The 57,671-nt window shown below is 49.4% G+C and carries 46 protein-coding genes and 6 pseudogenes (1 of these 52 running past the window's edge); 11 read left to right on the forward strand and 41 right to left on the reverse strand.

Annotation, left to right across the window (positions count from 1 at the left end):
* Positions 1-197 precede the first annotated feature (197 nt).
* From LH51_RS10715 to LH51_RS10745, 7 genes and pseudogenes are all read right to left on the reverse strand, one after another.
* The gene (locus LH51_RS10715) at positions 198-1,163 is read right to left on the reverse strand and encodes an Rpn family recombination-promoting nuclease/putative transposase (protein ID WP_036522164.1); all 966 of its coding nucleotides are present in this window, start codon (positions 1,161-1,163) and stop codon (positions 198-200) included.
* A gap of 1,190 nt (positions 1,164-2,353) precedes the next feature.
* Entirely contained in the window at positions 2,354-3,283 is a 930-nt protein-coding gene (locus LH51_RS10720; RefSeq protein ID WP_036522165.1) for a porin, read from the reverse strand.
* Positions 3,284-3,727: 444 nt separating this feature from the next.
* Positions 3,728-7,497, reverse strand: a pseudogene (gene hrpA / locus LH51_RS24770) (ATP-dependent RNA helicase HrpA).
* A 72-nt stretch (positions 7,498-7,569) separates the two neighbouring features.
* Positions 7,570-9,105 (reverse strand): sensor domain-containing diguanylate cyclase, encoded by a 1,536-nt coding sequence (locus LH51_RS23580; protein WP_081960778.1) that lies wholly within the window; start codon positions 9,103-9,105, stop codon positions 7,570-7,572.
* Positions 9,086-9,529, reverse strand: a complete 444-nt coding sequence (locus LH51_RS23585) for an HDOD domain-containing protein (RefSeq protein WP_036522168.1) — start codon at positions 9,527-9,529, stop codon at positions 9,086-9,088. The genes LH51_RS23580 and LH51_RS23585 overlap by 20 nt, the downstream gene beginning before the upstream one ends.
* Positions 9,519-11,783 carry a putative bifunctional diguanylate cyclase/phosphodiesterase gene (locus LH51_RS10740; RefSeq protein WP_144244250.1) on the reverse strand — a complete coding sequence of 755 codons (2,265 nt, stop codon included), beginning with the start codon at positions 11,781-11,783 and terminating at the stop codon, positions 9,519-9,521. The genes LH51_RS23585 and LH51_RS10740 overlap by 11 nt, the downstream gene beginning before the upstream one ends.
* Positions 11,784-12,091: 308 nt before the next feature.
* Positions 12,092-12,361: a hypothetical protein gene (locus LH51_RS10745; protein ID WP_036522169.1), complete on the reverse strand. Its 270-nt coding sequence runs from the start codon at positions 12,359-12,361 to the stop codon at positions 12,092-12,094.
* A gap of 178 nt (positions 12,362-12,539) precedes the next feature.
* On the opposite strand from LH51_RS10745, the gene LH51_RS10750 reads away from it, so the two are divergent.
* Positions 12,540-13,319 (forward strand): FkbM family methyltransferase, encoded by a 780-nt coding sequence (locus tag LH51_RS10750; RefSeq protein WP_052063676.1) that lies wholly within the window; start codon positions 12,540-12,542, stop codon positions 13,317-13,319.
* Positions 13,320-13,355: 36 nt separating this feature from the next.
* On the opposite strand, the gene speA is transcribed toward LH51_RS10750, so the two are convergent.
* The 4 genes from speA to LH51_RS24775 all read right to left on the reverse strand — a co-directional run bounded on the left by speA (position 13,356) and on the right by LH51_RS24775 (position 19,267).
* Positions 13,356-15,260 (reverse strand): biosynthetic arginine decarboxylase, encoded by a 1,905-nt coding sequence (gene speA, locus LH51_RS10755; RefSeq protein ID WP_036522171.1) that lies wholly within the window; start codon positions 15,258-15,260, stop codon positions 13,356-13,358.
* Positions 15,261-15,308: 48 nt separating this feature from the next.
* Positions 15,309-17,531: a sodium:solute symporter family protein gene (locus LH51_RS10760; RefSeq protein WP_052063677.1), complete on the reverse strand. Its 2,223-nt coding sequence runs from the start codon at positions 17,529-17,531 to the stop codon at positions 15,309-15,311.
* A 93-nt stretch (positions 17,532-17,624) separates the two neighbouring features.
* Entirely contained in the window at positions 17,625-19,022 is a 1,398-nt protein-coding gene (locus LH51_RS10765; protein ID WP_036522172.1) for a PhoH family protein, read from the reverse strand.
* A gap of 71 nt (positions 19,023-19,093) precedes the next feature.
* A complete protein-coding gene (locus LH51_RS24775) occupies positions 19,094-19,267 on the reverse strand; it encodes a membrane protein insertion efficiency factor YidD (RefSeq protein WP_442934831.1) in 174 nt (57 codons plus the stop codon).
* A gap of 244 nt (positions 19,268-19,511) precedes the next feature.
* On the opposite strand from LH51_RS24775, the gene LH51_RS10775 reads away from it, so the two are divergent.
* Positions 19,512-20,126 carry a TIGR04211 family SH3 domain-containing protein gene (locus LH51_RS10775; RefSeq protein WP_235263668.1) on the forward strand — a complete coding sequence of 205 codons (615 nt, stop codon included), beginning with the start codon at positions 19,512-19,514 and terminating at the stop codon, positions 20,124-20,126.
* Here the strand turns inward: LH51_RS10775 and LH51_RS19245 are convergent.
* Positions 20,097-20,947: pseudogene (locus tag LH51_RS19245) on the reverse strand (putative bifunctional diguanylate cyclase/phosphodiesterase). The gene LH51_RS10775 and the pseudogene LH51_RS19245 overlap by 30 nt on opposite strands.
* Positions 20,860-22,617, reverse strand: a complete 1,758-nt coding sequence (locus LH51_RS10780; protein WP_052063680.1) for a GGDEF domain-containing protein — start codon at positions 22,615-22,617, stop codon at positions 20,860-20,862. Before LH51_RS10780 ends, LH51_RS19245 begins: the two are co-directional and overlap by 88 nt.
* A gap of 247 nt (positions 22,618-22,864) precedes the next feature.
* On the opposite strand from LH51_RS10780, the gene ptsP reads away from it, so the two are divergent.
* On the forward strand, positions 22,865-25,123 hold the full coding sequence (ptsP, locus tag LH51_RS10790) for a phosphoenolpyruvate--protein phosphotransferase (protein ID WP_036522174.1): 2,259 nt from the start codon (positions 22,865-22,867) through the stop codon (positions 25,121-25,123).
* A gap of 234 nt (positions 25,124-25,357) precedes the next feature.
* Entirely contained in the window at positions 25,358-26,161 is an 804-nt protein-coding gene (locus tag LH51_RS10795) for a response regulator (protein WP_036522207.1), read from the forward strand.
* Positions 26,162-26,209: 48 nt separating this feature from the next.
* On the opposite strand, the gene LH51_RS10800 is transcribed toward LH51_RS10795, so the two are convergent.
* From LH51_RS10800 to LH51_RS10825, 9 genes and pseudogenes are all read right to left on the reverse strand, one after another.
* Entirely contained in the window at positions 26,210-28,006 is a 1,797-nt protein-coding gene (locus LH51_RS10800; protein ID WP_036522175.1) for a methyl-accepting chemotaxis protein, read from the reverse strand.
* Between the two features lie 86 nt (positions 28,007-28,092).
* Complete coding sequence (locus tag LH51_RS19255) at positions 28,093-28,614, reverse strand: DUF4129 domain-containing protein (RefSeq protein WP_052063682.1); 522 nt, start codon at positions 28,612-28,614, stop codon at positions 28,093-28,095.
* Between the two features lie 32 nt (positions 28,615-28,646).
* On the reverse strand, positions 28,647-29,165 hold the full coding sequence (locus LH51_RS24255; RefSeq protein WP_327124820.1) for a transglutaminase-like domain-containing protein: 519 nt from the start codon (positions 29,163-29,165) through the stop codon (positions 28,647-28,649).
* Positions 29,139-30,061: pseudogene (locus tag LH51_RS24260) on the reverse strand (DUF3488 domain-containing protein); the annotation flags it as partial. The pseudogene LH51_RS24260 and the gene LH51_RS24255, both read right to left, overlap by 27 nt.
* The gene (locus tag LH51_RS10810; RefSeq protein WP_052063685.1) at positions 30,058-30,888 is read right to left on the reverse strand and encodes a DUF58 domain-containing protein; all 831 of its coding nucleotides are present in this window, start codon (positions 30,886-30,888) and stop codon (positions 30,058-30,060) included. The pseudogene LH51_RS24260 and the gene LH51_RS10810, both read right to left, overlap by 4 nt.
* An 85-nt stretch (positions 30,889-30,973) precedes the next feature.
* Complete coding sequence (locus LH51_RS24265; protein ID WP_327124822.1) at positions 30,974-31,159, reverse strand: hypothetical protein; 186 nt, start codon at positions 31,157-31,159, stop codon at positions 30,974-30,976.
* The gene (locus tag LH51_RS10815; RefSeq protein ID WP_327124803.1) at positions 31,072-31,908 is read right to left on the reverse strand and encodes an AAA family ATPase; all 837 of its coding nucleotides are present in this window, start codon (positions 31,906-31,908) and stop codon (positions 31,072-31,074) included. The genes LH51_RS24265 and LH51_RS10815 overlap by 88 nt, the downstream gene beginning before the upstream one ends.
* A gap of 28 nt (positions 31,909-31,936) precedes the next feature.
* Complete coding sequence (locus tag LH51_RS10820) at positions 31,937-32,578, reverse strand: FAD-dependent oxidoreductase (protein WP_052063686.1); 642 nt, start codon at positions 32,576-32,578, stop codon at positions 31,937-31,939.
* Positions 32,568-32,927, reverse strand: coding sequence for an NAD(P)-binding protein (locus LH51_RS10825; protein ID WP_036522176.1), 360 nt, complete (start codon positions 32,925-32,927; stop codon positions 32,568-32,570). The genes LH51_RS10820 and LH51_RS10825 overlap by 11 nt, the downstream gene beginning before the upstream one ends.
* A gap of 287 nt (positions 32,928-33,214) precedes the next feature.
* Here LH51_RS10825 and LH51_RS10830 point away from each other — a divergent pair, with 287 nt between their 5' ends.
* Positions 33,215-33,676 carry an FKBP-type peptidyl-prolyl cis-trans isomerase gene (locus tag LH51_RS10830; protein ID WP_036522178.1) on the forward strand — a complete coding sequence of 154 codons (462 nt, stop codon included), beginning with the start codon at positions 33,215-33,217 and terminating at the stop codon, positions 33,674-33,676.
* Between the two features lie 172 nt (positions 33,677-33,848).
* On the opposite strand, the gene LH51_RS10835 is transcribed toward LH51_RS10830, so the two are convergent.
* The 5 genes and pseudogenes from LH51_RS10835 to LH51_RS10855 all read right to left on the reverse strand — a co-directional run bounded on the left by LH51_RS10835 (position 33,849) and on the right by LH51_RS10855 (position 39,423).
* The gene (locus tag LH51_RS10835) at positions 33,849-34,034 is read right to left on the reverse strand and encodes a hypothetical protein (RefSeq protein WP_036522179.1); all 186 of its coding nucleotides are present in this window, start codon (positions 34,032-34,034) and stop codon (positions 33,849-33,851) included.
* A 31-nt stretch (positions 34,035-34,065) separates the two neighbouring features.
* Positions 34,066-35,165, reverse strand: a pseudogene (locus tag LH51_RS10840) (enoyl-CoA hydratase/isomerase family protein).
* 22 nt (positions 35,166-35,187) lie between these two features.
* Positions 35,188-36,273 carry a ferrochelatase gene (gene hemH, locus LH51_RS10845; RefSeq protein ID WP_036522210.1) on the reverse strand — a complete coding sequence of 362 codons (1,086 nt, stop codon included), beginning with the start codon at positions 36,271-36,273 and terminating at the stop codon, positions 35,188-35,190.
* Positions 36,274-36,303: 30 nt separating this feature from the next.
* Positions 36,304-37,499 (reverse strand): annotated as a pseudogene (gene fabV / locus LH51_RS10850) (enoyl-ACP reductase FabV).
* Between the two features lie 151 nt (positions 37,500-37,650).
* Positions 37,651-39,423 carry an acyl-CoA dehydrogenase C-terminal domain-containing protein gene (locus LH51_RS10855; protein ID WP_036522180.1) on the reverse strand — a complete coding sequence of 591 codons (1,773 nt, stop codon included), beginning with the start codon at positions 39,421-39,423 and terminating at the stop codon, positions 37,651-37,653.
* 184 nt (positions 39,424-39,607) lie between these two features.
* Between LH51_RS10855 and LH51_RS10860 the strand changes: the two genes are divergently transcribed.
* Positions 39,608-40,039 (forward strand): MaoC family dehydratase, encoded by a 432-nt coding sequence (locus LH51_RS10860; protein ID WP_036522181.1) that lies wholly within the window; start codon positions 39,608-39,610, stop codon positions 40,037-40,039.
* Positions 40,040-40,058: 19 nt separating this feature from the next.
* On the opposite strand, the gene LH51_RS10865 is transcribed toward LH51_RS10860, so the two are convergent.
* The 10 genes from LH51_RS10865 to LH51_RS10900 form a co-directional block, all read right to left on the reverse strand.
* On the reverse strand, positions 40,059-41,606 hold the full coding sequence (locus tag LH51_RS10865; RefSeq protein WP_052063687.1) for a methyl-accepting chemotaxis protein: 1,548 nt from the start codon (positions 41,604-41,606) through the stop codon (positions 40,059-40,061).
* Positions 41,603-42,463: a substrate-binding domain-containing protein gene (locus LH51_RS10870; RefSeq protein WP_052063688.1), complete on the reverse strand. Its 861-nt coding sequence runs from the start codon at positions 42,461-42,463 to the stop codon at positions 41,603-41,605. The genes LH51_RS10865 and LH51_RS10870 overlap by 4 nt, the downstream gene beginning before the upstream one ends.
* Before the next feature lie 174 nt (positions 42,464-42,637).
* Positions 42,638-43,627, reverse strand: a complete 990-nt coding sequence (locus LH51_RS10875) for a c-type cytochrome (protein WP_036522182.1) — start codon at positions 43,625-43,627, stop codon at positions 42,638-42,640.
* 10 nt (positions 43,628-43,637) lie between these two features.
* Entirely contained in the window at positions 43,638-44,282 is a 645-nt protein-coding gene (locus LH51_RS10880) for a c-type cytochrome (protein WP_144244252.1), read from the reverse strand.
* Between the two features lie 124 nt (positions 44,283-44,406).
* A complete protein-coding gene (locus tag LH51_RS10885) occupies positions 44,407-45,003 on the reverse strand; it encodes a response regulator transcription factor (protein WP_036522184.1) in 597 nt (198 codons plus the stop codon).
* A 5-nt stretch (positions 45,004-45,008) separates the two neighbouring features.
* A complete protein-coding gene (locus tag LH51_RS10890) occupies positions 45,009-46,823 on the reverse strand; it encodes a PhnD/SsuA/transferrin family substrate-binding protein (RefSeq protein ID WP_036522185.1) in 1,815 nt (604 codons plus the stop codon).
* Entirely contained in the window at positions 46,820-47,326 is a 507-nt protein-coding gene (locus tag LH51_RS22665; protein ID WP_235263678.1) for a helix-turn-helix domain-containing protein, read from the reverse strand. The genes LH51_RS10890 and LH51_RS22665 overlap by 4 nt, the downstream gene beginning before the upstream one ends.
* The gene (locus tag LH51_RS10895) at positions 47,298-48,269 is read right to left on the reverse strand and encodes a sigma-54-dependent transcriptional regulator (protein ID WP_235263671.1); all 972 of its coding nucleotides are present in this window, start codon (positions 48,267-48,269) and stop codon (positions 47,298-47,300) included. Before LH51_RS10895 ends, LH51_RS22665 begins: the two co-directional genes overlap by 29 nt.
* Positions 48,266-48,421 (reverse strand): ATP-binding protein, encoded by a 156-nt coding sequence (locus tag LH51_RS24780; RefSeq protein WP_442934832.1) that lies wholly within the window; start codon positions 48,419-48,421, stop codon positions 48,266-48,268. Before LH51_RS24780 ends, LH51_RS10895 begins: the two co-directional genes overlap by 4 nt.
* The gene (locus tag LH51_RS10900) at positions 48,418-49,707 is read right to left on the reverse strand and encodes a histidine kinase dimerization/phospho-acceptor domain-containing protein (protein ID WP_200881966.1); all 1,290 of its coding nucleotides are present in this window, start codon (positions 49,705-49,707) and stop codon (positions 48,418-48,420) included. Before LH51_RS10900 ends, LH51_RS24780 begins: the two co-directional genes overlap by 4 nt.
* Before the next feature lie 211 nt (positions 49,708-49,918).
* Here LH51_RS10900 and LH51_RS10905 point away from each other — a divergent pair, with 211 nt between their 5' ends.
* Positions 49,919-50,287 carry a DUF4168 domain-containing protein gene (locus LH51_RS10905; RefSeq protein WP_036522187.1) on the forward strand — a complete coding sequence of 123 codons (369 nt, stop codon included), beginning with the start codon at positions 49,919-49,921 and terminating at the stop codon, positions 50,285-50,287.
* 109 nt (positions 50,288-50,396) lie between these two features.
* Here the strand turns inward: LH51_RS10905 and LH51_RS10910 are convergent, their stop codons facing one another.
* The 4 genes and pseudogenes from LH51_RS10910 to LH51_RS10925 all read right to left on the reverse strand — a co-directional run bounded on the left by LH51_RS10910 (position 50,397) and on the right by LH51_RS10925 (position 53,365).
* Entirely contained in the window at positions 50,397-51,251 is an 855-nt protein-coding gene (locus LH51_RS10910; RefSeq protein ID WP_036522188.1) for an alpha/beta fold hydrolase, read from the reverse strand.
* Between the two features lie 27 nt (positions 51,252-51,278).
* Positions 51,279-52,276 (reverse strand): annotated as a pseudogene (locus tag LH51_RS24270) (amidoligase family protein).
* Positions 52,277-52,308: 32 nt separating this feature from the next.
* Positions 52,309-52,599, reverse strand: coding sequence for a gamma-glutamylcyclotransferase family protein (locus LH51_RS22670; protein ID WP_235263672.1), 291 nt, complete (start codon positions 52,597-52,599; stop codon positions 52,309-52,311).
* A gap of 196 nt (positions 52,600-52,795) precedes the next feature.
* The gene (locus tag LH51_RS10925; protein ID WP_036522217.1) at positions 52,796-53,365 is read right to left on the reverse strand and encodes a cupin domain-containing protein; all 570 of its coding nucleotides are present in this window, start codon (positions 53,363-53,365) and stop codon (positions 52,796-52,798) included.
* A 341-nt stretch (positions 53,366-53,706) separates the two neighbouring features.
* Between LH51_RS10925 and LH51_RS10930 the strand changes: the two genes are divergently transcribed.
* The 4 genes from LH51_RS10930 to LH51_RS10945 all read left to right on the forward strand — a co-directional run.
* Positions 53,707-54,807: an ABC transporter ATP-binding protein gene (locus LH51_RS10930; protein ID WP_036522189.1), complete on the forward strand. Its 1,101-nt coding sequence runs from the start codon at positions 53,707-53,709 to the stop codon at positions 54,805-54,807.
* A gap of 52 nt (positions 54,808-54,859) precedes the next feature.
* Positions 54,860-55,909 (forward strand): ABC transporter substrate-binding protein, encoded by a 1,050-nt coding sequence (locus LH51_RS10935; RefSeq protein ID WP_081960782.1) that lies wholly within the window; start codon positions 54,860-54,862, stop codon positions 55,907-55,909.
* Positions 55,910-55,980: 71 nt separating this feature from the next.
* Positions 55,981-57,237: an ABC transporter permease gene (locus LH51_RS10940; RefSeq protein WP_052063689.1), complete on the forward strand. Its 1,257-nt coding sequence runs from the start codon at positions 55,981-55,983 to the stop codon at positions 57,235-57,237.
* Positions 57,238-57,241: 4 nt separating this feature from the next.
* Positions 57,242-57,671, forward strand: the 5' portion of a protein-coding gene (locus LH51_RS10945; protein ID WP_036522190.1) for an ABC transporter permease. It continues 395 nt past the right edge of the window; the window shows 430 of its 825 coding nt (coding positions 1-430); it begins with the start codon at positions 57,242-57,244; its stop codon lies off the right edge, out of view.

Raw genomic sequence — 57,671 nt, forward strand, 5'->3', positions numbered from 1 at the left:
GGTCCGTGGGAGCTCGGTCCGTGGGAGCTCGGTCCGTGGGAGCTCGGTCTGTAGGAGCTCGGTCTCCGAGCGATCTTATTCGCTCGCAGAGCGAGCTCCTACACAGATGGGATTTTGTTGTGGGAAGCTGGCCTACCCGCCTGTAGGTGTACAGGGACCTGAAAATCAATCAGGATCCATTTGAAAATTGGATTAAATCACAGCTGTTCTTTAAGGCCTTGCAACTCGTTAACGGATAAATCAGTAACATCGATTATTAATTTATCGCTCAAACCTTGCAATAGCATTTTTTTAGCAATCTGTATTCGAGTTAACGCAACACCTTGTTCCAGACCTTGTTCCAGACCTTGTTCCAGACCTTGTTCCAGACCTTGTTCCAAGCCCTGCTCTAAACCCTTCGCTTTCCACTCTTCAGTCCAATTTTTGACTCGTTCTGCTAACATATCCTTCACCTCATACAAATCATTGATCTCATCTAATTCTACACCTGGAAAACGATTCGGCAACAATACGCGCTTTAGCCAACCAAGAAACACTTTTTTTAGCCTTGGATGATGTTCCGACCATTCAGCCAGATTAGCCACTAAAAATGCTAATGACTCAGGGCTTTGGCTGTACTCCATCCGAAAAAGCGCTTTAACAAGGTTTGCATGTATTGTTGATTCCGGTTGTTCGGCTACCCACTGCCCCTCATCTAAAATCATGTAGCGCATGCTTGGAGTATAGCGATTTAAACTGCCACTGATCTCCTGAATCAAGCCCTTAATATCCAACTCAGCATTCCAGCGACGTTCACCGTTGTAGAGAACAATCGGAAAAACCGGCGGCAACTTACCACTGGGAGTAAATTGCTTTTGACGAATTAGCTCCTGATAAAGCAGAGAAACATAATTCATCATACGCACAGCCATATAACGATCTATACTGCTTTGAAACTCAATGAGCAAATACACATAAACCCAACCATCACTACTCTGGACCCGCCAAATAATATCGTCTTCACGCTGACGAAAATCATCTGTTACAAACTGATTTTTAACGGTTTCCAAAGTACTGAAATCGAGGTTTTCAACCCAGTCTTCATGGATAAATCCCATCAACAAGTCTCTTACCATCACTGGATCTGAGAAAAAACGCTTATAGCTTTTATCGTGATAAGTCATGTAGTCTCACTCCTTGAGTTACAAAGCCAATCCATGGCTAGTTCAACTAGTATGTATCCGAATGGGTTGATGAATGAAATTCTAAAGTAGATATGGCTAAGCTTGACCTGTGGAAGCTTGGCTGTAGGAGCTCGGCCTGTGGGAGCTCGGTCTCCGAGCGATTTTCTCGCTCGCAGAGCGAGATCCTAGACAGGTGCGATTATATTGCACAAGAAGTTGAGAGGTTCGCTTCGCATCCTTGCTAGTTCCCCTCTCGTCACTGAATCATCCTTGTTCAGCCGCCACTTAAGGACCAGAAAAAGTGGACTTGTTACCAGATAGCTTCTTCTCCTGAAGCTTGCAGCCAGTCCTTGGCCTATCTGATTATTCCAGCTTAATCACATTAATATTGCATGTGTATAGGAGTTTTTCCTAAAAACAGCCAAAATTGATGCTTTTGTAACCACAATTGATCCAGATCAATTCAAAAATCCAATTAAATCGCAGCAGCTTCTTATAGGAGCATAGCCTCTGAGCGAAGAGAATCGCTCACAGAGTGAGCTCCTACAGGGTAGTTTTTTGTGGGAGCCCGATCTTCGGACGATTGGGTTCGCTCGCGAAGCGAGCACCTACACAGGTGGGATTATATTGCATAAGAAGTTGAGAGGTTCACTTCGCATCCTTGCTAGTTCCCCTCTCGTCACTGAATCATCCTTGTTCAGCCGCCACTTAAGGACCAGAAAAGTGGACTTGTTACCAGATAGCTTCTTTTCCTGAAGCTTGCAGCCAGTCCTTGGCCTATCTGATAAATCCAGTCTAATTACATTATTTTTGCATGGGTATAGGAGCTTTTCCTAAAAACAGCCAAATTTGATGTTTTGCATAGATAATTGATCCAGATCAATTTAAAAATCCAATTAAATCGCAGCAGCTTCTTATAGGAGCATAGCCTCTGAGCGAAGAGAATCGCTCACAGAGTGAGCTCCTACAGAGTAGGTTTTTTGTGGGAGGCCAGGTTTCGAAGCGAAAAGAGAATCGCTCGCGGAGCGAGCTCCTACAGGGGAGGTTTTTTTGTGGGAGCCCGGTCTTCGGGCGATTGGGTTCGCTCGCGAAGCGAGCTCTTACAGATTTTTTCGCCCACAGAGTGGGCTCTACACAACGCAAAAAGGCTCCCGAGGGAGCCTTTTTCTGGATATACGTTTTAAGATCGATTAGAACTTAACGCGGATACCGGTGCTGAATACGCTGTTAGCGTTGCCGCTGTCGCGCAGTTCAGAGTTAGCATGACCGTAACCAACGAAGGTGTTAACCATGTTGCTCAGGTCGTGCTGTACTTCAACGCCGTAACCTTTGCCATCACCATCGAAGTCTGCGTAAGCAGCTTTCAGAGTAGTCGCATCAGTCAGAGCATAGGTAGCAGACAGATCCCAAGGATTGTAGTCTTCACCAGTAGATTTGCTCAGGTCAGAGTAAACACCAGCGATAGTAGCTGCACCGAAGCTGTAAGACAGAGCCAAGGCAGTTACATCATCACCTACAGCAGTTTCAAGCGCATCTGCATTGAAATCGATGTGAGACAGAGCTGCGTAGAAACCACCAACGCTGTATTTAGCTGCTACGTGGTACCAATCGCCATTCGTATCATCATTAGCTGAGCTTCCAGCAAAAGCGGCAGCCAACTGCAGGCCACTAAGATCAGGTGAAACGTAAGCCATTGAATTGTCTACACGGTAAACAGTATCAGTAGAGTGAGTTGGACCCACAACACTTGACAGCATAACGTCAGTAGTAGCAGTTACCCAGCTGTAATGCGGAGCCCACTGAGTACCAGCCAGCACTGTACCCCAATCGCCAGTCAGACCAACATTGGCCAGACGAGTATTGAGTGCACGCTCACCATTAGTCTGGTTTACAGCAAACTCATACTGATACAGAGCAGTCAGACCGTCGATACCAGTGTCTGCAGTGCCTTTCAGACCAATACGTGAAGGTGAGTTACCGTCAGTATTGACATCAAGCTTGCTGTCTTTGGCTTTATCAACAGCCATAGTCATCCAGCCGTATAGCGTTGCATCAGCAGATGCGATAGCAGGAACAGTCAGAGCGCCAGCGACAGCCAGAGCGATAAGTGACTTTTTCATTTAGTTTTCCCCTTCAACGTTCAACATACTAGTAGTTGCTTTATTTTTTCAAGGAGCATCGTCAATGATGCAGCCCCAAAAATACTATAAAAGCAGATAATTGCAAACCTGTGAAGCCGAAAAATTAACTTTTTTGCTACGGTCAGCATCTGCCAGATGAAAACTCAGTCTGTTTTTCTGAGCTGTTTTATTTAGCTACTAGCCAAATCAACAACTTAGGAACACTTTCTGAATCCAACACCTTAACTTGTACAATTACAGCACACGAGAACAGTTTTTTGCAAGCTTTTTAACCAAAAAACAGCAAATTGCTGAACCCGTGTAAATTGTCGTTAGGATAACACAGCGAGATGATTTGACAAGCTTTTCTCTTACTTTGCCTTGCCAATACAGACGCTATCACAATTCTATTGATCTGTGTCAGTATGCATTTGATGCATTGAATCACTGTAACGCGGCAAACCACTGCTTCAAGCGTTTCTCCGATACCGTCTGCCTGGTACCCAACTGCTGAGCAAACAGTGATACACGGTACTCCTCAAGCAACCAACGGTATTCCAACAGCTCGGGTTGTACAGCATCACGGTTCTGCTGTTCTGTCAGTTTATGGCTCCAGGCCTGCCACAGCGCTTGTAACTGCTCAGACCATAGGCATTGCTGGCGCAGGTCGCGCGGGTATTTATCCAGGCGTATCTCTATCGCCTGTAAATAACGCGGATAGTGCTCCAGCCAGTTACCTGGCGCCTGGGTAAGGTAGTTCGGCATAAACAACTGGTTCAGTTGCTGCTTGATATCATTTAATACAGGCACGGCCTGCAGGTTAATCTTGCCCTGCAGGCGTTTGTTGATGGCATGTAGCGTTGAATGCTGCTTGAATACCCAATCATCCAGTGCCACAGCCTGATCACATAAACCCGCCTTTACCTGAGGAATGAGCGTCTCAAAGGCCTTGCGATTGCGCGGCAAAGAGCCTGCCGTAAAGTCTTGTACCAAGCCCGCACAACGTAAAATAGCACAGAGCAGCAGCTCATCCTCAAGCTGTTTGGCATCGAAGCGCTTGTTACTCAGCAACACGGATTTAGGCAAATTACGCAACTGCTTGCGGGCATAGCGCACCGGGTCAGGCAGCATCAGCATCAGCAGTCGCGCCACGCCGCGCGGATTTTGTGCCTGAGCTTCGAAATGACGACTGACCACTTGAAGATCGACACAGGTGCGCTGATCAATCAGCACCGGATAGGCTTCAACCTGAATACCACCGGCCTGACGCAACTTGACGCTCTCTGGCAGTTCCTGAAAATCCCATTGGGTTAGTCCTTTGCGCCCCCAGCTCTGACTCGGTGAGGCCTGTTGCAGTGCCTGCTCGGCCTGTTTGGAGAAACGCCGGTTTAAGCTATCCCAGTCGCGCCCGCTGGCCAAAACTTCACCCTTATCATCCAGTAGACGCAAGTTCATGCGGTGATGGTCTTCCAATGGTACGCCACGGAACACTTCGGCCCCGACCCGCACCCCGGTCATACGCAATAAGCGTTGCGCCAGCGCCTCGTACAGATCACCCTCGGCAAAGCTGGCCGCCTCACAGAAGGCTTCGACATAATTGGGAACAGGCACGTAGTTCTTGCGTATCGCTTTAGGTAGTCCACGTAGTATGGCGGTGCATTTATCCGCCAGCATACCCGGCACCAGCCACTCCAGGCGCGCCAAGGGCAAGGACTTGAGCAGCGGCAAGGGTAATTCGAGGGTGACGCCATCATCCTCGGCACCCGGTTCAAAATGGTAACTTAGCGGTAATTTCAGCCCTTCATGCAGCAACTGATCCGGATAATCGGCCTGGGTGACATGCGCGGCGGAGCGCTGCAGAATATCGGCTTCCTGCATAAACAATGCCTGAGCATTGTCCTTCTCAATCTGTTTACGCCAGTGTTCAAAGCCTTTGCCATTGACCAGATGACTGCCATTCAGCTCGGCAAAACGCTGCAGGTAGAAGTCAGCCAGGGTCTCTTCATCTACTAATAGATCACGGCGTCTGGATTTGGCCTCCAGAGTTTCAACACTGTCCAACAAAGCCCGGTTGTGCTGAAAAAACGCTGCCTGGGTAGCATACTCACCCTCAACCAGACCGCAACGAATAAACAGCTCATGGCTGAGCTTCGGATCAATCGCACCATAATGCACCTTGCGCTTGGGGACGATAATCAAGCCATACAGGCTGACCTGCTCAGTCGCCACCACCTGCGCGCGTTTTTTCTCCCAATGCGGTTCCATCCAGGTTTTTTTGATCAGATGCGCGGCGGGTGCTTCGATCCATTCTGGTTCAATTTTAGCCACCTGATGCGCAAACAGCTTGCTGGTTTCCAGCATCTCGGCGGCCATAATCCATTTGGGATTTTTCTTGAACAAACCAGAACCGGGAAAGATAAAAAAACGGCGGTTGCGGGCACCAAGATACTCGCCCTTCTCCTGCTTAAAGCCAATCTGGCTCAGCAGTCCGGCCAGTAGCGACTTATGGATCGCCGCGTAGTCCGCCACTTCACGGTTTTCAACCATCTTCAGCTCACGACAGCTCAGGTGCAACTGACGATGCAGATCACGCCATTCACGCATGCGCACCCAGGAGATAAAGTGCTTCTGACACCATTTACGCAACTGCCCCTGACTCAGCGCCTGACGCTGCTCTTCATAGAGATTCCACAGGTTCAGCAGACTGATGAAGTCTGAGTCATCATCGGCATAGGCTTTATGCTTTTCATCCGCCGCCTGACGCTTCTCCATGGGTCGCTCACGCGGATCCTGCACACTCAGGCACTGGCCATCACCAGCACCTCAGTAAGCGCCCCTAAGCGGTTAGCCTCGACCAGCATGCGCCCGATACGCGGATCAACCGGCAAGCGCGCCAGATCCCGTCCGACAGCGGTGAGCTGACGCTGCTTGGTCACAGCACCCAACTCTTCCAGCAACTTGAAACCGTCATTAATAAAGCGGCTATCTGGCGGATCTACAAACGGAAACCGACCTATATCGCCCAGCTTGAGTTGCAACATACTCAGAATGACGGCCGCCAGATTGGTACGGCGAATTTCGGCATCGGTAAAGGCAGGACGGTTATTAAAATCCTCTTCCGCATACAAGCGAATACAGGTACCCGCCGCCACCCGGCCGCAACGACCGGCACGCTGATTGGCACTGGCTTGTGACACCGCCTCAACCGGCAGACGCTGCACTTTAGAACGGTAGCTATAGCGGGAAATACGCGCCAACCCCGGATCGATAACATAGCGAATACCGGGTACCGTCAGCGAGGTTTCTGCCACATTAGTAGCCAACACAATACGCCTACCTGCACCGCGCTGTTCATGAAACACACGGTTCTGTTCCGCCAGTGACAGGCGGGCATATAAAGGAATTATCTCCGTATCCCTGAGCTCGGCTTTACGCAGGGTATCGGCGGTTTCACGGATTTCACGTTCGCCCGGCAAGAACACCAGAATATCGCCTGGCCCCTGGGTGCGCTTGCTTCGATCTATAGCGATAAGCTCATCCACCGCCTGCAATATCCCCTGCTGCAGATCCTGGGCTTTTTCGTCTTCAACTTCCATTTCATGCACAGGGCGGTAGAGAACATCTACCGGGAAGGTGCGTCCGGATACTTCAATAATGGGGGCATTATCAAAATGCTCAGAAAAACGTGCCAGATCGATGGTCGCTGAGGTGATGATCAGCTTCAGATCCGGGCGTTTCGGCAGGATGTTTTTCAGGTAGCCGAGGAGAAAATCGATATTCAGACTGCGCTCGTGCGCTTCATCTATGATGATCACGTCGTACTTTGCCATAAAACGGTCATTCTGCGTCTCAGCCAGAAGGATACCGTCAGTCATCACCTTGATCTGGGTCTTGTCACTGATCTGATCGTGAAAACGTACCTGAAAACCAACCCTTTCACCCAGGGGGGTATTTAGTTCCTCCGCCAGACGAGATGCCACTGCTCGTGCAGCCAAACGCCGTGGCTGGGTATGACCGATCAAACCCGCACACCCTAAACCCAACTCTAGACACATTTTTGGAATTTGGGTGGTTTTACCTGAACCTGTCTCCCCAGCTATCACTACCACCTGGTTGTCACGGATCGCTGCAAGAATTTCATCTCGACGCGCGGAAACAGGAAGATCAGGGTATGTAATCGGGGATGTCAAAGCGGGTGTACTCCAGTTACGCATCAAAACAGAGGCATAATTCTACCGTAATGGAGGCATGGCTTGCGAGATAAGGGTAAAAACTATCACCCTTATCTATTGGTCATTTTTGAACATACGTATTTGGCCATCAGTACTCAAAGCGATACGGTTACGCCCGGCATTTTTAGCCGCATAAAGTGCCTTGTCGGCTGAGATCATAAAATCTTCGCCATGACGCATGGTTTCTTCCCGTATAGCCATGCCGATACTCATCGTTATACAAATGATTTTTCCACCTGCATCGATCCTGGCTTTTTCCAGCTGTTTACGCAACCGCTCTCCGGCAATAAGCCCGTCCCGCATAGGCATATGAGGGCTGATTAACAAAAACTCCTCACCACCGATACGAGCGATTGTATCCTCACGACGAACGTTTTTTTTCAATATGGCAGCGACAGCACGCAGTACCTCATCACCCACATTATGTCCGTAATGATCATTGATATCTTTGAAGTGATCGATATCGAGGATCAGTAGTGAACAAGGTGTTTGTGCTCTGATACTTCCATTCCAGGCCTGATCGAGTGCTTCCATTGCCGCCCGACGGTTAGGCAGCTCAGTCAACTGATCGGTCAATGCCAGTAACTGCTGTTGTCGATGAGACAGAGAGAGCTCTTTGGCAATACGACGCAACTCTGTCTGATCATTGCGCCAGCGTTCATAGCGATTCAACATCCGCATTGCAGGTTTTAATCGGGCTTTAAGGTGGGTCACCAGGATGTCATCGGTAATTACATCATCAGCACCAGCAAGGTAGGCTTTAGCTTCGAGTGCAGTATCAGTCTTAGCGAGCACGAAAAAAATATAGTTGGCGTCAAATTCCTTGGCACCTCGCAGCATGTCTATAAACTGCGTATTCTTCTCGGATATGAAAAAAACGTTGGCTTGTCTATTCATTGCTAACTGTATCGCCGCTGAAGCCTTCTCGCAATGCACCGCTTGCAAGCCTAACTGGTTCAGTTTTCCTGACAACAGGTCAAAAACTTCTGCGTCTGAAACAATGGCAGCGGAAAGCCTTTCAACTCTGGGAGTGACAGATTCATTATGTGGTTTAGAAGGTTCACCTGGTTCAAAGTCCAGGTTTTTATAATTTTGCACCTTGTCTGTCGATAACTGAAAAGTTTCAGCCCAGTCACGCCAATCATCCAGCGCCTCATTGAAAATGATATCAATCCTGCCTTCCGGCAGTTTCAGCTGAGTGCATATCGCATTGATTACAGAGGCCTTTGTAGTAATTCGTCCATCTTCACGAACAGCCGCTTCGGAAAGACGATAGGCCAGATGCAGCAGTGTCATTATATTATGAGGACGTGATTGCTGTTCAAAACCTGATTGGATTGGATCTTCATGGTAACGAGTTGGTTCTGCCAATGCACGCGGTACACAGAAATCCAGCATCATTGCTTCAGACAGTTCGTTATGGTCGATCCCAAAGGTCTCTTTTTCCCGGGCGGCAATGTCCTGAGATGACGTAGCGATAATGTCAGAGTAGGCCTCTGGATATACTGAAGCTAATCCCAGCACACCAATTCGGGCGAGAAGCCCGCAGGCAAAGATATCATCAGGGGGGCTACCTGAGTTGCTTGGCAAGACCGCGTGAAAGCACGGCCATTAGCAGGCATCGAGTCCAGTACTTTTGATGATTGAACTCAGTACTGTTGATCGGGCTTTCATTGGCAATCAATGAAAAGGCTACCGCAAGCTGACCTACAGTCTGCATACCAACCCGAACAATGGCCTCCGGCACTGACGCCACAGGACGGCGACCCGTCACGGCGGAGTTCGCCAGTTTTAATATACGACCGCTGAGTGAAGGGTCCATTTGGACCAATTTTGCAATTTGCTGAATAGTCGTGTTTTCGTTTTCCCAAGCTTCCATAATAGCCAGTGCCACCCCATTGGGTGTGGGCAGTAGCTCCGCAGATGATTCAAGTAGCATCTGCGCACAGGATGCTTCCGGCTCGCTTGCTTGAGTCGGAGGAGGCATATTTTTGTTAGAGTTTTTACTTACCATGCATATAATTCTCTTCCTGCCATTGCATCAACCACTTCTCATACCCTCCGATGGACATCGGGTGACCAATTGCATAGCCTTGGCCTAAGTGGCAACCAAGAGTTTTAAGCAGCTCCACATGCGCTTGGGTTTCAACACCCTCAGCAATCACATCACGACCCAACACCTTGGCTAAATCAACAATACTCTTGAGAATGGCCTGATCACTAGGATCATGGGTCAGGTTACGAACAAAACTTTGATCAATTTTAATGACGTTAACAGGTAAATGTTTCAGATAAGTAAGAGACGAATAGCCAGTTCCGAAATCGTCTATCGCAAACTCGATGCCAAATTTTCGACACTGATTGATCACTTTCGACACCCGTTCGATATCTTCCAGTGCGCTAGTTTCCAGCACTTCCAGCTGGAGCAGATTTGGCTCCACATCTGGATGCATCGCTAGAGCATTGGCAATATTGCTGATAAATTCAGGGTTATGCAGTTCTCTTGGGCTGATATTTATGCTGACAGGAATTCTCTGACCCTTTTTTGACCAGACAGAAAGCTGACAAAGAGCCGTGTGCAGAACCCAGGCCCCAATCGATTCTATTACCGGATCATTTTCTATCATAGGGAGAAAAGCACCGGGGGTCAGCAAGCCACGTTCAGGGTGCTGCCAACGAATCAGCGCTTCAGCACCCACTACTTCATGAGTGTGCATATTTACTTTGGGCTGATAATACAGAACGAAGGCTTCGTTATTGAGTGCCTGACGGATTTCAATCACTTGTTGATGACGAAACGCCTGCGTTCTCTCATCAGAATGATCAAAATACTGGATTAGATTACCGCCCATCAACTTGGCATGATACATGGCTTGATCAGCCTGTCTGATCAGTTGCTCTGCATCCAGGCTTTTATACTGTGGATAGACAGTGGCACCTATACTAACCGTGAGTGCCTGAAAAAAGTCTTCACTCTGGATAGTGTTGACCGCATTACTGATAGCCGCCAGTTGAAGATCAAAATTTTGCTCACTGGTATTTTTCAACACGGCAATGAACTCATCACCCGTGAGACGGCCAAACAGATCGTTGGGAGATAGTTCTTGCTGCAATGCTTCGCCCGCTAACTTTAAAATGCGATCACCGCAATCCATTCCATAGCGCTCATTGATCAACTTAAACTCATCAATATCTAAATAAGCCACACATAATTTTTCATTGGGTTTTAATGATCTGATCTGCTCAGAAAGCTGCTTGGTAATGTATCGAAGATTTGGTAAGCCAGTCTTCTCATCATGAAATACCAGCCAGGCCAACTTTTCTTCATGCTTCTTTATATTAGTAATGTCAGTGCTCACACCAACATATCTCAAAATGTCATTAGAATCGCCAGCTATAGCACGGATAGTCAAGCGTACGGCATACTCTTCCCCCGATCTTCGCCGGTTCCAGAGTTCACCGACCCATTGCCCTTTTTTTGACAGCGTTTGCCACATTAGCCTATAAAAATCCGGCGACTGCTTCCCTGAACGAAGCATACGTGGATTTTGTCCAATCAATAACTCTCGGGAATATCCGGAATCACGGCAGAATGAATTATTTACTTCAAGGATCTTTCCCTTTTGATCAGTAATGAGTATTCCATCCTGAGCTGACCTGAAAGCGGCGGCCATCAAATCAACATCCTGTCGGGATTCAGCAAGTGCAAGCTCATGCGCATGGCGTTGGCGCCTTTCTCTGTACACTTCTAAAAGCGTTGTACAGGTAACGAGAAGCGGTTCAAGTACTTTGATCAACTCATCATCATAGTGCGTTTTACGGTTTGCCAACCCTACAACGCCGAGCATAGCATTACCCCGCATAAGCGGTATTCCCATGAATCGGTCAATGGATGGGTGCCCGGCTGGTAACGTATTTTTACGAGCATCTGTCATAACATCATTAGCAATAACAGTTTGACGTGTGCGTAGCAGCTCACCGATCAAGTTTGGGCCCGCTTCAAAAAACAGGTCACCGCTTATAAGCTCCATATACATAGCTTGCAGTTCTTGAGTGGTAGCCAGGTTGGTAATAGCCCGAATTCGTAAGGCTTCTTTTCCAGGTGAAGACTCAGCCACTTCGGCGACAAATCCAAAGCGACTTTCACCAATCTCAAGGAATAGTTCAAGCATCCGATTAAAGGCATCCTGCTCATCATCTCCACGCAACACTTGAAGTTGCAGGTTACTAATACGCTGACTCAGCTCTTGAAACAGGCTACTCTTCACTTTAACTATCACCGCAAATGCTCAATAAAACTTTTTTATTAACCCACCTCATACTATTCAGGTTATGCCATTACATGGGTAACTACAAACCGAATCAGTGATTATGTAGCCTGTAAAACCCTGGAACATTATAGGTTTTTTGACTCCCTGTATTGATAGCCAGGAGGCTGTCCGAGAATAATCGAACATTTTTTCACCGATAACATTGTGGACTTTTTTGGTGAGGGGGGGGCTAATGGGCCAGATCTGTCTGACACACCATGAACCCATCCCTGGGGGCTCCGGTGCGCCATCCCTGGCGCACAGGGTCAGACAGATCCGATCCCATCAGCCCTTCTCAAACCTGAGTGCCAGCGTAAAGCCGGTTTGAAATCAGTATTTTCTAGGCCCTTTGCCATACTGAGAGTAAAAATATAAATATCGAAACTTATGCCATGAATACGCAGTTTATCTCGATCTTCCTGTTTTTTGTTTGGACTGGCACAAATGTTCGGCGGGGTGGTGGTATCACTTTGGAGTGACCGTCTGCCGCCTGGGCCGAAAAATGCTCCTGCATTTTCGGCATTTCCGCCATCCATGGCGGTCAGGGCGGCAGTCGAGCGGCCAGGACGGCGAAAAGCGTGTCACCCCAAAGTGATACTACCACCCCAGCAAGGCACCAAACCAAAATGATGCCACACATTCGGCACCTAATACCCTGTAAAACTCTTGTAATAATAAAATGCTAGGTTAAGTCGAATTTCCAGAGGAACCGCGATGTCTGACTTACTATACCTGGATACACCCGCCCAACAACGGCAGATCCGCCGCTCTGAATTTTATAAAAAAACTGTCGAACCACCTGCTGGCTATATACGTTCAGACTATGGCATTTTGCTACGTAAGAACCGGCTTGATGCCACGTTTCATTTCTGCACCAAAGGATCCTATGACCGCCTCCTGGCAGACTATTTACAGCATCAATACCAATCTTTTGTATTTGTTGATATTGGTGCCAATCAGGGGCTTTATTCGATTCTTGCGGGACTTAATGTGAACTGCCAAACAGCGATTGCGTTTGAGCCCGTGGCGCGAACATTTGCGTTATTAAAGTCCAACATCGCCATCAATGGTATGAGGGATTATGTCCATCCAATTCAGGCGGCCGTGTCCCTGGTTAGCGGAAAGGCGAAGATCACCAAAAAACCAGGACACAGCGGCGCTGCATCCTTGCGCCAGCTACCTGGATGGTTTCAGCCAGCACGCTGGTTTGGAATAACCGAGACCATTTCGCTGCTCGGACCTGAAGCACTGCACCCTTTGATACCCACAGAGACTGATCTGATCATCAAAGTGGATGTAGAGGGTTATGAAAAAACGGTTTTTGACGCCTTAATTGCCAGTAATATTCTGGACCAGGCAAAAGCGGTATTTTATGAGGTGAATCCACGCTGGACTGAAGAAAAATCCCTTGAAACTCTACTACGGCAACAGGGCTTCAGTGATTTCACCCGTACATCCGACAAACCCTGTCATGATGTACTGGCAACGCGCTGAAGCGTTACCCGTACAACAAATGACGGGGTTGCTGTACTACAGATTAGGCTGCTCAAGATAGGTGGTATCATCCATACCCATACGCAGCTCACGGATGGTTTGTCTTTTATCCGCCGCACTCAGGTTTGAAGCAGCCACCTGACGATTTAATGATTCCAGCAATTTTTCCGGATTGAAATTCACATACTGCAACACCTTAGCCACGGTATCACCGCGCTGCATGTGATTCACATCTACACCACCAGCTGGGTTGAATTCAACATTGGCGGCATCGGTATCACCAAACAGATTGTGCAGATCTCCCAGTATTTCCTGATAGGCCCCGACCAGAAAGAAACCTAACAAGGAATTAGCCACTTCCATGGGTGGATAAGGCAGCGTGGTTTCCAGCCCTTCACCATCGACATACTGGTCAATACGGCCATCAGAGTCACAGGTAATGTCACGGATCACGCCACGCCGTGACGGGTATTTATCCAGATCGCGCAGTGGTAGTATGGGGAAAATCTGATTAATTCCCCAGACATCCGGGAGAGACTGAAACAGAGAGAAATTGGCAAAGAGTTTATCCGCCATCTGCTCATTCAGTTCATCCAGAATTGCACTGTGATGGCGTTTAGCCGGATTCAGACGCTGCATCAAGTAGAGTGCCGTAGCCCGCATCATCTGCTCACCGGAAGCACGGTCGATCAGGCTCAGATCACCGTGGGTAAAGGCATGGTTTAAATCCTGATTATGGGTCACCAGATCATGGTAGACCTCACTGAGACTGCGATCACGGCCCAAGGCGTCCTGGTAGTTCTGCCAGATGCGTTGCAGCAACTGGTGATCCTGCGCCTCCGGCTCAGTCAGACTGTGAACTACCTGGCGCTCTATACCGATCACATTGGTGACCAGCACGGCATGATGCGCTGTTACCGCCCGGCCTGATTCACTGATCAGGTGGGGTTGTGGCAGATCGTGTTCAAGGGAGACCTCTTTAAAAGCCTGCACCACACGCTTGGCATATTCATCCAGCGTGTAGTTCATCGAACAGATACTGCGGGATGCCGTACCTTCATAATCGATACCCAGTCCACCACCGACATCGGCCACCTCAACAGGCATGCCCATCAAGCGTAACTGGGCATAAAAACAGGCGGCCTCACGCAGTCCCACCTGAATATCCTGAATATTGGCGATCTGGCTACCCAGATGAAAATGCAGTAACTGAAAGGCCTGCACCTGATCATGACTACGCAGTATCTCGATGGTTTTCAGAATTTCGCTGGCGGAAAGACCGAACTTGGATTTCAGCCCACCACTGTCCTGCCAGTTGCCCTTACCGACCGTTGATAAACGCGCCCTGACCCCGATGCGCGGCTGCACCTTCAACTCAGCCGCAACCCGCAATACATCATTCAGCTCACTGGACTTCTCCAGAACGATATACACCTTGTGCCCCAGACGCTCACCAGTCAGTGCCAGGCGAATATAATCTTCATCTTTATAGCCGTTACAGATAACCGTGGATTTACCCGGCTCGGACATCGCCAGCACAGCCAAAAGTTCTGGTTTACTGCCCGCTTCCAGACCGGTATGTCCTGCCAGCACCTGTCGCTGTCCGGCCACAATGGCTTCGACTACTTCACGCTGCTGATTGACCTTGATCGGATAAACACTGGTGAAACACCCCTGATAGGCTTCATTATCAATGGCGCGGGCAAAGCTATCGACCAGACTGGCCACTCTGTGACGCAAAATATGTGGAAAACGGATCAATACCGGTAATTCCAGTCCACGTGCCTGAATCATCTGCAGAATATCGGCAAAGCTTACTTCTGCCCCGGAAAGGGTGTCGCGAACGGTCACATCACCCTGCTCGGAAATGCCAAAATAGCCGGCTCCCCAGCGGGAAACATTATATAAAGCCAGGCTATCTGAGGTATTCCAATCGGTCATATTGTTTCTCACTTGGTTGCAAAAGCTGTTGTGGTGTAGCCCTGTTGATCAATGACTGCCTTTATCTGTATCTGGAGGCAGCGAAACATCCACAGTATCGCTAACATCCACGAGTCGACGTCGCAGACTGTCATTCTCAACTTTTAGTTTCTGTGCTTCCATACGGTGCTTGAAAATTTCTTCATAACGCGCTTCAAGTCGTAGTTCCAGTTCACTGATACGCTTTTTCTGATCACTGATGGTGGTTTCCAGCTCATCCAACTGGCTTTGCATCTGGTCCAGGAACATATAGCCACCCTCAGCATTTTCAGAGGGCTGATCAACACGCATCTGGCCTTGCAGTTCATTCACAATATGGCTGTAAAGTGCTTTAAGATCGGCGGCTTCGCGTTCGTTATAGTTAATGCGCTCTTCCATCGCGCTGTGTGCACTGGCTGAACCAATGGAACCCGCCAGTATATGTTCAAGCATGCGGTGAAATTCCATTAACTCAATGATCGTCAGGTAAGGCTTACCACTCACCTGCAGATCATCAGTAATGCGATTGATCGACTCATCGGTTTTATCGGCACCCAAATAACGTACCAACAGGTCGTGGGCCTCAGTTAATTTAGGTTCCAGTGCGATATAGGCATCCAGCCCGGTAGGCCTGGCTTTACCCGAAACCTTACCTCTTGACAGCATCGCGGCCATAAATTCACGCGTCAGCGCTCGCTCCTGTTTCTGCGGATGGTAGAACCAGGACCCAAGTAGATAAAAAAGTATATTAAACAGCATGGACCAGAAGACACTGTGGATCAGCGGTGGCAGGAACTCTATACCTAAAAAAGCTTCCGGACGCAGCCAGCTGATTCCCCAGGGCCCATGCGTCATAATCGTTGGAGGCAACCAGCCTTCGGCAATCATTGATGGAATAATCAGCGTCCAGCCCCATAAGATGTAGCCGGCAAACAAGCCAAGCATCGCACCCATACTGTTACCCTGACGCCAGAACATGCCGATCAATAAGGCCGGTGCTAATTGCAATACCGCAACGAAGGAGATTAATCCCATAGCCGCCAGAATGTATGAGTTACTCAGCACCATCGCCAAGACATAACTGGCTACCATGATCAGAGCCGCTATCACCCAGCGAATTTGCAGCAGATAGCCCTGCAAGGGCTCAAGAAAGCGCACTTTGCCGCACACCGGCAATACCAGGTGATTTGAGGTCATGGTGGCCAGGGTCATGGTCGAAATGATAATCATACCGGTTGCTGCGGCAAAACCACCAATAAAGGCCAGCAAGGTCATCAAATCATTACCCAGATACCGGGGTACCTTGAGCACAAAGAAGTCGGCCGATCCAATCGGCAACCCCAGTTTCAGACCTGCCGCGGCAATCGGAATAACGAACAGGTTAATCAGAATCAGGTAGAGGGGAAACATCCACATGGCTGTTTTGATATGGCGCTGATCACTACTTTCCACCACGCTGACATGAAACTGACGCGGCAAAAACTGTACAGCAGCAAACCCCAGAACCACCAGCGTAGTCCACATCAGCACGGAATGGGAAGGCTGCTGAAACTCTGTCAAGTAACTGAGATCATCCTGGCTCAATGCGAACGCCAGCTCATTCAAATCACCGAATACGGCGCCTATAATGAAAACACCCACCACACCCAGAGCCACCAGTTTGACTAAACACTCAGCCACCAACACTGCAATCATGCCGCTGTGACGCTCGGTGGGATCAAGCCGCCGGATACCAAACATGATCGTAAATGCCAGCATCATCAGCATCACCAGCAACCCGGTCATATCCCAGGCATCACTTTCATTGCTACCGGTAATGATACTGAAACTGCTCACCACCGCCGTCAGTTGCAACGAGATATAAGGAGCAACACCGGTGAGTGCCAGGATGGTTACCAGTGCAGCGATACGCTGTGAGCGGCGATAACGGGTGGAGATGAAATCTGCAATACTGGTAATGCGGAAGACTTCTTTTACCGCCACCATGCGCCTGAGCGTTACCCACCAGAAGATGACACTCAGCAAGGCACCCACATAGATACCCAGAAACAACATTCCCGACTGAACAGCAAAGCCAACACTGCCGTAGAAAGTCCAGGAGGTGAAGAAAACCGCCAAGGATAGCGCATAGACCCATCCGGGCATCAGGCTACTGCTGCGAAAGCGGGTACGTCGCTCAACCCAGACGGCAAGACCAAACAGGCACATCACATAAAGCAATATGATCAGGATAACAGTGTGGGCCGCAAACATCCCGCTTTCCTCAGGGAGCTGAACGATGCTAACGACCTGTTCGTTACAGCGCTCAACTCAGATAGGTAGTTATAAAAATAGTGGCATAAATAGTTACAAATGCTCTTCAGCATATTCCGCCAGGCGTGAACGAAACACGCCTTCAAAATGCACACTGGCCGAACCTTCAAAGTCACGAAAACGTTCTACAATATAGGTCAGACCCGATGTCAGTGGTGTCAGGTAATTGGAGTCAATCTGTGCCAGGTTACCTAAACAAACGATTTTCGTACCCTTGCCGCAGCGCGTGATTATAGTTTTAAGTTGTTGCGGTGTCAGGTTTTGAGCTTCGTCAATCAACACTACCGCTTTCTGAATACTCCGGCCACGGATAAAATTCAGTGATTTGAACTGCAGATTGGCCTTTTCCAGTGCATATTTCACACTGCTTTGTGGGCGCTCATCCTGCTCGTGCATCGCCTCGAGGTTATCACTGATAGCACTCATCCACGGGGTCATTTTCTCTTCTTCTGTACCCGGTAAAAAGCCGATATCTTCAGCCACAGGTGGCGTGGAGCGTGTCACTATAATTTTATTGAACAGCCCCTGTTCGATCACCATTTCCAGAGCACAGGCCAGTGCGATGAGGGTCTTACCTGAACCAGCTGAGCCCAGAAACATACTCAAATCCAGATCTGGATCAAGCATCGACTGCATGGCAAACGCCTGCTGAATGTTAATCGGTGAAATTCCCCAGCAACACTGCTCCATGAGGTGCTGATAGCCAAGATCCAACAGGGTGACTGTTGTTTCATCAATGGCCACTGTACGCGCGGCGAAGTCCTGCGTACTGTCGTACAAATACTCATTCATCCAGGTATCAGGCAGCAGCTTACGATCCAGCTTATGGTAGGTTTTACCGTCACGCTGAAAACTTTCAACCTTTTCCACCTGTTCCCAGAAAGGCTGCTCCAGGTAGGTGTAACCTTCCGGCAACAGCTCTACATCTGAAACCAGTTGATCAGTGCGGTAATCTTCAACACGCTTTAATCCCGCCCCCATGGCCTTGAGGCGCATATTGATATCTTTGGTAACCAACACCACCTGACGGTGGGGAAAGGTTGCTTGCAAATGCAGTGCACAGTTAATAATTTTGTTGTCTTTATTGCGCTCATCCGGCAAAAAACCCGCACGTGCGGTAAGTTCATGGTCGGGAAAAATGCTCAGGCGCCCGAGTTTTTCTGCACGGTCCTTACCTGGCAAAAGTATCCGCACCCCTTTAGTAATCTGCTCGGGAGTGGTTGCCGTGCTGAGAATGGCATCAATTGAACGAATAGCGTGACGGGCTTCCTGGGATACATGCTGCTTACGATCTTTTATATCGTCCAACTCTTCCAACACTGTCATGGGGATGGCGACATCCTGCTCCTTGAACTCATACAGACACTTGGGATCATGAAGCAACACGTTGGTATCGAGAATATAAAGGCGGGAGGCTTTGGATGCATTCATCTGCGTTTTTCCTTTGCGGAGAATTTTATTTCAAACTAGCTGATCCAGCGCCGTTACACAACAGGTGCCAGCTAGGTAGGCGTATCATTTTTCAGCTTTTCTTCTTTCTGCTGACGTTGATCAGTACAACAAGCGGGTGGAACAGGGTCATAACCGCCATCGCACAAGGGATGGCAACGCAATACCCGGCGCACACCCAGATACAGCCCCTTCAAAGGTCCATGCACCTGAATAGCTTCGATCATATAGGCTGAGCAGGTCGGTTCATAGCGACAACTGGGGGTAGCATCGGACTGATGAAATACTGATAAAATCTTACCAGCAAAATAAGTAACCGACCCAGTATTCGACGAAACCACTGCATACACACTCCCAAGAGCAATAAAGTCGCATTTTAACCTGTTTGAAGAAGATTTTCTGCAGCGGACTGGTCATCGCCGCCTCAATCCGTACAATGGGTCTATTTCGAGAAAAGCAAACAAGAGTTTTATGATGAAAAAACGACTCAGTCTGTCTCTGTTGCTGGCATTATCTGCTCCTGTGTTTGCACAGGAAGCAGCCCACATTGCCGATGATGTCTACGTATTTACGCATGGCGGCCCAAGCAATCAATATCGTATCAATGGCCGGGTAAACAGTGGTGAACCAGTTACCATCCTGAATCGCCAAGATCAGTATATCGAAATTCGTACGGAATCCGGTCGCACCAGTTGGGTGCCCGCAGAGTTTGTCGCCACAGGTGAAAGCAAACTCAGTCAACTGCCTGCACTGGAAACAGCACTCAGCGAAAGTCGTGAAAGAATATCTGCTCAAGACCAGGAAATTGCTGACCTTAATAGTCAGTTATCCAATATTTCCAGCAGTAACATTGAGTCTGCAAATCAGGTGGAAGGCTTACAACAGGAGATACGTCGCCTGGAGTCTGAGATCGCCAATATGGATCAGAGCAATCTGATTCGCTGGTTGACCCACGGCGGTTTAGTTGCTCTCGGCGGTGTAGTGCTGGGCTTACTGGTGCCCTATCTACCCAAGCGCCGCAAGCGCCGGATGAGTGGTTTTAACCAGCGCACCCAGTTACTTTTTTGTCATCATATTGGCTTTTAACCAGGGAGTTATTATCTCTTCTGGTTGAGGTCGGCTAAACAGATAGCCCTGACCTTGGTCACACCCCATACGTGTGAGCAGTGCCAGCTGCTCACGGGTTTCTACGCCCTCAGCAATTACTTTAAAATCCATGGCATGCGCCATAGCAATCATTGCTTCAACCAGACGCCTGTCTTTATCTGAGGTCTCTATATTACGAATGAAACTCAGGTCTATTTTTAAATCACTGAGCGCCAGAGTTCGCACATAATTCAAGCTGGAATACCCGGTTCCAAAATCATCAATAGCAACACCCACACCCAACTTCAGCAATTCACTGATAGCGGAGCGGGTTTTATCGGCTGAATGCATAAAGCTGGTTTCAGTCAGCTCAATACTGAATAAATCAGGCGACAAGTTATAACGATTTAACAAACTAATCACTCGCCCTGCCACATTACCGCGTTGAAACTGTCGCGCTGATACATTAACGCCAACATTCACCGCCAACCCCTGCTGCTGCCAAGCAACTGCCTGCTTAATCGCCTGCAACATAACCCAGTCACCGATCTGATCAATCAGCCCATATCTTCAGACAGCGGGATAAAGTCGCTAGGTGAAACCTCGCCCATCTCCGGGCTAAACCAACGCAACAGCGCTTCAACACCAGCAATCTGGCCTGTTTTCAAGCACATTTTCGGCTGATAAAACAGCTGAAGTTCATCTTTTTCCAGCGCACTCTGCAGTAAGGTGGTCAGTTGAAAACGTGAACGCGATTGCTGATCCAGAGCCGCAGAAAAAAAGTGGTAGCTGTTACGCCCCAGGTTTTTGGCTTCATACATTGCCGCATCAGCACAACGCAACAGATTCTCAGTATCACTGGCATCGGATGGTACATAGCGATACCGATACTGGCGGTCAGGCGTATTTCAGTATCATTAATCAATACAGGTGCTGAAATAACCTTGGCTAAACGATCCAGAAACAGCGGCAACTCATCCAGGCTTTTCAGGCCATTCATGATGATACTGAATTCATCACCACCCGGTCGTGCTGCCGTATCCGAATCGCTCAGCGAGTCTTCAATTCGACGGGCAATTTCCTTCAGTACCAGATCACCTTCACTCTGACCAAAGCGATCATTGATGGTCTTGAACCAATCCAGATCCATATTGATCAGCGCCACCAGATTGCCATGATCACCCGCGTAACTCAGTGCATTGTGCAAACGATCAATAAACAGGCGTCGATTAGCCAGATGGGTGACTTCGTCAAAGTAGGACATTTTATTAATGCGTGCTTCAGAGCGCTTAATTTCCGTCATGTCATGGAAAATAGCCGCATACTGGATTACTTCGCCCTGCTCACTTTCAATCGCGGTGATACTCAGCCATTCAGGATAGACTCGGCCATCCTTGTTACGATTCCAGATCTCGCCCTGCCAACGCCCTTTACGTTGTAACTGATCCCACATATTGCTGTAGAAATCTTTATCATGCCTACCAGAACTTAAAATACTGGGATTAGAGCCAATGACCTCCCAGTCCTGATAGCCAGTAATCTGGGTAAAGGCCGGATTGACGCTTTGAATATTACCTTCAGCGTTACAAATCACGATACCTTCCATGGAAGAATCGATTACTTTTTCAATGATACGCAAGTGATTACGGGTTTCATTCAGACGGTAGCTGCGATCATTGAGCAACTCACGCATCCGAAAGATATAATCCAGCTCCACATTACGCAGAATGTCAGAGTAGGATGCCAGTCCGACAACTTCATTTTCGTCGTTCATCACCCCAAGGTGGCGAAAACCATGCTTGCGGAAATGTCGCCGCGCATTAAACAGACTGACGGAACCGGGTACACTAATCAGTTTCTTAAAGGTAAACTCGAACAGGGGCTTGTCCGTATCATTCGGGTTAGTGGCGATCAAACGAATAATATCGGTTTCTGTAATAATTTTAAGCTCGCCATTAAGCCCTTCAATCATCGCAGCCGTATGCCCGGCGGCACGGATACGCTTGATCACCAGACGCAAGGCACAATCTTCCGGAAAACGCATCGGGTGATGGTTACAAACATCATAGACAGAGCGCATGAACAGGTCATGTTCCAGACCGTGGCTATTGACGATATCACTTTCACTGACCACGCCAATCAGGCCGCCTTGCTCATCCACCACAACCGCATGACGAATACGACCGGACATCAACTCAATACCCAGCTCATCGATACCCGCATCCGGCGTAATGGTGATCAATGGCGTCGACATCACCTGTTCGACGATCACATTTTTTTCACCATCTTCTGGAACCAGATGCATCGCATCGCGCCGGGTTAACATACCAACCGGTTGTTGCCCATTACAAACGACCACAGAACCTATATTATAGTCGGCCATAAGGCGGATAGCAGACAACACACTCTCATGGCGTTGACAGGTGACGACATCCTGACGGCAGATATCCATTACTTTGAGAGCGTCTGAGCGCTTGAGTTTACTATTCATGGATACTTGGCAGACCAACCGTAAGCTTTAAAAGTGGGTATTATATAGAATAAAATACGCGTATAGACGTATATTAGCAGGTAAAATTCAAACACACCAACTTCCCCGTATGACTGCACCTCATATTTCACAAGGATACGTCGCTTCGGGACTATATTAAAAAAATTTAATGCGCATATATTGTCGAGTTCAAACAAGTATGCAAATATCAGCCCAATAGTAAACAATTGTTTAACGGATACTGAAGATGCCATCATCACTGACTGATCTGACCGCCCTGGTCGACACCATTGCCCGTACTCAGGATCCGGAAGCTATGATGGATACTATTGTGGGCCGCCTGAGTGAATTGATGCAATCCAGCGTGTGCAGCCTTTATCTGTGCAACCCCCAGCAGGATACACTCATTCTGGCTGCCACCCGCGGCCTGGCCCCCAATGCCGTGGGTCAGGTTCGCCTGAGCCTGAATGAAGGGCTGGTTGGACATATTGCTGCCAGCCTGAGTACGTTAAATATTGCTGACGCGCCAGCCGATGATCGCTTCGTGTATATCCCTGAGACGCATGAGCAATCCTACCGCAGCTTTATGGGCGTTCCCCTGATTCACCTGCGCCGCCTGATTGGTGTATTGGTAATCCAGGATCAGGATGAAGGCCGTTACAGTGATGAACAAGAGGCATTTCTTATCACGGTAGCCTCACAGCTTGCTGGCACTTTACACCTGCTACAACGCAGTGGCAGCTGGTTACAGCAGGAAATGGCACTATCCTACAAGCGCTTCAGTGGTATTCGTAGCGCTGGTGGCATAGGTATTGGCCGGCTCTGGGTGATAGACCCGCACATGACCCTGGATCAGGTTAAACCCGCCATTAACAGCGATGCAGTAGAAGAAAAAATCGAGTTTCACGAAGCAATTGAGTGGTTGGAAAAAGACCTGGAAAGCCGCTCAGGAAAAATGGGCCGCCACCTGCCTGGTGATCTGAATGCGCTGTTCAGCGTCTACCAGATGATGTTAAAAAGCCCGGAGCTGATTAAGGGTGTCGAAGCTCGCATTGAGCAGGGTGACAGTGCCGCCTGGGCTCTGCGCCAGGTTATTGAACAAATGGCTGCCATCTTTGACCAGTCTGATGACCCTTACCTGAAGGCCCGCAGCGAAGATATTACCAACATAGGTCAGCGACTACTCAACGAACTACTACAGCACGAACGACAGGTGACGGAAACACCAGATGAACCGCTGATACTCACCGGCGAACTGGTTAACATTACCGATCTGGCGGAATTTCCGCTACAGCGCATCCATGGCATTGTCTGTACCTCAGGTTCAGCACTATCGCACACATCGATTCTGGCCAATGCATTGGGTATTCCGGCTGTGATGGGTGTCGAAGGGCTGAAACCGGATCAATACCGTGGGCAGCGCATCATTGTTGATGGCAACCGTGGTGAATGCACCATCAACCCACCGGAAGCGCTGTGCCGTGAATACCGGCGCATGATAGCCGATGAAAAGCGCTTTATTCAGGGTCTGGATCGACTACGCCATGAACCGGCGCAAACACAAGATGGCTTTCGCGTAAGCCTGCTCACCAACACAGGCTTGCTTGCTGATGCCACGCCCGGTCTTGAACGCGGAGCCGAAGGTGTCGGACTCTACCGTTCCGAAATTCCGTTTATGGTACATCAAAGCTTCCCGACAGAAGAAGAGCAGTTGCGCATCTATCAAAAAGTACTGGCGGCTTATGCTCCCCGGCCTGTATCAATGCGCACTCTGGATATAGGCGGAGACAAACAACTCCCCTACTTTGAAATGAGCGAGCAGAATCCTTACCTTGGCTGGCGTGGCATACGCTTTACACTGGACAACACGCAACTGCTGGTTACTCAGATTCGCGCCATGCTCAGAGCTGATGTCGGCAATGATAATCTGCAACTACTCGTTCCCATGGTCAGCCGGGTGGATGAAATGTCCAGCTTTCGTAGCCATGTTGAGAAAGCCGTTGTAGACCTGAGCAAAGAAGGAATTAGCGTACGCATGCCACGTATCGGTATGATGATTGAAGTTCCTTCAGCCATGCTATTACTGCCAAAACTTGCCCCCTGGGTGGATTTTGTATCCATTGGCTCTAATGATCTGACGCAGTATCTACTGGCTGTTGACCGTAATAATCCGCGGGTATCAGCCCTGTTTGACCACCTGCATCCGGCTGTTCTAAATGCGCTGGCGCAGATACAGGCTCAATGTACCAATCTGAACCTGCCGGTGTCTGTATGCGGGGAAATGGCATCTGACCCGGTTGCTGTATTGGTCTTACTGGCATTGGGTTACAATAGCATCAGCTTAAGCGCCTATAATATTCCCAGAATCAAGTTACTGATTCGCTCGGTTAAACGTGAAGACTTAAGCCCGCTACTGGCCAAGGCGATGGACTGCACGCACGAGGAGGAGATTCGTGCCCTGTTTCGACCACTGACTGAGAAAGCGCTTAGCAGCCCGGTGAGTTAGCTCCACTGAGTACATAAAGAAAAGGCCGCCCATTTTAGGGCGACCTTGTAAAACTAGCTTAGTTGAAATGATGAAGAGACCCGATATATTCCTGCTCGGGATAATAGTTAAACGCCACCCGACTTAACCTTAGCTGAACAAAACTGAATGCGTGTCAATCCAACCTATTCAGTGTTGCAATCTGCGCCCGGTCGGGTATAAATGACACAACCTAACTGTTTTGAGTCTAACACAATGGAATTGCAAGAACTTCTGATACTAGTAATCGAACCCTCACGGATGCAGCGCAACATTATCACCGGGCATCTGCGCTCATTGGGTGTTCAGGCTATAGAAGAATTCAGTGATGCCAGCGAAGCTTTGGAGCGCATGCAGAACATCACTCCGGATATTGTTATGTCAGCCATGCACCTGCCGGATATGACAGGCTCAGAATTGGTCGGTGAAATGCGCAAAGTGGCTGGACTGGATGAAGTGGTGTTTTTTCTGATTTCATCCGAAACCCTCTACCGCTACCTCGAACCTATTCGCCAAGCAGGTGCGGCTACCATACTTCCAAAACCTTTTGATCCGGAAGAACTGCGCAAAGCACTGTTAAGTGCGGTGGAATATGTCGATGACCGCCAGAATGCCGATGACGATCCTGATGCAGCTTTTGAAGATCTCTGGGTACTCGTAGTGGATGACAGCAAAATGTCACGCCGCTATCTGAACCGCATTCTCACCTCACTAGGTGTCACCAACCTGCGTGAAGCCAAAGATGGCGCTGAAGCGCTACAAATCATTAAAAGCCAACGCTTCGATCTGGTAATTACTGATTACAACATGCCCAATATCGATGGTCTGGAACTGGTTCAGCATATTCGTCAATACACGGATCAACCCGCTGTGCCCGTTCTGGTAGTCACCTCCGAGCAGGATGAAGAACCCCTCACATCCTTCAAACAAGTCGGAGTTACCGCCATCTGCCGCAAACCTTTGTCTTACCATTCACTCAAACAGTTACTCAAACACCTGATTGTGGATCAAACGCTTTAATAACAGCAATACATTGACCCCGTTAGCGGCGCTTCAGGGGTCGTAGCCTTAGCTTTCCTCCAGCAGACAACGTGGCTCAAAGCCCATGATTAACGCCCCCCAGTGCTTGCCGTTAATGTAGAGTGGGATGGACAGATCATTAAGAATTTCACCCGTATCACGTATATACGTTTGCAGAAGAAATGCATTCTGGTGCGAACACCGACGCTTCTCTTGACGATTGGCTTTAAAGAAACGCCGGTGACGACTCTGCATCAAATCTTTCTGCACGTCCCCGGTTAACGCCTTGCTTACTTTGGAATGATGTGCAGGTGCATAACCGTTTTTATCCACCGCAATCGCATAAATAAACTCCGAACGTTCACTGATAAATCTATCAAAGACAGGCTGCAAGCTACGCTCAAACACATCAGTATAACTCAGGTTGAATTTTTCAGGCTCATGCCCTGGATTCGTGCGCTGATAACTATGATCAAACAGATTCACTCCTTGCTGATTCAGCCCTTCCATGCAGTCCATGATCTCTCTGGACCATTCAAACCCGGTGCGGGTCATGTTTTCGAATCCACCACGACCTATCAGAAAATGTGACAATAGCTCCTGGGTTGTTTCTGTCGCTTTCTCCAAATCACTGGAGTAGGTTTTGGAACGTTCCATCTCTTGCTTCATTTCTACTGACAAGTCAGTAATCTGGCACACATGATCATGCGATTCTTTATTGGTATAAGACAACTCTTCAATGGCTGCCGAGATACCCGTCAGCTGATGATTGATATCTTCAAAGTCAGACACCAGCTTAACAAACTGATCACTGGTGGAATCGATAAAGACTTCGGTGTTTTCAATATACTCCAGAATAGTCACGGCGCTGCTCTGGGTATTCCCAACCAGCGAACTCATTTCATTGATATTGGTATCGATTTGCGCGGTAGCCACACTGACTTTCTGGGACAAATTACGTACTTCATCGGCCACCACGGCAAACCCGCGACCCGCCTCTCCGGCACGCGCTGCCTCAATTGAGGCATTCAGTGCCAACAGGTTAGTCTGGTCAGAAAAATCCTTAACCATCGACAAAATATTCATCACATTGCCAGAGTTTTCACTGAGCTTCTGCACCGTATCCTGAAAACGTGTGGCCAGCTCACGCACGGTTTTGACCTGTTCCAGAACCTTGCTCAGTTCCTGGCTGGAATTACGGATCTCCTGCATATTACTGCCGGTCTGGCTACTGATCTGCTGCGTATTGCTGGCAATTTCATCAATTGCCTGAGAGGCTTGCGAACTGGACTGAAACACCATCTGCGCCTGCTCTTCCTGGCGAGTAGAGGACTCACTGGCTTCATTCACGGTTTTTTGTAGCCGGGTTGAACTCAACGCCACACTGACAGAGTGACGCCGGGTTTCCTCAATCATGGCACGTAACTGATCGGTGAAATCATTGTAACTACGCGCCATATCAGAAATTTCATCGTAGGTGTAAGCCGGCAGTGTGGCGGAAATATCACCTTCTTTTTCGCGGATAGCGCGCAAGACGTCGGTAATTTCCCGGATCGGCTTTAGAAACAGATGGCGCATAAAGAAAATGGTGAAGATACCCGCCAACAAAGCCAGTGTAATGGTTGCACTGGCGGCAAACAGCAACGAGTCGAGACCAGACAGCAGTTGCTGTTCCAATGGATCAGACAACTCTAACGCCCTGATCATATCGATCAACCGCCCGGCGAAGTATCCACCCACAGCAATCAATAAAAGGTGCGGAGCTAATAAAAAAAGGACATTGCCCGTAATTTTTTTGGTCAATGAGTTAAAAAACGCTTTTTCGACAGTTTTATACAGGCTCATTCTAATCTCTTGTAATTATTGTTTAAGCGCCTCTACTATAAAACAGAAATGTAGGCACGACTACTCTGTTGTTTAATACCTTAGTGTCATTTAAGGCAACGTTCGGCCAAGTCCAATTGTCTCAGCACTTGCCGTTTCGCTGTCACGGCATCCACCGACTGGTATCTTAGTGCTTCATAGGCTTCGGCAACCGGTCTTAACTGCTCCGCCAATACCGGGTCTGTTTGCGCAATTCTGCCGACAAAACCGGACAGTGTTTCTTCTGGTTGCCGCTGAAAACCCCGCTTGGCAATACGCTTAAACAAGCGCTGTAAACGTCTATGCAACAGATCCATTTTGGACCCGCTATAGAGTAAACGCCAAGATAACCAACCCAAAATCAATACACCAGGGAAGAGTAGCGCCAGCGCCATTTTCAATGGCGTCAGCTCGCCTAACCAATCCTGTAACAGATGCTGTTGCTGATCATGGTAGTTAAGTACCCAGCGCTGCCAGGCAAAATTCAACGAATCATAGTGCATACGTGCCTGAAGCAACCAACCCTGGCGTGCCAGACGTAAAGCAGAAAGCGGGGAATCCGCCAGAAAACCAGCTTGCCCACTAAACAACTGATCAGCACTCTGCTCAATACGCTCTGGTGCTACCGCTGTAGTCGGGTCCAGGCGAACCCAGCCTGATCATTTAACCAGACCTCGACCCAGGCATGCGCATCATACTGACGCAGGGTCAGATAGCCTTGGCTCGCATTCCATTCACCTCCCTGATAACCGGTTACTACACGCGCAGGCATTCCGGCCGCTCGAAGCATGAATGCCGCAGCACTGGCAAAGTGCTCACAGAAACCCTGCTGCGTCTCAAACAGAAAATCATCCACACTGTGCCGCCCCAGCACAGCCGGTTCCAGTGTATAAATAAATGAGGCATTAAAATAACGGAATAACTGCTCAATAAAGGCCGCCGCATCAGTATCAGCGGCATGCAACCACTGCTCAGCCAATTCCCGGCTGCGCGGATTGGCCTGACGTGGTAAGCGGGTGTAATACGCATGCGCCTCACGGCTCAGCTCAGGGGCTAGTTGATAGGTTGGCACGGAGCTGAGCTGATACTGCACACGCTGCCTCACCTCACTGGGAGCCATAAGCGTACGCTGCGGGGTCATTTGCGACTGAGACGGAGCTGATACTGGCATATCCAGTACGAACTGCCAGCGCTGATTGCTGGGCTCCTGGACTATTTCATAGGAAACAGGGTCAGCCAATGCCACTAACTCTTCGATCTCAGACTGTCTAAACGTACCCGGCGTCCATTCACGACCATCAAATGCACTGAGTACCAGCACACGCCAATAACGCAAAGAAGATGGCGGTGGCTGATCAGCAAATACAGCGCGAAAAGCCAACTCACCAGAGCGGGTCAATTGGCTGATATCGCCTGGCGACATGGATTCTGACAAACCGGTCCGCACAGCAGACCTGTCCAGCTCGACCGACCATAGCGGTCCAATACGTGGAAACAGAAAAAACAGCACCAACATCAACGGCAATGCAGGCGCGAGCATCCTCAGGGAGAGTTTTAACGGACGCCGCATATCCTCGCGAAGCGGATCCTGCCAGATACTGTTTAATGCTGCCACAACCACGACAACAGCCAGGAGTATTATCAGTGCGGCCCCATCCCTTGTTCAAACAGGAAAGTGGTCGCAGCAACAAAGAAAGCCACATACAAAAGCACTAAGGCATCACGACGCCGGTAGATTTCCAGCAATTTTAATGCCAGACCGACAATCAACAGTGCCACCATGGCATTAAGACTGGCATCCCGGTTAAAACTCACCAATAGGCCTGCAGCGGCCCCCATCACCAGCAAAAGCCTCAGGCTCCAATGCGGAAAAGACCAACGCCCGGTATGAATCATCAGCCGTGCCGCAATACAGGCGCAACAAATCAGCATGACCCAAACGGGTAGCCAAACCAGGTGCGGAATAACCACGGCTGCAAATGCCAACAATTGCCAGATAACGGCAGAGCGACTGATTTTTTCTATGCCTGCCTTCATGAAGTATCAGCCCCAAATAACGCCAGTTTCTTCAGAACCTGTTGGCGATGGGCTTCACCACGTGCGGGTTTCAACGTCTGCCCTGGCAAACGCAGCCCAAAGGGCCGATCTTCCCGACTGAGTTTCAGCGCCCAGAAGCACAGCCGTGACAAACGCTGCTCCAGATCAGCTTCCGGCCAACTGTCATAATCCAGCCAGATATTCAGATCCTGACGCGAGGCATAACGTTTCGCATGCAGCCCCTGACCCCGTGCAAACACCTTCCAGGCAATGTGGTGGGGTGACATACCTGTTTCAAAGCGTTGCAGTCCACTAAAATCATCGCTCCCGGATTGCTCAGCCATCGCCCCCTGACCATCGGCTCCTGCCGTTGCCGGTAAAATACCACCAGCCTCAGGTGCGGGATAAACCAATGCCCGACCATCGACCGGCAAGTAACACCAGCACTTAAACAGACCCAGCGGAAATACAGTGTGTAAACGAATCGTGGGTGCCACACACCAGCCACGTTGTGCTGCAGGCAATGCCAACTCAAGCCGTATCTGGCTGGTGTCGATCAGGTCTGCCGCCACAGGAAGGGCTTGCGGCCAACTCAGTTGCAATTGCTGATGTTCGCGCCCGGCCTCAGAGGTTAACTGCAGAGTGAAACCTGCCGACTCACCGGCAAAGCAAGGCTGCGCACCAACACAACTTAACTGCACCCCTGACAAGTTACTGTAGGTATAAAGGATGGCAATGATCATCAAAGCCGTAAGCAGGAAGGTTAAAGCAAAGGTCAGATTATTCTCAAAATTAATCGACAGCAATAACAGCAGCACCAGAAGCAATACAAACCCCCAACCGGCGCGTGTGGCAGAATATAGAGTTTACCGGTACGTTGCAGGGATAACCACTCAGGCCAGCGCATAGTCATTAGCGTGCCATAACATCAACCTTAGAGAGCAGCTCCGTCACCAGTCTGACCGAGGTATGACCTGCCATATCTTCGGCCGGACGTACCCGGTGACCAATCACCGCTTCCAGCACGCTCTGTACATCTTCAGGTACCACATGTTCACGGTCATGCAACCAGGCCCAGCAGCGCGCACAACGTAACAGGGCCAGTGCCCCACGCGGAGATACCCCATAACTAAAGCCCGCCCCTTCACGGTATATTGTACCAGCCGCTGCACATAACTGATCAAGTCAGCCGAGGCATGCACGGCCAGACAGGCCTGCTGCGCTTCAACCAGCTGTGCCGGTGACAAAAGCGCCTTGATGGTATGACGTCGATTCAGGGTTTCCCCTCGTGCAAGCAGCTGACGCTCAGCTTCCGGGCTGGGATAACCCAGATTAACCCGCATCAGAAAACGGTCCAGCTGCGATTCTGGTAGTGGAAAGGTACCAAATTGCGTCAGTGGGTTCTGGGTAGCTATCACAAAAAACGGCTCAGGCAAGGGACGTGTTTCACCATCCTGAGTCACCTGGCGCTCCTCCATGGCCTCAAGCAGCGCACTCTGGGTTTTCGGTGTAGTCCGGTTAATTTCATCCGCCAGTAGCAGTTGGGTAAATACAGGACCTGGGTGAAACACGAATGCCCCACTGCTGGCATCAAACACCGAAACGCCCAAAATATCAGCGGGTAACATATCACTAGTAAACTGTATGCGGGTGTCCGCCAGGTCAAAAACACTGGCCAGTGCGTGCGCCAGGGTCGTTTTACCCATTCCCGGAAGATCTTCGATCAGTAGATGGCCGCCAGATAAAAGACAGGTTACTGCCAGGCGGATCTGCTGAGGTTTTCCCAGAATAACCTGATCCAGTTGCTTACAGGCTTGCTGCACCTGTTTTACCAGTGTCTCTGCCACTATTGGCTCCTTATATTGCAGATATCCATCAGGATTTAGATGACAATATCATTCGTGCCAGCTCAGTACCACTTTGCCATGCTGCCTCAACACCTCCACCTGCAAGCCAGTCACCACAGGCACCCATCGCTGTATCGGCATCCCAGAGTGCCATAGCCGACTCCGTTGATATAGCATCACAATATAGCCAGCGGTGTGCACGATGCGCTTTCACCACCAGCGGATCACCCGTCAGTGCAACCAAGGCAGCAACCAGTTCGTGCATCACGGTATCAGCACTCAGGTTCAGGTAGGCCTCAGTCCAGTCACGACTGGCCTGCAAGGTCCAGATTTCACCCGAACGTCCCGGTTTGCTACTGTCACGTACAACGCGCTGCAGTTCAGGATGCACACCTTCAAGCAGATCGATATGCGCCAGCGCCTCAGGGCGACGTTCCAACACCACAGACACAACCCAGGCAGGCTGCATCACCACTGCTTCGGCACGACTTCTGTAACGCTGAACGGCATCCAGCAACACTGCTGCCTGCGGTGCCGGAGCCGCTACCACGACATTATCAAAGTGCCCCAGCACGTCCGCCGATTCATCCCGCAGCAACACACCATTTTTATCTGGCCAGACCACACTGATACGTGTTTCTGTGCGCAACTCAACCTGGTCAGCAAGCACGTGTTATGGCACTGGAGCGTGGCACCCCGACCCAGAGTTCGCGTGCCGGGTTAACGTGTGACGCTGACAAGGAAAAATCACTTTCGCAAGGCTGCCAGCGTTGTACCTGCTCACTATGCGTCTGTAACCAATGATGAAAATCTGGCTGGTGAGTTTCAATGTAAGGAATACCCAAGTCGGTTGTCAGCCCATCCAGACGCGATGAAGCCAGACGACCGCCCGTGCCACGGCTTTTTTCAAACACTGTCACGGCATAGCCAGCTTCTGCAAGCAAAGCGGCACAACGCAAACCGGCTAAACCAGCCCCTATCACTGCCAGGGTTGGCTTTTGAATCACATTATTACGCATCAACACTCTCCATCAATTAGCTCTATCTTCCATAAAATAGTAAGTTGGTTACGCACTCATGAAGAATTCCGATTAACTTGACCTAACAGATAAAAAAATCTGATCGGCTTCAACATTCGCAGCCCTACTTTAATAGGATCTATTTAACATCAATTAGTTAAGCTTTAAAACCCTGGCAGATATCTGACTTAAAAACTCCAAACCCCTTCGCCGGTTACAACACAAGCGGTTGCAAGGTAAAGTCGGGATAGTTAGCATGATCGGCTAAATCACACAGGAGAGCACAGATGCAGATCGATCAAAACACCGTAGTTTCCATTCATTACACCCTGACCAACAGCGAAGGCAATGTAATGGACAGCTCTGTAGGGCAGCAGCCACTGGCCTATCTGCATGGTGCCAGCAACATCATCCCCGGCCTTGAAAATGCACTGACCGGTAAAGCGGTAGGCGACACCCTGGCTGTCACCGTTGAGCCAGAACAGGGTTATGGTGAAGTACGTGAAGAGATGATTCAGGCCGTAGAACGCAGCAATTTTGCGGGTGTGGACGAAATCGAAGTAGGTATGCAGTTCATGGCTCAGACGCCTTGGGGTGAGCAGCCTGTTACCGTTGTAGGTATCGAAGGCGACAGCGTAACGCTGGATGGCAACCACCCACTGGCTGGCCAGACACTGACATTTGACGTTGAAGTTGTCGAAGTACGCGGCGCCACAGACGAAGAAGTTACCGCTGGCGCACCGCAGTAATCTTTTATTCGCCCGGAGACCGGGCTCCTGTAGGAGCTCACTCCGTGAGCGATAGGGTTTTATTCAAATTCGCCCCGGAGACCGGGCTCCTACATAAGGTTATTACCACCCTCTGTAGGAGCCCGCTCTGCGGGCGAGTAGGGATTTCAATCGCTCGCGGAGCGAGCTCCTACTAGTGATAGGTTTGCTCGTATTTTTTGCGGATCGCAATCAGGGTTGGTTGGATATCCAGCGGTGCGTACTTCATGGCCTGTTCAAACAGTTCAGCATTTTCCTCTGACAGACGCTCTTCTTCACTCATCTGTTTCAGTTTACGCATGGCTTCCATGAACTTTGGATGAGGGGATGACTGACTCATGACGGACCTCCTTGGGTCTTTAGGCAACAGACTAGAGGGTTGCCAATGGATTCACCGTCCAGGGCGGCTGAAAATGTGATTCTAGCACGTCTTTTGTCACGGATTCGACTGAAGCAAAGCGCCATTTTGGCGCCTTATCCTTATCTATCAGTAAAGCACGCACACCTTCGGCAAACTCACCCTGACGACAGCACTGCGCCGCCAACAGCATTTCAAACTGAAACACCGCTTTCAATGACAGCTGGCGTGCACGCTTTAACTGCTCGGCAATCAGGCATAAAGATAATGGACTGCCCTGACTCACTGTTTGCTGAGCCCGCACTAACCAGGGATCATCTGATGACAAGGCCCCAAGCCTGTCCACAAAGCCCGTCACTGACTCATCAGCCAACAACGACTCAATCAATACCTGATGCTGTTGAACCGGCGCAGCCATCTCGGTAAATGCAGGCTTCGCAGCCACCGCCAAATCACTGAGCACAGCCGTGATCACAGCCTTATTATCACCTTGATTCCAGATCTGTGTCAGAAGCTGCTCCAGCATGGACTGACGCTGATCGGTTTGCAGCGCATAATCGGCCAATTCCAACCACAGCGCATCGACTGCCTGAACATGACTACCCGTTAGACCAAGAAACAAGCCAATCTTTCCAGGTAAGCGATTCAAAAAATAGCTGGCCCCGACATCGGGAAACAGACCAATAGTCACTTCCGGCATCGCCAGGCGTGACGTGGGCGTTACCACCCGGTGGCTGCAGCCATTCATCAAACCAAGCCCCCCCCCATAACCAAGCCACTCCCCCAACAGATTATTGGTTTGGGATAGGTTTGCAGGCGGTAATCCAGACGGTATTCCGCCGCGAAATATTCATCAATATCGGCATAGGACTCCTCCTGAATCAAACGCCAGGCACCTACTACATCACCACCCGCACAGAAAGATTTTTCACCGGCACTGTCGAGTAGCAAAGCCACCACGCGTGGATTTTCCTGCCACACATCCAGCTGTGGCTGTATCAGTCTGATCATCTCCTGAGAGAGAGCATTGAGTGTACGTTCAGCGTTGAGACAGATTTCGCCAATAATATGGCCATCCTGGGTCACATGCTCACGAAAAATTACACAAGTCATAACGGGTCCTTAATCGACTTAACTAACGCAAAGCGCCTAAGGCCTTTGCCAAGGCTTGGGTCTGCTCACCATCGCGCTCATCATCTACCAACCAGTTGTGCAAATGCGGCTCCAACAACTGCACCATCATATCAATATGGCTGGCATCGGCATTCAGCGCCGGAATATAAGCGTAGGATTCCCCCCCGCTTTCAATGAAATACTCACGATTTTCCTGACCTATCTCTTCAATCGTTTCCAGACAATCGGAAGAAAACCCCGGACAGAACACCTGCACCGATTTAACCCCCTTGGCGGGCAAGGATTTCAGTGTTTCATCGGTATAGGGTTTCAACCATTCCTCACGCCCGAAACGCGACTGAAACGTAGTCAGGTACTGATCCGGCTGCAAACCCAGCTGTTCTGCCAACAAGCGTGAAGTTTTATGGCATTCACAGTGATAAGGATCACCTTGCAGCAAATAGCGTTTGGGAACACCGTGGTAGGACAGAATCAGCTTGTCAGGCACCCCATGCTCAGCCTGAAAATGGCGTACCTTATCGGCCAGCGCGGTAATATAGGGCTCGAAATCAGGATAATGACTGATGAAATTCAGATCGGGTAACCAACGACGCTGGGTAAAGTCGGCGGCAATCGCATCGAAAGTAGAGGCCGACGTAGCGCCGGAATACTGGGGATAGAGTGGCAGCACCACCAGTTTACGCACCCCGGCCTGCTGCAGTTTTTCCAATACCGAAGTAATGGAAGGATTGCCATAGCGCATGGCAAATTCGACCTGTACCCGGTCACCGTAGCGATCACTGAAGTATTTTTTCAATGCCGCGCATTGGTCCTGCGTGTGGGTCAGCAAGGGTGAACCTGCATCCGTCCAGACTTCGCGATAGGCGGCGGCCGATTTTGCCGGGCGGATATTCAGAATGACGCCATTGAGAATAAACCACCAGATCGGCCGGGGCACTTCTACCACACGCGGATCAGACAGAAACTCTTTCAGATAACGACGTAAAGCCGGTGTTGTCGGCTCATCCGGTGTTCCCAGATTGGTAATCAGCACACCAATTTTATCACTCTGCGAGTGATCGAAATCCTTCACGCCGTTAAAACGCATAATCATCAGTTCCTGTGAGTCATCAACTGCTCAGCTTTGCAGCTCAATAACATTAAATTCCACCAACGGACTGACATCCTGCTCGTAATCGATGCCGTCCAAGCCGAATCCAAACAGCTTCAGAAACTCATCTTTGTACGCCGCATAATCTGTCAGTTCAAATAAATTTTCCGTGGTCACTTGTGGCCAAAGTTCACGACAGGCTTTCTGCACATCATCACGCAGTTCCCAGTCATCCAGACGGTAACGCTGGGCATCATCCATCTGTGCACCACTGCCATACAAACCTGTACGGAACAAACGCCAAACCTGATCCATGCAACCTTCATGAATTCCCTGTTCTTTCATGACTTTGAATACCATCGACAGGTACAGGGGCATCACCGGAATCGCTGAACTGGCCTGGGTCACCACCGACTTGAGCACCGCCACATTCGCCTGACCGCCAATAGCGGCCAGCTTGGAGCTTAGCGCTGACGCGGTTTCGTCCAAATGTTGTTTGGCTTTACCCAGCGCACCATGCCAATAGATCGGCCAGGTGATATCGGTACGATATAGCTATAGGCCACGGTTTTACAACCCTCAGCCAATACACCTGCGTCGGCCAGGGCATCAATCCACAGCTGCCAGTCTTCACCACCCATCACTTGCACAGTGGCGGCTACTTCATCTTCAGTTGCCGGTTCAATTTCAGTTTCGATGATGCAGTCTTTGTTGGTGTCTATGGCCGTAGAGCGATAAATCTCACCAATTGGCTTTAGCACGGAGCGTATGACTTCACCGCTATCCGGCATTTTGCGCACCGGCGAGGCCAGGGAGTATACCACCAGATCGACCTGGCCCAGATCGGCCTTGATCAGATCGACTACCTGTTGTTTAGCCTGATGTGAAAAAGCATCGCCGTTAATGCTCTTGGCATAGAGTCCGGCTTCATGCGCCAGGCGCTCGAAAGCGGCGGCATTGTACCAACCGGCGGTACCGGTTTTCTTTTCCGTACCCGGCTTTTCGAAGAACACTCCGATTGTTGACGCATCACTACCAAACGCCGCCGCAATCCGCGATGACATACCATAACCGCTGGAAGCGCCGATAACCAACACGCGCTTGGGACCAGCGACTTTAGGTTGTGCACGGGTAAATTCGATCTGTTCACGAATATTGGCTTCACAGCCAACCGGATGAGTAGTGGTGCAGATAAAACCACGAATTTTAGGTTTAATAATCATAGTAATCGGTATCTTTCAGCTGATGATAGAGAGTCAGGCAAAGATACCATAAAAGCGTGAAGGGGTTAATCCAGAGGGAATAAAGCGGCAGGCACTAAAAAGGCCAGTGTGGGCAAACCTAGTGCCCGCACTGGCCAGGATCAAGACAGAATCACCAAGCGGTAGCGAACTGCTCGTCGCTCATTTCAGTGATAGTCGCACTACCGGCTTTAACCATCCGCGCATAACCCAGATAGCGTGGCAGGATCTGCTCAAAATAGAAACGCGTAGTCACCTGCTTTGCTTCCAGGAAGGCATCATCTTCACCTTCAGACTGCAGGGTTTTGGCCGCTTCAGCTTGACGCAGCAATTCCCAGGCGCCCGCTACGGTGCCCAACAGCATCATAAAGTTATACGCCACAGCTCCGGCTAATTGCGGATCATCAGCGGCACCGGCCAGCAGTTCATCACGCGCGGTTTCAATCGCAGCCACCGCTTGCTCAAGATCCGCTGCCAGATCGGCAAAGGCACCACCGAGTGCGATGGTTTCGCGCATTTCAGACAACAGCAACGTCAGGGCTTCACCCTTATCCAGCAATACTTTACGACCGACCAGGTCCAGCGCCTGAATGCCGTTGGTGCCTTCATAAATGGGCAGGATGCGCGCATCACGGTAATGCTGGGCGGCACCGGTTTCTTCGACGAAGCCCATACCACCATGTACCTGCACACCCAATGACGTGACTTCCTGAGCAAACTCGGTACACCAGCCTTTGACCACCGGCGTCAGCAGTGCGGCACGCGCTTTTTCACGGCTACGACGCGTTTCATCTTCAGCATGATGAGAAAAATCGATGCTGCCACAGGCATCATAGGTCAGCGCCCGGCCCGCTTCAGTCAAAGCCTTCATGGTCAGCAACATACGCCGCACATCACCATGACGAATAATCGGACCCGGCACCTTAAAACCAACGGCAGGGCTCTGGATGCGCTCATTAGCAAACACCAGCGCCTGCTGATAGGCGCGCTCAGAAATCGCCACACCCTGCAGACCCACACCCAAACGGGCGTTGTTCATCATGGTGAACATGCAAGCCAGACCACGATTCTCTTCACCCACCAGGTAACCGACAGAGTTTTCAAAGCCCATCACCGCGGTAGGGCTGGCGTGAATACCCATTTTGTGTTCCAGCGACAGGGGCTTGGTGTTGTTGTACTCACCCAGCGAACCATCGGCATTAACTAAATACTTGGGTACCAAAAACAGGGAAATACCGCGAACACCGGCTGGTGCATCCGGCAAACGTGCCAACACCAGATGGGCGATATTCTCGGTCAGACTGTGGTCGCCCCAGGTGATAAAGATTTTTTCACCCGTGACACGATACGCATCACCGTCTTTTTCGGCTTTACAGCGCACCTGTGACAGGTCTGAACCGGCACTGCCTTCTGTGAGATTCATGGTACCGGCCCACTCACCACTGATCAGTTTTGGCAGATAAATGGCCTTCAAGGCATCATCGGCATTGATTGACAGACACTCGACCGCACCCTGTGACAGCAGCGGACAAAGGCCCCAGGCCATATTCGCCGCTTGCCACATTTCCATCACCGGCACAGAGAGCAAATACGGCATGCCCTGTCCACCATGTTCAGGATCAAACTGCAGCGAACCCCAACCGCCTTCGGCGTACTGGTTATAGGCATCGCGGAAGCTTTCCGGACAAACAACGCCACCATCCTTGAGACTCACGCCTTTCTGATCGCCATCCCAATTGGTGGGCGCCACCACATCACGTGCGACACGTGCCGCCTCATCCAGAATCGCATCCACCATATCGGCCGATGCATCTTCAAAAACAGGCAGGGTGGATAATTCGGTCATCCGCGCTATCTGATTCAGCGCGAGCTTCATATCTTTTACCGGAGCGTTATAGTCAGCCATAAACTACCTTCTATTGATCATTCGAACACATTCACATGGAAGCAATCACTCATTACTGCGCATTGCTAACCATAAGGGTTTTTACTTATTCTAGCACGCCAGGCGTATCTGATAAGCACAAAATCGGTTACTCTGTTACTTATACTGAACGATTTTTACAACACATGACAAGCAGGATAAAAAAATGCAGGATATTCACGGCTATTACCTGGAAGATCTGACAGTGGGCATGAGCGACTCTTACGCCAAAACCATATCTGAATCAGATGTTTATATGTTTGCAGGCATTTCAGGTGACAACAACCCAGTGCACATCAATGAAGAATATGCCAAAACCACCATTTTCAAACAGCGCATCGTACACGGCATGTTCAGTGCGGCGCTGATTTCCACGGTAGCAGGCACCCGTTTGCCAGGACCAGGCGCAATCTATATTGATCAACAGATCAAATTCAAAGCACCTGTACATATTGGCGATACGGCCAAAGCAACACTGACCGTCATCGACATAGATGAAAAACGTCGCCGGGTGAAAATGCGTACCGATGTCACCGTAGGCGAAGCACTGGTTGCCACCGGTGAAGCCACCTTCATGGTCGACAAGCGCGACGCTTAAAACGAAAAAAAGCGCCGGTTCAGGTTTTGAACTGGCGCACCTTGCTGTTCAGCGCTTCAGCCAGTTGCGCCAGTGATTGACTCGCCTGAGTCGTCTGATCGGTGCCTGCGGCTATGTCATGAATACCCTGATTGATGGCGCTTACATTACGATCTATCTCTTCCGCCACCGCGCTTTGCTCTTCCGCCGCTGATGACACCTGAATATTCATATCCGTTATGCGCTGAATAGCCTCACCTATCGCATCCAGGGCAGCGATCACTTTTTCAGCCATTTGAGCATCCTTGTGTGCTTCGCTCTGCTGCTTCGCCATCACCTCAACGGCATCGGCAGCGCCCTTCTGTAAAACTTCCACGGTTTTTTCAATATCCACCGTGGCTACCTGAGTCCGGGTTGCCAGATTACGCACCTCATCAGCGACCACCGCAAAACCCCGCCCCATATCACCTGCACGTGCGGCTTCAATGGCTGCATTGAGTGCCAACAGGTTGGTCTGATCCGCAATATCCCGAATAACCTGGAGCACACCACCGATTTCCTGACTGTGCGTATCCAACTGCCGGATCACCCCGGCCGCCCGTTCAATTTCATCAGCCAGATCATGAATGGCACCCATCTCTGCAAGCACCAGCTCACGACCAGATTTAGTCGTATCCTGCCCCTCGCGTGCCGCTTCAGCTGCCGCTTGTGTATTACCTGATACATCCTGACTGGTAGCGGCCATTTCATGTACCGCAACAGCGGCCTGCTCAGCTTGTTCGCGCTGTTGACTGGCCAATTGCAGGGTTTGCTGCGATACCTGGCTCTGTTGCTCAGCCGCCGTTGCTATCTGCTGGCAAGCCTGCTGAACATCGATAATCAAGCGGCGCAATGAGGCCATCATACGGTTAAATGCACGGGCGATATCACCCATTTCATCACTGGACTGCTCTGGCAGGGTTTGCGTCAGATCACCCGCCCCTTCGGCTATCTGCTGCATCATCCGACGCATTTGATAAACCGGACGAATGATCTGTTTGATAAACCAGAGCACACCCACCAACACCAACAGCATGAGCACCACAGCGGCCAGCATCATGCGGTTTAGGAAGGAAATGCTCTGCTGATAACGCTGATTCAGATCAGCACTGGCACTATCTACCTGGCGGCTGATCTCATCCCGTGCTCGCGTCAGTTCCTGCAGGCGTGCCTGCCCCTCTTCAAAACGCTGTTCCAGGAACACTGAACTCACGGCTACCATACCTGCATAATAATCATGGTACTGGCCAAGCAGCCCCTGCATGATGTCAGGCTCCTGTTGGTGTAACGAACGTAACTGGTTTTCAATCTGCACAGAGTTAGCTGCCGCTGAAATAAAATAACGTTCATCGGAAGATAGAATGCCACTCTGCAAATCAACCGCCAGGCGCTGAATATCGGTTTCTGTCTGTTTCAAGGCTTCACGGGTCTCAACCACCACCAGCAACTGGCGCTCCGTAAGCCAGTAGACGGCAAAAAATGCACCTGAAATCACCACAGCCAACAGGATAAACGGAAGTGCTATTTTCTGTATTAATGAGAATTTCATTGCTGCCCTCCTGTTGCGACAAAACCTTCGGATTCAACCACCTGCTTTCCATCAGTTGATTGCAGCAAACGCAGCAGGGCCTCTATTTCAGGAGTCAGCGTCTGATACACCAGATTCAGCTCACGTCGAATAGGGTACTGTCCATTGTTGATAGTTTGTGCAGAAGGGGTTATCCCGGCCAGATCCAGAATGCGCACCGGCAACCCCTGATCTCGCATTGACTCAGCCGCACCCAGCGAAACATATCCTACTCCCCCCTGTTGACCACCAACCAGGGTAAGCGACTCCAAATTAGAGCCAATGATCGTCGCATCAGCACTGATCAACCGACCTGTTGAGCCACTGCGGTCAGGGCTGTTAAGCCCGGTAAAATCTTCAAATAAATCCAGGGTACTGCGACCTACCTCTTTGGATACCAGGCGTACAGGCCAGTCAAATCCGTTTATTTCCTGCCAGTCGCGCTGACGAGTAAACAAATCAATCAACTCCTGACGGGTGATCGTTGTTTGCGGATTGGATTCATTAACGATAAACACCAGGGTATCCAGCGCAATGGTGGTGTATTGAAGGTCGGCTTTTTCATCTGCTCGCAAGGCACGTGACACCATGCCCAGGTCAGAAACGCCCTCACGTACATCGGATATACCACGACCACTGCCACCCGCTGACAGCTGTAATACAAGTGCATTGCGGTTTTCCAGTGTGGTAGAAAGCTGATTAATAATCGGGAAAATGGTACTGGCACCGGAAACGCGTAACTCAGATGCCGAGAGTGACGAACTGAGTAGCAGGGAGAGCAGACAGACAGCCAGGTAATTAAAGCGCAGCGAGGCGCTCACGCGCCGAAAAAATAACATACAACATCCTCAGGTTAAAACCGCATACCTGATCATAATCAAACAATCCATTTATTTCCATTTATATGTTTTTTATTAGGTTTTACTTATTTAACTAAACAGCTATCACGATCCGGTCAACAAAACCGCTGGTGAACAAAAGCCGGGCCCGGTTTTTGTTCACCAAGTCTTCACCTATTCGAAAAAACGTGGCTTGAGCACCTCAGGTTTGAGAAAGTCTTTTCTTCCCAGGTTCATATGATCACCCAGCAAACGTCCTTCTTTTTCCAAACCATAATAGGTGTGCTTGTGGAAAGTTTCAAAATAGAGTTCGCGGGTTTCCTGCAAATCGCCTGTGAAACGTACATCTTGCGGTCGTTCTTGGCTGTTGATGTAAGCTGCCAAATCCCATGACTCTTGTACATCCATACTATGCGGCTGACCCAATGGCATATTGTTATGAATAAATCCGGCCATAGTGAAAATACGAACAATACCCGCTCCCCAGTTGTATGAACCATCACCCCAGAGTGCAGGGAACTGTGACTCACCTCTGACGGCTAAACCCGCACCATCATCAGCATGGCAGATACTGCAGTTGGCCTCGTACAATGCTTGACCACGAGCATAAGAAGGCTCTTGCTCAGGCTCATCGATAGGGTAACCACGACCATATAAGCTTTTACCCGGTTGATAAATCGGTACACCTTTGGCTAACCATTGATGGTAAGCCGCCAGGGCAAGCATGTTATCACTGCCATACTCAGGTGGCACACCGTTCATAGAGTAGCTAAAACAACCAGATATCCGCTCTTCAAGGTTGTTTACGTGCTGATTTTTGGGCCTGAAGTTTGGCAGAACAACAGCAGCAGCCCACACCGGCGCTGAGAAGGGTTGTGCACCGTCACCCAGATGACAACTTGAGCAGTTCATATCATTGAAGACATTTACCCCCTTCAGCTGCTGCGTGTTGGTAAAAAGATCATGACCTCGACGAATGACCCGCTTAAGTTCAGGGTGCATATTGGCTTCTTCAAGATCTTGAAGCGTTGGCGGTACGTGAACGTATTGGCCTTCTGTAGGCTCAGGAAAATTCACCGGAAAACGGGGCTCTGCAGCATGAATAGTCTGACTAGACGCAAGCGCTAAAATACTGGCACTGAAGATTACTTTGGTATTTAACATGACAGGCTCCTTATTGTGATGGCTGCATCGATAACCAGGCAGACACAGCTTGAATATCATAAGGATTTAAGCGCTCAGCAATCGCCAACATCAAATGTTGTGGATCGTTCTGACGCGTTTCGTTTTGCCATGCAAGTATTTGTGCTTCTATATACCCTGAATGCTGCCCTGAAATTGCAGGGAAATGCTCTCCAGCACCCAAGTTATCGGGACCATGGCAAGAGTTACAGGAAGGTATATAGCGTGACCAATCACCATGGGTGGCTAACGTCTCACCCCATTTCAGCAATTCATCATCTACAGATTCAGCGCCTTTGCCCTGAGTTGCCGGCATTTCGCTGTAATACACCGCTACATCACGCATTTGCTGATCATTCAGCATCGCGGCAAACGGCGCCATTGATGCATTTTGACGCTTGCCTTCATTGAAGTCTTTTAATTGCTTGTAAATATAAGCGGCATCAAGACCTGCTAAACGCGGCCAGGATTCACCACCGGGCATGAACATACCACTGCCATCTGCTTGATGGCACGCCGTACAGACTGCCGCAGCAGCCTGGCCTCTGGTTGCATCACCCTCTATGGCTTGCGCTTGATGGGCAAACCCCAGGACTAAACCAGCCGTTATTAGGGGAATAGTTGACAGGATTTTCATTATCAGATTGCTCCTCACCTCAGCTAACACATCTTTGTGTGCTATTTGGAACAACCTTACGCTTTAGGCGGCTTTAAAACTATTGGTAAAACCCTTGTTTATCTAAAGGAATCTTTAGTTTGATTTAACGCTCCAGGCAGATGTGTAATAGTTCAGCTAAAGAGTCGACCTGCATCTTGGTCATAATATGATATCGATGAACATCGACAGTGCGGGCACTAATATTCAGGGTTGAAGCAATGCGCTTACTCGGCTCACCTTGTAAAAGCAGACTGAGTACCTGCTCCTCTCGCGGCGTTAAACTGGATCTACGCCGTTCGACAGGTAAATGCTGCGCTTGTTCCGTTAAATAAAACTGATGTTTTTCTAACGCTCGATTAACGCAATCTAACAAGAGTTGATCATTGTAAGGTTTTTCGAAAAAATCAAATGCTCCGGCTTTCATGGCACGAACGGCCATGGGTACATCACCGTGCCCTGTCATAAAGATAACCGGCAATTCTGGCGCTTTAGTCATTAGCTCAGTTTGCAGAGTCAAGCCACTCATCCCGGGCATGCGAATATCCAGTAAAACACAGCCTAACTGCTGTAAATCGGCGTTAGCTATAAAGCTGGCAGCATCCGCATATTCTTCTACCTGAAGATCGACAGATTCCAAAAGCCACCTTAATGAGCGCCTGACGGCCTCTTCATCATCAACAATATGAATGACTCCCGGCATCCAGTTTACTCCTGTAACAAGGGTTGAATAGGTAAGGTTAGCTCTGCCATGGCGCCACCCGTTGAACGATTTTTTAGTATCAACTGACCGCCTAAAGCTTCCGCTAAAGATCGACTGAGCGATAAACCTAACCCCATACCTTCTTTGCGTGTGGTCATAAAGGGTTCAAAAAGATGCTTTTCAATCGCCGCATCAATTCCTTTCCCACGATCAGCCACCTGAATAATCAGACGATTGTTAGCTTTATCTTGATGAATTGACAGACACAACTCGCGCTGATCCACGTCAACATCCACCATCGCATCCAAGGCATTGGTGATCAGATTAGCAAGTATTTGCAGTAGATGAATTCTATGACTAAAAATGTCTGGTAAGTGATCATCACACTGCAATTGAGGTTTTATCTGTGCTTGTTTGATGCGAGTTTGGCAAAAGAGTAGTGCATTTTCCACAAGCGGCACTATCGCTAACCAGTTGTACTCCCCTGTGTCCTTTTTTAGAAAAGTACGTATGTTGCGAATAACAGCGGCCGCTTGATCTGCTTGATTGGCTATCTGCTCAGAGGCTTCTACTAATTGCGTGCGTCGTGCTAATAAGTCTTGATCTTGTCGTTGTAAATGCCTGACTGATCCACGCGCATAATTGGCAATTGCCGTCAGCGGCTGATTCAGTTCATGCGCCAATCCTGCAGCCAACTCTCCCATTAAAGTAAAGCGCGAAGCATGGCGCAGCTCATCTTGATGATGCAGTGCTATCTGCTCGGCTTCGCGTTGACACTGCTGTGACCATTCAAGCTCTTGAGTACGTTTTCTGACCAGATATTCTGCACGAATATTATGTAATACCAATAGGATCAATAAAGCGAAAGCACCATAAAACCAGTGACGATGCATTATTAGCCAATGCATTATTGGATTATGAGGAAATGCCGCAAACGGACCTATACGCAGACGTTCAAACACTTCATAGACTGATTGATAGGAGACCGGTGGCTGCCAGTACATGACATCCTGGTCTATTAAAATCGAGTCAGATTTCATTAAAGCCGCTAACACTTGTCGAGCCAGAGTGTCATTGACTTTAGCGGTCCTTAATAATGGCCAACCGGGGTAAACTGCGCTAGAGATCATGCAGGGATAAGTATCGATTGCTTGAGTGCCGATCAGACGCAAGGAAGATAAATCCACACTACCTTCCAATGCCAATACCTCGGCAAGACAACTGCGCAAGACAATCGCATCAAACTCATCATTGAGTAACTTCTCTACCAATTGATCCATTGGAAAACCAGTGAAGTTCCAGTGAATATCCCAACTCTTAATATCACTGTAACGAAGATGCAATGTATCTAGCATCAATTGATAACCACCAAAGGATTCTGGACTGACTGCACCGATGGTTAATCCTTTCAAATCTGTAAACTCGTTTAGATCCTGCCTACCTTGATGTGTTAAAACCACTGAGCCTACATGATTCAATGGTAACCCCGCTTTCAGATGTTGCAACTGCGCCAACGGAGCAACCCTATACTCTGAGGACAAGGCAACATAATGACCCGGGTTGGTGATCAAAAAATCCAATTGATTATCAGCTACGCCTTTATTGAGCTCATTTAACGTCATCGGATGCAATACGATGCGGTGAGCCGGCATCTCTTTTTCTAAACTTTGCAGTGAAGGCAGCCAGTGCTGTTCAAAATCCTCAAGGGTTCTCCAGTCTAAAATACCAATATGTATCTCTTCAGCTGCAACTTCTGAGCAAATAATGCACAGCAGAAGTATAAACAGTAAGGATGAACGGACTTTCTTAGCCAAAATCATGGTTGATCCAACCAGCGGTAAAGCGTTCTCCGACCTATTCCCAGCAATGCCGCGGCTCGGCGTTTATTCCCCTGTACCTCATCCAGCACCATCTGCACATAGCGTTTTTGTAGCTCATCAAGCGTGGGTAGTTTATTACCGGCTAACAAGCGCTGTTCCTGCATACTGGAGTGAGATGATTCAATGTCAGCGGCTTCAGGACCAGATGATTCAAGAGTAGAAACATCAACAGCAGAGGATGGAGCAGGCGTTGGTTCGACTAATCGCGTGGGAAGATGCCGAGGTTCTATCCAATCAGATTCACAAAAGGCGACCGCTCTTTCCACGACATTTTGTAATTCTCGCACATTTCCGGGAAAGCCATAGCTGCGAATAAGCTTTAACGCTGCCTCATCGAATCCTTGAATCTGCTGCCCTTGCCCTATGGCATGTTGTCGCACAAACTGCTGCGCTAACAATTCCAGGTCATCCTCTCTATCCCGCAGGAGGTATTTGGATCGCAAAGGTTTCCAGGCGGTAGTAAAAATCTTCTCGAAAGCTGCCTTCAGCCACTTTTTGCTTTAAGTCACGATGGGTCGCGGCAATAATTCTGACATCGACCTGAACTTCCGTATCTTGTCCAACGGGCCGAACAGAACCATCCTGTAACGCCCTAAGCAATTTAGCTTGCAGTGCAAGTGGCATCTCACCTATCTCATCCAGTAGCAAGCTACCGCCTTGTGCTTCTTGCAACAGGCCTTTTCGTGCTTTTTGCGCTCCCGTAAAAGCACCAGCGGCATGTCCGAAAAACTCACTCTCTAACAACTCTGAAGGGATGCCTGCGCAGTTGACTGCCAAAAATGGCCCTTCTTGTCGGTCACTTTCTGCGTGCAGTGCGCGAGCTACCAGTTCTTTGCCAGTACCACTTTCACCATTGATCAATACAGGTCCTTGTGCACGTGCCACCACTCGGATCTGGTCAAACAGATGTCGCATCACCCGGCTGGAGCCAACAATCCCATGAAAACAATGTTCTTTTTTAGATAACTGACGAAAAGCGCTTAACTCATGGCGAACACGCCGATGCTCCAACACCTTGGTCACACTGAGTATAAAATGATCCAAATCTAAAGGTTTGGTGAGAAAGTCATCCGCTCCCGCTTGCAAGGCCTCAACCGCTTGGCGAACACTACCAAACGCCGTAATCACAATAATCGAAGGTCGCTGAGACTCATCCAACTGCATGATTTGCTCAACTAACTGCATTCCATGACCATCGGGTAAGCGTAAATCGGTAATGACCAGACTCGGTTTCAGACTCTCTAGCTGTTGCTTTGCTTGCTGCACACTGTCGGTGGCATGAAGCGTAAATCCTTCTGTTTCAAGTTCATCCACAATCAACGCGGCTAAGGATTGATCATCTTCGACCAATAAAATCGGTGCAGCTTTTTTATCACGTTGATTCATATATCAGCCTTTTGTTTTGGGAAGATCAGTTCAAACCGTGCACCACCCAAGTGACTTTGCCGCACATTTATAGTCCCTTGATGTTCTTCCACAATTCTTTTTACGATTGCCAAGCCTAAACCACTCCCCTGCCCAGGCGTCTTAGTGGTCACAAAGGTTCAAAGAGTTGTTCTTTAATCGCCGGATCGATGCCAGGCCCTGCATCTTCAATAATAATATGAATCTGATCATCGACTGACCAATGCATTTTCACAGGCCCTTCAGGGCAGGCCTGGCAGGCATTTCTTAATAAATTGACGAATGCTTGTTCAAGACTTAACGAATCACCCAGCAGCATCGCTTTTTCACCAGGAATCAGTTCTACTTGAAAACCTTCAGTTTCAATTAACGACTCTGCTCTCGAAACTAGCGCATAAAGATCCAACTGCCGAAGCTTAGCTCGGGATGAGCGCCCGTAGGATAATAACTGTTGAATAATTGAGGTCATGCGTGCCGTTTGATGACGAATGTCTTCTAGCTCTTTTACATCCTTGCTATCGGTTAAACGTCGTTGAAGTCGACTCGCTCGACCATCAACCACACTTAAGGGCGCACCTAATTCATGTGCCACGCCTGCTGAAAGTTGTCCTAATGCCGCCAGCGTTTCCGTCTGACGTAAACGCTCTGCAATCATTTCTCGCTCAAGGCGTTGCTGTTCTTCACGGGCTTCTGCTTGCTGGATGGCGTCTAGCATACCATTGAGACCAGAAGCCAACTTGCGCATTTCGCTAGGGCCTTCTTCAGCCGCACGATGATGATGTTCACCCGCCTCCACACGCTGAATACTGCGAAGAATACGTTCCAGAGGCTTACCGATAGCACGCTGATGGGTCAGCACTAAAATACCTAAAATAAGTAAACTGGTCAGCAAAAAGCCCCCCCAGGAACCATAGGCCAGTCGCCTTAGCTGTTGATCAATATCGCTATGACGACGGGTCACCTGAAGTAACCCATTGGGTTGACCTACTTCATCAAACATCGGCATAAAGAAGGAGTACACATCTCGTCCACGTATCTGTTCATATTGATCAAATTCGCCAGACAGCGTTTTTAACAGCGCATCTTCAGCTTGGGCCTGAGTCGGATTAACCACACCAAAACTGATCAACGGCTGACCGTCCGCATCAAAAAGATAAGCGCCATAGACTTCGGTAATCCCAAACAGTGATGCCATATTGTTTTGCATCTGCTCTAAATCATTGCGCGCCATCGCCTGGCTAATGGGTAAATATACCGCACGGGCGACTAGTCTGAGATCTCGTTGCATACGCTCTTCAATAAAATGGCTGACCAAAGCCTGTCCGGCTGACAAAATCAACGCCAGGATCAGCAACACCGGCAACGCCACTCTGACCAGCAACACACGACGCAAACTCGCCGATGAAAATAACCTTTTCACAACAAACCTCAACTCCTGGGCTTAATGACACATGCGCCATAATGACACATACTATGGCACACTTTTGGATAATGAAAAAGTCACCAGCCTGGTAACAAAACCCAAGATAAAAGAATATTTTTATTTAAAATCAATAAATTAAATTTAAAAATACAAAACTGGCATAGTTTTGGCTTTAGGTTAATTGAATTCAATCAAAGGAGTTACCTAGATGAAGAAGACATTACTCGCTGCCGCACTGTCCAGCCTGATCGCACTCGGCTTCACCGCCACAGCAACCGCTAACGAAGGCGAAGCTGGCATGCAGACACAACAGGCACCCATGGAGTTTGCTCAGACTGATCTGCAAACCTTTGCATCGGTTCAGGGTGATCTGGATACCATTCGTGCTGATTATTCCGCTCGCCTTGAAGCTGCCAATGATCAGGAACAGGCTGCCCAGCTACAACAGGAAGCCAGCCAGCTAATGGTTGAAGCTGTACAAGAAGCAGGTATGGATATTGAAACTTACAACAACATCGCCCTGGCACTGCAGAGTGATCCAGAACTGCGCGATAAAGTATCTGCCATGCTTAATTGATTGCTCTGATCGCCCGGAGACCGGGCTCCTACAAAGGCAGACCATACCCTGTAGGAGCTCACTCTGTGAGCGATGTTTTTATTCGCCCGGAGACCGGGCTCCCACAGACCTAGCTCCCACAAACCGAGTTCCTACACACCCAATCCACTACTAGCTGCTGCTGTTCCGGACTCACCAGCGTGGGGGCATGGCCTACGTCGGCCAGGGTTACACATTGCGCTGTGGGCTGCGACTTTTGCATAGCCTCCAGCAAACTGGCTGAAAGCAGATCCGACTCAGCACCACGAACAACCATCAGCGGGCAGCGAATCGCCTGCCATTGCGGCCAAAGTGTTTGCTCATCGTCATCAACGTTTTGAAACGCCTTTCCCAGCGCCGGATCATAATGCAGGGTATAACGCCCATCAGGCAGACGGCGACTCGAGGTGAGCGCCATGCGCCGCCAGAATTCGGCTGTATTCTTGCCAAAGGTTACATAGACTGTTTTCAGCCACTGCTCCAATTCAGTCAGTGAATCAAACACCGGTTGCATACTGATATAGTCACGAATGCGTTGCAGCGCTTTGGCTGGCAACTCCGGTCCGACATCATTAACCAACAGAGCGCTAACTGGCGTATCGGCTTCTGCAGCCAGCAATATCCCGATCAACCCTCCCATAGAGGTACCAATCCAGATGCATTGATCGATCTTAAAGGCATCCAGCAGCTGATGAGCCACCTCAACATAACGCGGCAACACATAATCCACTTCGGGTGATGCACTCCACTGTGAGTGTCCGCGACCCGGCGTGTCAGGGCAGAGCACAAAGAAGTCTTTGGCAAGTGTCTGCGCTAATTCATCAAAATCCCGACCTGTACGGGTCAAACCATGCCACAGCACTACAGCTGGAGCACTCTGATCTCCCCAGCAGGTCAGGTGCACTTCTAACTGATCGCATTGAACAAAATGATGCTGTACTTGCATATCAACTCCTTTTTATACACTGACAGGTCAGAAACGTTGCACCCAATCAGTAGACAGGCGTGCGGCCCAATCTCCAAACCAGCGATCCAGGGGGCGTGCCAAAAACTGCTGGTAAGCACGACAGCAGTCATTTAAACGCTCTCTGTCAGCCGCAAGTTGCTCCACCTCAACCCAATCATTCCAGGCCTTGAATAACCCCCAGCCTGGCTGATCTATTTCACAGTTTGGCAGACGGTAGTGCCAGGTAGGCCGCGCCTTAATCAATACATCCTGGGTTTTGCGTGCCACACGCGGTGCATCCAGGTACTTGAATAAGGGCAACAGATCCAGAGCACGGTTACGCGTTGGATTAAACTTCAGGTAATCCTCAATCAGTTGATCCTGATCTGGCCAGTATTCAGGATCAACCACTTTCAGCACATAGTCTTTGGGAAAGGGTTCAGCAAACAAGGTTACTCGTCTGGCCAGGTCTATCCGTGCGCGTTTGAACAACCACTCGTACAGGCACAAGAAAGACTTAAGTACAGCCGTCAGTAGCGCAACATCCCGCGAGGGTATTTCCGGATTGAATTGCATCCCAAAGGCATTGGTGAGCGTATCAGAGGTACCCCGTGCACCCGCTTGACGCAACCGGACAATTAACTGTTCCACTTCATCAAGACGATCCAGCGGCAACGGAGGCTAATCACCTCCAACGGCACCAGCGGCAAAGACACAGTTTTTAATAATTCTTCAGCGGAACCGCTCAACTCCCCCGACAAGGTATCAGCCACATGCTCCTGACGCCCCATTTTTTTCAGCAAATCAAAATCCAGTTCAACAACCCAGTCACCCGCCGGATCCCCTGTCAGACGGCGTTCATAGCGGCCATCCTGTTCCACGCTAAGTGCCATAAACTCACTAACCAGATCACTGACAAGATCCAGCGTAACGCCATTCATCTCAATCTCAACACCACAGCGACGCATATCACCCTGAGCATTGTTCTGCCAGGGTGTTTTGCGCAATCTTGAAAATTCAGCCATAAACCTTCCTTTGGGTGTCAGTCGGTTGCTGATTAGGGTGTTTGCAGTCTACGATAAACCCAGGCCTGACTGCCATCATCCAGGGTCATTTTTACCCGCTCGTAACGCACGCCCAAACGCTCATAACGATCCAGTCTTGCCAATTGACGGCCATTCACTTCAAACACCAAACCCGGCGTTTGCGCCGAAGGGTCGGCAATAATATTCAACCCCTCCCGACGCTTTCCCGGTAACACAGCGTCTTTTGTTTCACCGGCGTGCCCGGTCACTATAAACCTTACCCAGGGTTGTTTTAGTGTACCGAAAGCAAACACCCGGTGCATGCGATCCTCCACAGCAGGTAGATAATCAGGAGGGGTATAAAAAAAAGGACTTAGTAATATCAGCCAAAGATAAACCGGTAACAGCAATATAGCACCAGAGATTAGCAAAATCAGTCGATTACGCCACCACCTGGGCCTCTGTTGATGACATTCAGAACGCATAGCACCTCAGATATTTATACTCTGTGTCTCCACATTATAGATAAGGTGGGGTACATGCGCTGATAATCACACACTCTACATTGCCGACATTACGAAAACGGTGTGGCTGACGGCTATCAAACAGATAAGCATCACCGGCTTTAAGAATCTGCTTACGATCACCCACGGTCAGTTCGATGCTGCCAGAAATCACTACTCCACCCTCTTCAGATTCATGCTGCAACATGCTGCGCCCTGTATCGGCTCCGGGAGCATAACGCTCGTGCAAAACCTGCAACTGATGGTGACGCATATCACCCACCTGGCGAAAATCCACCGGGCCAGATGTTAAAGGCATCAATTCATTCGCCTTGAAGAATACCCGGTTTTCTTCGGGAGGCTCCAATGCAAAAAAATCAGTCAAGGACAGAGGAATCACTTCCAGAATTTTTTTTAATGAAGAAACTGAAGGGCTACTCTGATTATTTTCTATCAACGAAATGGCGGCATTGGTTACTCCTGCACGCTTCGCCAGCTCACGCTGCGATAAACCGGCGTTCTGGCGCACAAAGCGCAATCGCGCACCTAACTCGAAATCATCCTGTGTACTTGCCTGCTCACTCATACCAAAAACTCCAAACTGCACCATAAGTTACCCCGAACACTAACTTGAGCACTATAACGGGGCATAAAATTACACTTGCGTTAACTGGTTTAAATATGCGATAACTAAACTTAACACACGGGCCACGCGATGTCCGATAAGGTTAACCCTGAACTGGCACAAATTGTGCAGATCTAACTAGCTATAAGGTCTACATACGTGTCAGGCATTGCCAGCAAGGGCGTTACCCTTAGGGAATAATAACTATAATACCCACCTACTTGAAAGTGGAGTGTTATTTTTCGCCCTTGCTGTCAATTTTAATTAACAAGTCAGTTCATCTGACGCAGGAGGAGAAAGATATGCTAGAAGGCACGGCCAATGAGCCTTTGGTGCGCTTTACCGGTGTGCAGAAAACCTACGATGGTGAGTCTCTCGTCGTCAAGGACCTCAATCTCAACATCCAGAAAGGTGAATTTGTCACGCTATTGGGCCCATCCGGCTCAGGTAAAACCACCTGCCTGATGATGCTGGCCGGTTTTGAAACCCCGACCAGCGGCGATATATTTCTCGGCGAGCAGCGTCTGAATACCCAACCTCCGCACAAGCGCAATATCGGCATGGTGTTTCAGAACTACGCCTTATTTCCACATATGACCGTAGAAGAAAACCTCTACTACCCGCTGAAAACGCGCAAAATGCCCAAAGCTGAGGCCAAGGCCAAAGTAGATAAAATTTTGCAGACCATTCAACTGGAGTCATTTGCCAAGCGCCGCCCAGCTCAACTGTCGGGTGGACAACAGCAGCGTGTTGCACTGGCACGGGCACTGGTGTTTGAACCGCAACTGGTACTGATGGATGAGCCGCTCGGGGCACTGGATAAACAGCTGCGTGAACAAATGCAACTGGAAATTAAACATCTGCATGAAAACCTGGGACTAACAGTCGTCTTTGTTACGCATGACCAAAGCGAAGCCCTGACCATGTCGGATCGTGTAGCCGTGTTTAACGATGGTGTTATCCAGCAGATAGATACGCCACAGGCGCTTTATGAATACCCGGCCAACTCGTTCGTAGCCCAGTTTATCGGCGAAAACAATACGCTGATGGGTAAAGTGCAGTCGGCTGAGGGTGATTTCTGTCAGGTGAGCTTTGGTGATGGCCTGGGCACCCGTGCATCAAAAAGCCAGGTGCTGGCAGCCGGAGACACAACCCGTCTGTCGATTCGTCCTGAGCGTATTCACCTGAACAGCGGCAGCGTTGAACTGCCCAACCGTTACAAAGTAAAGCTGCATGAATTCATCTACCTGGGTGACCACTTACGCCTGCGTTGTGGACTCGCTGGCAATGACAATTTTTATGTCAAGGTGCCGGTCAGTGAACTCTGTCCATCTCTATCCATCGGCGATTTCATTGATATCGGCTGGCGTGATGAAGATGTCAGAGCACTGGACGCTTCTTGATTTTTTTGCTGCAACACACCTGAAAACCCATCCGAAAATAGCGGAGATCACAATGAAACTGAAAAATAAAATAGCTAAACATCTACTAACTGGCGGTCTGTTGACTGCAAGCCTGGCCGTGGCCGGCAGTGCGCAAGCCTTTACCGTTATCTCCTTCGGTGGAGCCAATGGTGATGCGCTACAGGAAGCCTATTATGCACCTTTCGCCAGCAGCACCGGTACCGACCTTACACCGGGTGACTACAACGGCGAATTCGCACGTATTCGCGCCATGGTTGAAACCGGCAATGTTAGTTGGGATCTGGTAGAAGTTGAATCACCAGAGCTTGTGCGTGGTTGTTTTGAAGGCTTGTTCGAGCCGATTGACTGGGAAAAACTGGGCATCAAAGATCAGTTGATTGAGCCAGCTGTAACGGAGTGTGGCGTGGGCATGTTTGTATGGTCCACCGTGCTTGCCTATGATGCCGACCGCCTGGACAAGGCACCACAAAGCTGGGCCGATTTCTGGAATGTTGAAGAGTTTCCAGGTAAGCGCGGCCTGCGTCGTGGCGCCAAATTCACACTTGAGTTTGCACTGATGGCAGATGGCGTTCCAGCTAATGAAGTTTACGATGTGCTGGCTACACCAGCCGGTGTTGATCGTGCCTTCGCTAAACTGGAAGAGATTCAGGATCACATTCAGTGGTGGGAAGCCGGTGCACAACCGCCACAGTGGCTGGTTGCCGGTGATGTTGTTATGTCCTCAGCTTACAATGGCCGTATTGCTGTTGCTCAGGAAGAAGGCCGCAACCTGGCCATCAACTGGTCAGGCAGCGTATACGATCTGGACTACTGGGCTATCGTACAGGGTAGCAACCACACTGATACAGCCTATGATTTCCTCCGCTTTTCCAGCCAGCCAGATACTCAGGCTGAGTACTCTAAACGCATCCCTTACGGTCCGGTAAACCCAGAAGCCTTGGCGAAGTTACCTGAAGAACAGGCCGTACGCATGCCTACCAATGCAGCCAACCTTGAAGGTGCCTTGGCCGTTAACACAGAGTTCTGGGTTGATTATGGCGAAGAACTGGAACAGCGCTTTAACTCCTGGGCGTCACAGTAAGTTACCCGTACCGGTCAGGGATGACCGGTTTCATGTTTAATTAACGGGTCTGCGAAAGACCGGAGGAGATAATGACCAGCATTACGGCCACTCAGACACTCGACGGAGACGAACCGGTTTCCGGCCTTAAAGCGCAATTGCGCCGTGCTGAACGCTTAAAAAAAATAAAGGCCATGTTGCTCGTCGCACCACTGGCCCTATTTCTGATAGTTGCCTTTGTGCTGCCAATCAGCAGCATGTTATGGCGCAGCATCGACAACTCTGAAATCAACCAGGTTATGCCCAAAACAGCCGCCCAGATTCTCAAATGGGATGGTACCGGGATTCCAGACGAAGCCGTGTTTGCTGCACTGGCTGAAGAACTACGTACATCCAGAGAAGATGGTGGACTCGGCCGCATCGGTCGGCGACTGAACTATGAAGACCCCAGTTTTCGTTCACTGTTAACTCGCACTATACGCAAACTGCCAGCCACCACCGAAGTTAGCTGGACAGATGAACTCACCGGTATAGATGCTCGCTGGAATGACACCGAAACCTGGCATGTATTGCTACGCGCCGCACCCACGACAACAGACCGTTATCTGTTAGCTTCCCTGGATATGGAACGCGGTGATGATGGCAAAATTACCCGGGTTGAGCCCAATCAACAGTTGTATGTGCAGGTATTCAAACGCACGCTGGTGATTGCTGGTGGCGTTACACTCATCTGTCTGTTTTTGGGGTTTCCGCTGGCTTATTTACTGGCAACACTGCCACCTGCCAAAAGTAATATCCTGCTGATTTTTGTTTTACTGCCTTTCTGGACCTCGTTACTGGTTCGAACAGCGGCCTGGATCGTGCTGCTGCAATCCGGTGGTCTGGTCAATACAGGTCTAATGTGGACAGGACTGATTGATTCACCTATGCAATTGGTGTTCAACCGTATCGGGGTATTTTTTGCCATGGTACATGTTTTACTACCCTTTATGATCCTGCCACTTTACAGCGTTATGAAAGGTGTATCACCCACCTATCAGCGTGCGGCTGTCTCGTTGGGTGCGCATCCTTTTGCCGCGTTTTGGCAGGTTTATGTGCCTCAGACTATTTCCGGTATCGCTGCGGGCACCATTCTGGTGTTCATTATGGCGCTGGGCTATTACATCACTCCCGCGCTGGTGGGTGGACCATCAGACCAGATGGTTAGCTATTACGTTGCCTATTACACCAACACTACCAATAACTGGGGTATGGCTGCCGCATTGGGTGCACTGTTGCTAATTGTTACTCTGTTGCTGTATCTGGTGTACCACAAGCTGGTCAATAAAAGACAACTGGTCCGGAGCTAATACTATGAGCCTACAACCTTACGCCTCCACAGTTGAACATGTCTGGTTTTGGACCTTCAGAATATTCTGCGGGTTGATCCTGGCATTTCTGATGCTGCCGGTGCTAGTGATTATTCCACTGTCATTTAATGCCGATAGTTTTTTAACCTATCCCATTAATGACTTTTCGCTACGCTGGTACCGGGAAATATTTAGTGATGGCCCTTGGGTAGCTTCACTCAAAAACAGTTTAATTGTCGCGCCAATGGCTACCGTGCTGGCGATGTTCTTCGGAACACTTGCCGCCGTCGGATTAAACCGCGCGGAGTTCCCCGGTAAAGGGATGATTTTGGCACTGCTGATTTCACCCATGGTCGTACCGCTGGTTATTGTTGCGGTCGGTATGTATTTCTTTTTTGCTGATCTTGGTTTGCTAAACAGCTACACCGGGTTAG

It is taken from the genome of Nitrincola sp. A-D6, assembly GCF_000764495.1.
Taxonomy (GTDB): domain Bacteria; phylum Pseudomonadota; class Gammaproteobacteria; order Pseudomonadales; family Balneatricaceae; genus Nitrincola.

Excerpts from the sequence above, each read along its gene's own strand:
- LH51_RS10720 (WP_036522165.1), bottom strand. The coding sequence starts at position 3,283 with ATGAAAAAGTCACTTATCGCTCTGGCTGTCGCTGGCGCTCTGACTGTT.
- LH51_RS10825 (WP_036522176.1), bottom strand. The coding sequence starts at position 32,927 with ATGCGTAATAATGTGATTCAAAAGCCAACCCTGGCAGTGATAGGGGCT.
- LH51_RS10780 (WP_052063680.1), bottom strand. The coding sequence starts at position 22,617 with ATGAATAGTAAACTCAAGCGCTCAGACGCTCTCAAAGTAATGGATATC.
- LH51_RS10830 (WP_036522178.1), top strand. The coding sequence starts at position 33,215 with ATGCAGATCGATCAAAACACCGTAGTTTCCATTCATTACACCCTGACC.
- LH51_RS10925 (WP_036522217.1), bottom strand. The coding sequence starts at position 53,365 with ATGAGTGAGCAGGCAAGTACACAGGATGATTTCGAGTTAGGTGCGCGA.
- LH51_RS10870 (WP_052063688.1), bottom strand. The coding sequence starts at position 42,463 with ATGTTATTTTTTCGGCGCGTGAGCGCCTCGCTGCGCTTTAATTACCTG.
- LH51_RS10750 (WP_052063676.1), top strand. The coding sequence starts at position 12,540 with ATGTCTGACTTACTATACCTGGATACACCCGCCCAACAACGGCAGATC.
- LH51_RS10745 (WP_036522169.1), bottom strand. The coding sequence starts at position 12,361 with ATGGATGGCGGAAATGCCGAAAATGCAGGAGCATTTTTCGGCCCAGGC.
- hemH (WP_036522210.1), bottom strand. The coding sequence starts at position 36,273 with ATGCGTTTTAACGGCGTGAAGGATTTCGATCACTCGCAGAGTGATAAA.
- LH51_RS10865 (WP_052063687.1), bottom strand. The coding sequence starts at position 41,606 with ATGAAATTCTCATTAATACAGAAAATAGCACTTCCGTTTATCCTGTTG.
- LH51_RS10795 (WP_036522207.1), top strand. The coding sequence starts at position 25,358 with ATGGAATTGCAAGAACTTCTGATACTAGTAATCGAACCCTCACGGATG.
- LH51_RS10860 (WP_036522181.1), top strand. The coding sequence starts at position 39,608 with ATGCAGGATATTCACGGCTATTACCTGGAAGATCTGACAGTGGGCATG.
- LH51_RS10935 (WP_081960782.1), top strand. The coding sequence starts at position 54,860 with ATGAAACTGAAAAATAAAATAGCTAAACATCTACTAACTGGCGGTCTG.
- LH51_RS10835 (WP_036522179.1), bottom strand. The coding sequence starts at position 34,034 with ATGAGTCAGTCATCCCCTCATCCAAAGTTCATGGAAGCCATGCGTAAA.
- LH51_RS10760 (WP_052063677.1), bottom strand. The coding sequence starts at position 17,531 with ATGTTTGCGGCCCACACTGTTATCCTGATCATATTGCTTTATGTGATG.
- LH51_RS24255 (WP_327124820.1), bottom strand. The coding sequence starts at position 29,165 with ATGACCCCGCAGCGTACGCTTATGGCTCCCAGTGAGGTGAGGCAGCGT.
- LH51_RS24775 (WP_442934831.1), bottom strand. The coding sequence starts at position 19,267 with ATGATCGAAGCTATTCAGGTGCATGGACCTTTGAAGGGGCTGTATCTG.
- LH51_RS22670 (WP_235263672.1), bottom strand. The coding sequence starts at position 52,599 with ATGCACCGGGTGTTTGCTTTCGGTACACTAAAACAACCCTGGGTAAGG.
- LH51_RS10855 (WP_036522180.1), bottom strand. The coding sequence starts at position 39,423 with ATGGCTGACTATAACGCTCCGGTAAAAGATATGAAGCTCGCGCTGAAT.
- LH51_RS10940 (WP_052063689.1), top strand. The coding sequence starts at position 55,981 with ATGACCAGCATTACGGCCACTCAGACACTCGACGGAGACGAACCGGTT.
- ptsP (WP_036522174.1), top strand. The coding sequence starts at position 22,865 with ATGCCATCATCACTGACTGATCTGACCGCCCTGGTCGACACCATTGCC.
- LH51_RS10775 (WP_235263668.1), top strand. The coding sequence starts at position 19,512 with ATGATGAAAAAACGACTCAGTCTGTCTCTGTTGCTGGCATTATCTGCT.
- LH51_RS10910 (WP_036522188.1), bottom strand. The coding sequence starts at position 51,251 with ATGCAAGTACAGCATCATTTTGTTCAATGCGATCAGTTAGAAGTGCAC.
- LH51_RS10890 (WP_036522185.1), bottom strand. The coding sequence starts at position 46,823 with ATGATTTTGGCTAAGAAAGTCCGTTCATCCTTACTGTTTATACTTCTG.
- LH51_RS10765 (WP_036522172.1), bottom strand. The coding sequence starts at position 19,022 with ATGAATGCATCCAAAGCCTCCCGCCTTTATATTCTCGATACCAACGTG.
- LH51_RS10885 (WP_036522184.1), bottom strand. The coding sequence starts at position 45,003 with ATGCCGGGAGTCATTCATATTGTTGATGATGAAGAGGCCGTCAGGCGC.
- LH51_RS10715 (WP_036522164.1), bottom strand. The coding sequence starts at position 1,163 with ATGACTTATCACGATAAAAGCTATAAGCGTTTTTTCTCAGATCCAGTG.
- LH51_RS10800 (WP_036522175.1), bottom strand. The coding sequence starts at position 28,006 with ATGAGCCTGTATAAAACTGTCGAAAAAGCGTTTTTTAACTCATTGACC.
- LH51_RS23585 (WP_036522168.1), bottom strand. The coding sequence starts at position 9,529 with ATGGTAAGTAAAAACTCTAACAAAAATATGCCTCCTCCGACTCAAGCA.
- LH51_RS10930 (WP_036522189.1), top strand. The coding sequence starts at position 53,707 with ATGCTAGAAGGCACGGCCAATGAGCCTTTGGTGCGCTTTACCGGTGTG.
- LH51_RS10875 (WP_036522182.1), bottom strand. The coding sequence starts at position 43,627 with ATGTTAAATACCAAAGTAATCTTCAGTGCCAGTATTTTAGCGCTTGCG.
- LH51_RS10880 (WP_144244252.1), bottom strand. The coding sequence starts at position 44,282 with ATGAAAATCCTGTCAACTATTCCCCTAATAACGGCTGGTTTAGTCCTG.
- speA (WP_036522171.1), bottom strand. The coding sequence starts at position 15,260 with ATGACCGATTGGAATACCTCAGATAGCCTGGCTTTATATAATGTTTCC.
- LH51_RS10895 (WP_235263671.1), bottom strand. The coding sequence starts at position 48,269 with ATGAATCAACGTGATAAAAAAGCTGCACCGATTTTATTGGTCGAAGAT.
- LH51_RS10905 (WP_036522187.1), top strand. The coding sequence starts at position 49,919 with ATGAAGAAGACATTACTCGCTGCCGCACTGTCCAGCCTGATCGCACTC.